Source organism: Pseudomonas sp. AP42, assembly GCF_001728935.1.
Classification (GTDB): domain Bacteria; phylum Pseudomonadota; class Gammaproteobacteria; order Pseudomonadales; family Pseudomonadaceae; genus Aquipseudomonas; species Aquipseudomonas lactis.
Genome location: NZ_LYSO01000021.1, coordinates 1 through 57,671 on the forward strand (window position 1 = coordinate 1; position 57,671 = coordinate 57,671).

Annotated in this window: 52 protein-coding genes and 2 pseudogenes; 39 read left to right on the forward strand and 15 right to left on the reverse strand. The window is 55.1% G+C overall.

Annotated elements, in window-relative coordinates; all coding sequences use genetic code 11:
• Positions 1 to 276: 276 nt before the first annotated feature.
• The gene (locus A7K61_RS10675) at positions 277 to 657 is read right to left on the reverse strand and encodes a RidA family protein (protein WP_069557515.1); all 381 of its coding nucleotides are present in this window, start codon (positions 655 to 657) and stop codon (positions 277 to 279) included.
• Positions 658 to 793: 136 nt separating this feature from the next.
• Between A7K61_RS10675 and A7K61_RS31185 the strand changes: the two genes are divergently transcribed.
• Both A7K61_RS31185 and A7K61_RS32360 read left to right on the forward strand, forming a co-directional pair.
• A complete protein-coding gene (locus tag A7K61_RS31185; protein WP_083263071.1) occupies positions 794 to 1,933 on the forward strand; it encodes an AAA family ATPase in 1,140 nt (379 codons plus the stop codon).
• Positions 1,923 to 2,612, forward strand: coding sequence for an HNH endonuclease (locus A7K61_RS32360; protein ID WP_139129480.1), 690 nt, complete (start codon positions 1,923 to 1,925; stop codon positions 2,610 to 2,612). The genes A7K61_RS31185 and A7K61_RS32360 overlap by 11 nt, the downstream gene beginning before the upstream one ends.
• Positions 2,613 to 2,772: 160 nt before the next feature.
• Here the strand turns inward: A7K61_RS32360 and A7K61_RS10685 are convergent, their stop codons facing one another.
• Positions 2,773 to 3,642 carry an oxaloacetate decarboxylase gene (locus A7K61_RS10685; RefSeq protein WP_069557517.1) on the reverse strand — a complete coding sequence of 290 codons (870 nt, stop codon included), beginning with the start codon at positions 3,640 to 3,642 and terminating at the stop codon, positions 2,773 to 2,775.
• A 107-nt stretch (positions 3,643 to 3,749) separates the two neighbouring features.
• Positions 3,750 to 4,082, reverse strand: coding sequence for a hypothetical protein (locus A7K61_RS10690; protein WP_069557518.1), 333 nt, complete (start codon positions 4,080 to 4,082; stop codon positions 3,750 to 3,752).
• 129 nt (positions 4,083 to 4,211) lie between these two features.
• Between A7K61_RS10690 and A7K61_RS10695 the strand changes: the two genes are divergently transcribed.
• The 5 genes from A7K61_RS10695 (at position 4,212) to A7K61_RS10715 (ending at position 9,844) form a co-directional block, all read left to right on the forward strand.
• Positions 4,212 to 4,955 carry a response regulator gene (locus A7K61_RS10695; RefSeq protein ID WP_069557519.1) on the forward strand — a complete coding sequence of 248 codons (744 nt, stop codon included), beginning with the start codon at positions 4,212 to 4,214 and terminating at the stop codon, positions 4,953 to 4,955.
• A complete protein-coding gene (locus A7K61_RS10700) occupies positions 4,952 to 6,280 on the forward strand; it encodes an ATP-binding protein (protein ID WP_069557520.1) in 1,329 nt (442 codons plus the stop codon). Before A7K61_RS10695 ends, A7K61_RS10700 begins: the two co-directional genes overlap by 4 nt.
• Before the next feature lie 165 nt (positions 6,281 to 6,445).
• The gene (locus A7K61_RS10705) at positions 6,446 to 7,399 is read left to right on the forward strand and encodes an ABC transporter substrate-binding protein (protein WP_069557521.1); all 954 of its coding nucleotides are present in this window, start codon (positions 6,446 to 6,448) and stop codon (positions 7,397 to 7,399) included.
• A gap of 22 nt (positions 7,400 to 7,421) precedes the next feature.
• Positions 7,422 to 8,753, forward strand: a complete 1,332-nt coding sequence (locus A7K61_RS10710) for an LLM class flavin-dependent oxidoreductase (protein WP_069557522.1) — start codon at positions 7,422 to 7,424, stop codon at positions 8,751 to 8,753.
• Between the two features lie 158 nt (positions 8,754 to 8,911).
• Positions 8,912 to 9,844, forward strand: coding sequence for a cupin (locus tag A7K61_RS10715; RefSeq protein WP_069557523.1), 933 nt, complete (start codon positions 8,912 to 8,914; stop codon positions 9,842 to 9,844).
• A gap of 1 nt (position 9,845) precedes the next feature.
• Here A7K61_RS10715 and A7K61_RS10720 read toward each other — a convergent pair whose 3' ends face one another.
• Positions 9,846 to 10,751 carry a LysR family transcriptional regulator gene (locus A7K61_RS10720; protein WP_069557524.1) on the reverse strand — a complete coding sequence of 302 codons (906 nt, stop codon included), beginning with the start codon at positions 10,749 to 10,751 and terminating at the stop codon, positions 9,846 to 9,848.
• A gap of 218 nt (positions 10,752 to 10,969) precedes the next feature.
• Between A7K61_RS10720 and A7K61_RS33655 the strand changes: the two are divergent.
• From A7K61_RS33655 to A7K61_RS10750, 7 genes and pseudogenes are all read left to right on the forward strand, one after another.
• Positions 10,970 to 11,071, forward strand: a pseudogene (locus A7K61_RS33655) (IS5/IS1182 family transposase); the annotation flags it as partial.
• A 245-nt stretch (positions 11,072 to 11,316) separates the two neighbouring features.
• Positions 11,317 to 12,417, forward strand: a complete 1,101-nt coding sequence (locus A7K61_RS10725) for an alpha-xenorhabdolysin family binary toxin subunit A (protein ID WP_069557525.1) — start codon at positions 11,317 to 11,319, stop codon at positions 12,415 to 12,417.
• A gap of 17 nt (positions 12,418 to 12,434) precedes the next feature.
• Complete coding sequence (locus tag A7K61_RS10730) at positions 12,435 to 13,427, forward strand: alpha-xenorhabdolysin family binary toxin subunit B (RefSeq protein ID WP_069557526.1); 993 nt, start codon at positions 12,435 to 12,437, stop codon at positions 13,425 to 13,427.
• A gap of 171 nt (positions 13,428 to 13,598) precedes the next feature.
• Complete coding sequence (locus A7K61_RS10735) at positions 13,599 to 14,582, forward strand: hypothetical protein (RefSeq protein WP_069557527.1); 984 nt, start codon at positions 13,599 to 13,601, stop codon at positions 14,580 to 14,582.
• Between the two features lie 470 nt (positions 14,583 to 15,052).
• Positions 15,053 to 16,780, forward strand: coding sequence for a hydrogenase maturation protein (locus A7K61_RS10740; RefSeq protein ID WP_069557528.1), 1,728 nt, complete (start codon positions 15,053 to 15,055; stop codon positions 16,778 to 16,780).
• A gap of 143 nt (positions 16,781 to 16,923) precedes the next feature.
• Positions 16,924 to 17,532, forward strand: coding sequence for a dTMP kinase (locus A7K61_RS10745; RefSeq protein WP_069557529.1), 609 nt, complete (start codon positions 16,924 to 16,926; stop codon positions 17,530 to 17,532).
• A gap of 135 nt (positions 17,533 to 17,667) precedes the next feature.
• Positions 17,668 to 17,916: a CsbD family protein gene (locus tag A7K61_RS10750; protein WP_014718439.1), complete on the forward strand. Its 249-nt coding sequence runs from the start codon at positions 17,668 to 17,670 to the stop codon at positions 17,914 to 17,916.
• Positions 17,917 to 17,988: 72 nt separating this feature from the next.
• Here the strand turns inward: A7K61_RS10750 and A7K61_RS10755 are convergent, their stop codons facing one another.
• Positions 17,989 to 19,419: an amino acid permease gene (locus tag A7K61_RS10755; protein WP_044273784.1), complete on the reverse strand. Its 1,431-nt coding sequence runs from the start codon at positions 19,417 to 19,419 to the stop codon at positions 17,989 to 17,991.
• A gap of 105 nt (positions 19,420 to 19,524) precedes the next feature.
• On the reverse strand, positions 19,525 to 20,559 hold the full coding sequence (locus tag A7K61_RS10760) for a histone deacetylase family protein (protein ID WP_069557530.1): 1,035 nt from the start codon (positions 20,557 to 20,559) through the stop codon (positions 19,525 to 19,527).
• A 119-nt stretch (positions 20,560 to 20,678) separates the two neighbouring features.
• On the opposite strand from A7K61_RS10760, the gene A7K61_RS10765 reads away from it, so the two are divergent.
• The 5 genes from A7K61_RS10765 (at position 20,679) to A7K61_RS10785 (ending at position 25,249) form a co-directional block, all read left to right on the forward strand.
• Positions 20,679 to 21,179 carry an Lrp/AsnC family transcriptional regulator gene (locus tag A7K61_RS10765; RefSeq protein ID WP_069557531.1) on the forward strand — a complete coding sequence of 167 codons (501 nt, stop codon included), beginning with the start codon at positions 20,679 to 20,681 and terminating at the stop codon, positions 21,177 to 21,179.
• Between the two features lie 257 nt (positions 21,180 to 21,436).
• Positions 21,437 to 22,777, forward strand: a complete 1,341-nt coding sequence (locus A7K61_RS10770; protein WP_069557532.1) for an epoxide hydrolase family protein — start codon at positions 21,437 to 21,439, stop codon at positions 22,775 to 22,777.
• A 62-nt stretch (positions 22,778 to 22,839) separates the two neighbouring features.
• The gene (locus A7K61_RS10775; protein WP_069557533.1) at positions 22,840 to 23,913 is read left to right on the forward strand and encodes an alpha/beta fold hydrolase; all 1,074 of its coding nucleotides are present in this window, start codon (positions 22,840 to 22,842) and stop codon (positions 23,911 to 23,913) included.
• Positions 23,914 to 23,937: 24 nt separating this feature from the next.
• Entirely contained in the window at positions 23,938 to 24,447 is a 510-nt protein-coding gene (locus A7K61_RS10780) for a cytochrome P460 family protein (RefSeq protein ID WP_047710855.1), read from the forward strand.
• 25 nt (positions 24,448 to 24,472) lie between these two features.
• On the forward strand, positions 24,473 to 25,249 hold the full coding sequence (locus A7K61_RS10785) for an alpha/beta fold hydrolase (RefSeq protein ID WP_069557534.1): 777 nt from the start codon (positions 24,473 to 24,475) through the stop codon (positions 25,247 to 25,249).
• A 201-nt stretch (positions 25,250 to 25,450) separates the two neighbouring features.
• Here the strand turns inward: A7K61_RS10785 and A7K61_RS10790 are convergent, their stop codons facing one another.
• Both A7K61_RS10790 and A7K61_RS10795 read right to left on the reverse strand, forming a co-directional pair.
• On the reverse strand, positions 25,451 to 26,662 hold the full coding sequence (locus A7K61_RS10790; protein ID WP_069557535.1) for a cytochrome c biogenesis protein DipZ: 1,212 nt from the start codon (positions 26,660 to 26,662) through the stop codon (positions 25,451 to 25,453).
• Positions 26,663 to 26,692: 30 nt separating this feature from the next.
• A complete protein-coding gene (locus tag A7K61_RS10795; protein ID WP_014718446.1) occupies positions 26,693 to 26,953 on the reverse strand; it encodes a DUF2790 domain-containing protein in 261 nt (86 codons plus the stop codon).
• Positions 26,954 to 27,257: 304 nt separating this feature from the next.
• On the opposite strand from A7K61_RS10795, the gene A7K61_RS10800 reads away from it, so the two are divergent.
• The gene (locus tag A7K61_RS10800; RefSeq protein WP_044273799.1) at positions 27,258 to 27,998 is read left to right on the forward strand and encodes a response regulator; all 741 of its coding nucleotides are present in this window, start codon (positions 27,258 to 27,260) and stop codon (positions 27,996 to 27,998) included.
• The gene (locus tag A7K61_RS10805; RefSeq protein WP_069557536.1) at positions 27,995 to 29,302 is read left to right on the forward strand and encodes an ATP-binding protein; all 1,308 of its coding nucleotides are present in this window, start codon (positions 27,995 to 27,997) and stop codon (positions 29,300 to 29,302) included. Before A7K61_RS10800 ends, A7K61_RS10805 begins: the two co-directional genes overlap by 4 nt.
• A gap of 7 nt (positions 29,303 to 29,309) precedes the next feature.
• On the opposite strand, the pseudogene A7K61_RS31190 reads toward A7K61_RS10805, so the two are convergent.
• Positions 29,310 to 29,598 (reverse strand): annotated as a pseudogene (locus A7K61_RS31190) (DUF2254 family protein); the annotation flags it as partial.
• 772 nt (positions 29,599 to 30,370) lie between these two features.
• On the opposite strand from A7K61_RS31190, the gene A7K61_RS10815 reads away from it, so the two are divergent.
• The 9 genes from A7K61_RS10815 (at position 30,371) to A7K61_RS33660 (ending at position 41,253) form a co-directional block, all read left to right on the forward strand.
• A complete protein-coding gene (locus tag A7K61_RS10815; RefSeq protein WP_069557537.1) occupies positions 30,371 to 32,209 on the forward strand; it encodes an integrase in 1,839 nt (612 codons plus the stop codon).
• 65 nt (positions 32,210 to 32,274) lie between these two features.
• The gene (locus tag A7K61_RS10820; RefSeq protein WP_044308088.1) at positions 32,275 to 33,162 is read left to right on the forward strand and encodes a TniB family NTP-binding protein; all 888 of its coding nucleotides are present in this window, start codon (positions 32,275 to 32,277) and stop codon (positions 33,160 to 33,162) included.
• A gap of 348 nt (positions 33,163 to 33,510) precedes the next feature.
• Positions 33,511 to 35,412: a TniQ family protein gene (locus A7K61_RS10825; RefSeq protein ID WP_069557538.1), complete on the forward strand. Its 1,902-nt coding sequence runs from the start codon at positions 33,511 to 33,513 to the stop codon at positions 35,410 to 35,412.
• 152 nt (positions 35,413 to 35,564) lie between these two features.
• A complete protein-coding gene (locus A7K61_RS10830) occupies positions 35,565 to 36,011 on the forward strand; it encodes a hypothetical protein (protein ID WP_256557766.1) in 447 nt (148 codons plus the stop codon).
• A gap of 825 nt (positions 36,012 to 36,836) precedes the next feature.
• A complete protein-coding gene (locus A7K61_RS10835) occupies positions 36,837 to 37,328 on the forward strand; it encodes a hypothetical protein (protein ID WP_044308086.1) in 492 nt (163 codons plus the stop codon).
• Positions 37,321 to 37,578, forward strand: coding sequence for a hypothetical protein (locus A7K61_RS10840; protein WP_044308085.1), 258 nt, complete (start codon positions 37,321 to 37,323; stop codon positions 37,576 to 37,578). The genes A7K61_RS10835 and A7K61_RS10840 overlap by 8 nt, the downstream gene beginning before the upstream one ends.
• Before the next feature lie 231 nt (positions 37,579 to 37,809).
• Positions 37,810 to 38,592 (forward strand): hypothetical protein, encoded by a 783-nt coding sequence (locus A7K61_RS10845; protein ID WP_069557539.1) that lies wholly within the window; start codon positions 37,810 to 37,812, stop codon positions 38,590 to 38,592.
• Positions 38,593 to 38,691: 99 nt separating this feature from the next.
• Complete coding sequence (locus A7K61_RS10850) at positions 38,692 to 40,413, forward strand: hypothetical protein (protein ID WP_069557540.1); 1,722 nt, start codon at positions 38,692 to 38,694, stop codon at positions 40,411 to 40,413.
• Between the two features lie 705 nt (positions 40,414 to 41,118).
• Positions 41,119 to 41,253 (forward strand): zinc-binding dehydrogenase, encoded by a 135-nt coding sequence (locus A7K61_RS33660; protein WP_256557769.1) that lies wholly within the window; start codon positions 41,119 to 41,121, stop codon positions 41,251 to 41,253.
• Between the two features lie 73 nt (positions 41,254 to 41,326).
• Here A7K61_RS33660 and A7K61_RS10870 read toward each other — a convergent pair whose 3' ends face one another.
• Entirely contained in the window at positions 41,327 to 41,800 is a 474-nt protein-coding gene (locus A7K61_RS10870) for a helix-turn-helix transcriptional regulator (RefSeq protein WP_083263072.1), read from the reverse strand.
• A 374-nt stretch (positions 41,801 to 42,174) separates the two neighbouring features.
• On the opposite strand from A7K61_RS10870, the gene A7K61_RS10875 reads away from it, so the two are divergent.
• The 6 genes from A7K61_RS10875 to A7K61_RS10900 all read left to right on the forward strand — a co-directional run bounded on the left by A7K61_RS10875 (position 42,175) and on the right by A7K61_RS10900 (position 47,444).
• Complete coding sequence (locus A7K61_RS10875; RefSeq protein WP_069557542.1) at positions 42,175 to 42,909, forward strand: metallophosphoesterase; 735 nt, start codon at positions 42,175 to 42,177, stop codon at positions 42,907 to 42,909.
• Positions 42,910 to 42,992: 83 nt separating this feature from the next.
• Positions 42,993 to 43,337 (forward strand): hypothetical protein, encoded by a 345-nt coding sequence (locus A7K61_RS10880; RefSeq protein WP_235389249.1) that lies wholly within the window; start codon positions 42,993 to 42,995, stop codon positions 43,335 to 43,337.
• A gap of 393 nt (positions 43,338 to 43,730) precedes the next feature.
• Entirely contained in the window at positions 43,731 to 44,438 is a 708-nt protein-coding gene (locus A7K61_RS10885) for a hypothetical protein (RefSeq protein ID WP_235389248.1), read from the forward strand.
• 75 nt (positions 44,439 to 44,513) lie between these two features.
• The gene (locus A7K61_RS10890; protein WP_044308078.1) at positions 44,514 to 44,828 is read left to right on the forward strand and encodes a hypothetical protein; all 315 of its coding nucleotides are present in this window, start codon (positions 44,514 to 44,516) and stop codon (positions 44,826 to 44,828) included.
• A gap of 88 nt (positions 44,829 to 44,916) precedes the next feature.
• Positions 44,917 to 45,537, forward strand: coding sequence for a hypothetical protein (locus A7K61_RS10895; protein WP_039588504.1), 621 nt, complete (start codon positions 44,917 to 44,919; stop codon positions 45,535 to 45,537).
• Complete coding sequence (locus A7K61_RS10900) at positions 45,537 to 47,444, forward strand: caspase family protein (protein WP_044308077.1); 1,908 nt, start codon at positions 45,537 to 45,539, stop codon at positions 47,442 to 47,444. The genes A7K61_RS10895 and A7K61_RS10900 overlap by 1 nt, the downstream gene beginning before the upstream one ends.
• 60 nt (positions 47,445 to 47,504) lie before the next feature.
• Here A7K61_RS10900 and A7K61_RS10905 read toward each other — a convergent pair whose 3' ends face one another.
• Both A7K61_RS10905 and A7K61_RS10910 read right to left on the reverse strand, forming a co-directional pair.
• Positions 47,505 to 48,002, reverse strand: a complete 498-nt coding sequence (locus A7K61_RS10905; protein ID WP_044308076.1) for a hypothetical protein — start codon at positions 48,000 to 48,002, stop codon at positions 47,505 to 47,507.
• 70 nt (positions 48,003 to 48,072) lie between these two features.
• Complete coding sequence (locus A7K61_RS10910) at positions 48,073 to 48,846, reverse strand: hypothetical protein (RefSeq protein WP_044308075.1); 774 nt, start codon at positions 48,844 to 48,846, stop codon at positions 48,073 to 48,075.
• A gap of 241 nt (positions 48,847 to 49,087) precedes the next feature.
• On the opposite strand from A7K61_RS10910, the gene A7K61_RS10915 reads away from it, so the two are divergent.
• Positions 49,088 to 49,726 carry an HAD family hydrolase gene (locus A7K61_RS10915; RefSeq protein WP_044308074.1) on the forward strand — a complete coding sequence of 213 codons (639 nt, stop codon included), beginning with the start codon at positions 49,088 to 49,090 and terminating at the stop codon, positions 49,724 to 49,726.
• 109 nt (positions 49,727 to 49,835) lie between these two features.
• On the opposite strand, the gene A7K61_RS10920 is transcribed toward A7K61_RS10915, so the two are convergent.
• Together A7K61_RS10920 and A7K61_RS10925 are read right to left on the reverse strand one after the other, a co-directional pair.
• The gene (locus A7K61_RS10920; protein ID WP_044308073.1) at positions 49,836 to 51,710 is read right to left on the reverse strand and encodes a UvrD-helicase domain-containing protein; all 1,875 of its coding nucleotides are present in this window, start codon (positions 51,708 to 51,710) and stop codon (positions 49,836 to 49,838) included.
• Entirely contained in the window at positions 51,707 to 54,004 is a 2,298-nt protein-coding gene (locus A7K61_RS10925; protein ID WP_069557543.1) for an AAA family ATPase, read from the reverse strand. Before A7K61_RS10925 ends, A7K61_RS10920 begins: the two co-directional genes overlap by 4 nt.
• A 196-nt stretch (positions 54,005 to 54,200) precedes the next feature.
• Here A7K61_RS10925 and A7K61_RS10930 point away from each other — a divergent pair, with 196 nt between their 5' ends.
• Positions 54,201 to 55,742, forward strand: a complete 1,542-nt coding sequence (locus tag A7K61_RS10930; protein WP_069557544.1) for an AAA family ATPase — start codon at positions 54,201 to 54,203, stop codon at positions 55,740 to 55,742.
• Complete coding sequence (locus tag A7K61_RS10935; protein WP_256557767.1) at positions 55,739 to 56,599, forward strand: HNH endonuclease; 861 nt, start codon at positions 55,739 to 55,741, stop codon at positions 56,597 to 56,599. The genes A7K61_RS10930 and A7K61_RS10935 overlap by 4 nt, the downstream gene beginning before the upstream one ends.
• A gap of 57 nt (positions 56,600 to 56,656) precedes the next feature.
• Here A7K61_RS10935 and A7K61_RS10940 read toward each other — a convergent pair whose 3' ends face one another.
• Positions 56,657 to 57,604 (reverse strand): tyrosine-type recombinase/integrase, encoded by a 948-nt coding sequence (locus tag A7K61_RS10940; protein ID WP_044308070.1) that lies wholly within the window; start codon positions 57,602 to 57,604, stop codon positions 56,657 to 56,659.
• Positions 57,605 to 57,671 lie beyond the last annotated feature (67 nt).

Genomic DNA, 57,671 nt, shown 5'->3' on the forward strand with positions numbered 1-57,671 from the left:
GTACGCGCTCTGATCTAATATCCCAGTTGACTGCCAGGCCGTCTTCGCAGGCAAGCCAGCTCCCACATTTGGACTGCGGTGCGTCAGGTAGATAAGCATCGGCTCTCAGACCGTCGCGGGAGCAAGCTCCCTCACCACAGGTCCAGCGTCGCCAACGTTGTGTAGATACCTATGCTGCGTTGGCGATGGAACATTCACCACCGCTACCGCAGGCAAGCCCACCTTTTTGACCGCGTTCGACATTCCGATCAGATCGGCGCTAACGGCGCCGCAGATTCAAGCCTTGGCAGCCATCGCCGTCACTTCCACGCGCATACCTTCCACCGCCAAGGCGGCAACGCCCACGGCCGCCCGCACTGGCCAGGGCTTAGCGAAAAAGCGCTTGTAGACCTCGTTGAACGCCGCACGGTCGGCCATGTCGGTGAGGTAAATAGTCAAGTGCATAACCCGGTCCATGGAGCTGCCGGATTTTTCCAGCGCGACTTTCAGCGCTTGCAGGGTGCACTCGCTTTGCTGGGTGATATCGCCCAGCTCCAGGCTGCCATCGGCACGGGTGGGAATCTGGGTGGAGACCAGGATGCCGTTGAAGCCGATCACGTCAGAGGAGATGGAATCGGCGTCCGGATCAGGGGTATAGGACAGGTCGTGGTTGGCCATGGGATGCTCATACGAAATGGGGACTGCCCAGCCTAATGGTCAGCGCAGGACGACATTAAATCTCTTGAGTCAGGAAATTGCTATGACCTAACGTTTAGGACGGTTACATATAGCTATGCGCTGAAAGCATGGCATAATGCCACTTCCTTCAATCATGGCGGGCACCTTAGATATGGATATCTCGGACACTTCATTCCCTCTTGTCGATATAGCTAACAAATTTACCTACATTATTGGAAATAATGGCGTGGGTAAAAGTAGGATGCTTGAATTCAACGCGAAGTATTTGTCTGCGCGTCACGATGTTGTGGTTATTTGCTCTGGGCTCACAGATAAGTTCCGATTCGGAAAATCTACTCGGCGTGATAAGCAAGGGAGTTATACCTATCTTGGCGCTCGCACCGTTAGTAATGCCAGTCATTTAACTGCGCTGTCGGCTAATGCAGTTTTACATTACGTAAAATCACTGACTAATGGCGGTTCAGTTGTTCTCCTCGATTTTCTAAAGCGGCTAGGTTTTGACCCGGTTCTCTATATTCGGCCTCGCGCAACCAAGCATAAAAGCTCTACAGTAGCTGGGTTTTCAGCCTCGGTTCTTGATCATGAGTTCGTTGAAAAACACTCTTTAATCTTTGATGATCCAGCAAAACCTTTTGAGTTGGCAGTTGGAAAGGATGGTGGGTCCCTTGCTTTCTCAGGCCTTAGCTCTGGAGAGCAAAATATAATATCTACTGTGCTCAAAATAACCTCCCAGATCAGGGAGGGGGTCATATTTTTTTTGGATGAACCTGAAATCAGTCTTCATGTAGAATGGCAGCTTGCGTGGCCGGCACTGATACATGATGTGATTCTTTGTGCAAATAATTGTCGCTTGGTCGTCGCCACACATTCTCCGGTATTGATCTCGAGTGCAATTTTGGAGGGAGGGGCATGCTTCAACATGGAGAAAAATAAAGCACTTAGAGTTATTACGAAAGATGATATCAATGTTGAAGCGCTCATGTTGAAGGAGTTTCATACGTATACACCAAAAAACAAAGCCTTATTTGAGTCTTTTGCCCGCATTTTGGGCATGGCTATTGATCATGTCAACGACCGGGCTTACTCAAAGACTGATATAAGGGACGAGGCTGCGCGCTTGAGTCAGCATATGCGTGACGTTGCCGCGACAGATGCCAGTCGATTAGAAGTTGATCATGCTGCGAAAGAATTTGAGGGCGCTATTGCGGAAATTTTGAATAGGCATTCAAAAGCGAGTTCATCGTATGAAGCATGATATATCTGTTTTTCTGAAGAGTTTATATAGAACTCAGAAGGTCAATAGGTTTGGGGCCTGGCGGATGATACTCAGGTATCAGGCCGCATGTCGGACTGTATTTCCTCCTAGGAAAACGGTGTGGGGAAAGTTTTATAACGAGCCAAGGGGCGCGTACATCCATAAGGCGTTAGCCGAACATTTGCAAGCCAAGCAATTTTCTTTTTGCTGCTATTGCAGAGATAGAATTTACCATCGTAAAAATTCAAATATTGAACATATTCTTCCCATTGCACGCTATCCGATGTTTGCGTTTGAATATAAAAATCTGGCGCTTGCATGCGTCACGTGCAATGCCTTGAAAAGTGATAAGGATTATTTTAGGGTGGCTGCATTAAATGCAAATTACACAAGCAATACATTTGATTGCTTTCATCCCTCCCTCCATCATTATAATGATCATATTGATTTTGTCTTGTTTCAAACAAATCACATTTATGTGCGCGCATTCAAATCTCGCACTCCCCTTGGAGACAGATTGTGCGTTGAGCATTTAAAAGATGTATCAATTTACAATGTTAAAGAGCAGGCGAACCCTGTGGTAGCCGGAGTTGTGAAGAAGCTCGGAGAGTTTCTGAACGGTAAGCCTGGTTATGAAAACGCATTTTCGGCGCTGAAGCGACTAGCTGATAATATATAATCGATTCCTCAGATATACGGCGCCTTACAGTAAGTTCTTAGGTGTGGCGTGCTTGCTATGTTGCACTTAGTCGGGTAGGAGGTCGTAATGGTCTGCTTCTTAAGAATTAGAGACTACGTTAGCTAGGTGCTGATGGCGCGCATCAGCACCTGTGCGGCAATTACTCTTTTACATCCATGAACTCTTCAGCCCACGCCACATAGCTTTCCGGCAAGGTGTAGGTGTGGGTCAATTCCGTGGCACTGAGGTTCGAAGTGCTGTGGGTCAGCTGACGCTGGGCACGCAGGCTGTCGTAGGTGGCCTTGATCGCGGCGAAGTAGGCGCCATGCCCGGCTACCACGATGCGCACGCCCAGGCTGGCCAGGCGCTCACTGTCGTGCAGTTGCGGGTTGCCGTAGGTCACCAGCATCAGGGGAACGCTGAGGTTCTCTGTGATCTGCTCCAGGTGGTCGAAGTCCTTGACGCCGACCATGCAGATGCCGTCAGCGCCGGCCTTTTCGTAGGCCTTGGTACGCGCAATCACGTCGGCAGTAGGCAGTACACCGGCATTGGTACGGGCAATGATCGACAGTTCTGGGTCGACACGCGCCTCTAAGGCGGCTTTGACCTTGCCGATGCCCTCTTCGACGGAAATCAGGTCCGTGGATTTACGCCCGAATTGCGCGGGCAAGAGCGTGTCTTCGATGGTCAGCGCCGCAACGCCGGCGCGTTCCAGTTCTTCGACGGTGCGCATCACGTTCAGGGCGTTGCCGTAGCCGTGGTCGGCGTCGGCAATGAACGGCAACTGGGCCACACGGCCGATGCGGGTGGCTTGCTCGACGAACTCACTCAGGGTAATCAACGCAAAATCGGGGGCCGCCAGCACCTGCAGGGAGGCGACTGAGCCGCCCAGGATTCCCACTTCAAACCCCAGGTCAGCCGCGATGCGGGCAGACATGGGGTCGAATACGGAGGCGGTTTCAACGCAGATCGGCGTTGCCAGCAGGTCACGGAAGTTACGGCGTAGCGCTGAGTGAGAAATCTTGGGCATGGTCTTTCCTGGCTTTGGTCATCGTCAAGTGACGATCAATGTCTATTCGTGGTGCCGGGAGATTACCACGCAGATGCCCCTGTGATTATGACGTTTGAGCAGGCGCGCTAACGAGCGTCGGTGCTGTATGCCGGGCCGGCCTGTGCGTTCGGGTTGTCGTAAGAGGATTCGACGCGCAACTGGCCATGGGTCATGATCCAGTGGACAAGCTCGGCGATGGGAATGGAGTGGGCGTACTCGACCCAGCTCCCTGCGTCGGGGCTGTAGTGTTCGAAGTAGCGACGCAGCACGATACGGTCCAGGTCCGCGTTCAGCCCCAGGCAGGATTCCTGAAACAGCAACGGGCTATCCTGAGCGGAGGCGCAGGTGCGCTGGCCCAGCACCAATGGCCGGGCGTCGCTCGCTGCCTGCTCGGTGTACCTGCTGCTCAAAACTTTCATAGGCATCTCCTTGAATGGAAGGCGTGCAGAATGCCGGACAGGTTTTGCCCAAAGATGTCCGGGTTGTGTCCGTGGCGAAGGAATGTTGCTCGATTGAAATAAATGACCAAGGCGCCGGAATGGTTTTAGATGTCTCCATTTTTGGCCTGGGAATCTGTGAACGTGAGCAGACTGCTGATCGTCGATGACGACGTGGAAGTGCTGGCATTGCTGAAGAAGTTTTTCGTCCAGCACGCCTATGAAGTCGACGTGGCCGCCGACGGCGAGGCCATGTGGGCGGCCATCGCGCAGCAGCGGCCAGACACGATCATCCTCGACCTCATGTTGCCCGGCGAAGGCGGCCTCAGCCTCTGCCAGAAGGTACGGGCGCAGTTCGGCATTCCTATCATCATGCTCACGGCCATGGGCGAGCTGAGCGACCGCATTGTTGGCCTGGAACTGGGCGCTGACGACTACCTGACCAAACCCTTCGCCCCGCGCGAATTGCTGGCCCGCCTGCGTGCCGTGCAACGGCGTGCGGGGCAGGCAGTCAGTGCGGCCGACGAGCGTTCACGCCCGGTGATTGCCTTCGCCGGTTGGCACCTGGATATCACCTGTCGCGAACTGCGTTCGCCCGAGGGCGTCATGATCCCGCTGTCCGGTGGTGAGTTCGATTTGTTGGTGGTGTTTCTCGAACACCCCCAGCGCATCCTCACCCGCGACCAATTGATCGACCTGACCCACGGCCAGGGCCACGACGCCTTCGACCGCAGTATTGATGTGCAGGTCAGCCGGCTGCGGCGCAAGATCGAGCCCGACTGCAAGCGCCCGGACCTGATCCGCACCGTGCGCAATGGCGGCTATCTGTTCACCGCCCCGGTGACCCGTTCATGATCCGCCGCCTGTTGCGCCGCGACACCCTGAACCGGCGCATCGCCCTGACCATCCTCGCCGCAATGCTCGCCTCACTGGCCCTTAACGCCTTGTTCGTGCAGGTGGCCGGGGTGTGGGCACGTCCGCCCATCGACCGCACGGGGTTGCTTGAGCAGATGGCCGCGACACTCAAAGTGATCGAGGCCGCGCCTGCGCCGTTGCGCTCGCACCTGGCGGCAGCGGCCAGCGATACCCGGTTGCAGGTGACGTGGCATACCGACCCTGTTGATTTCGGCCTGCCCAGCGGCGGCAACGTGCTACAAGCCGGCGAAGTCCCTGGGATACAGGCGTTGTTTGGTACCGGGCGCACCATTCAGGTGTACAGCCCGGACGATTGGCCGCGTGGCAGCCCCGACGCACATTATGTGGCGCTGGTGCAGTTAGTTGATGGCAGCTGGTTGTCCTTCATCCCGCCCGAACGCAGTTGGGGCCTGAGCGCGCCCACGCGGATCGCGGTGATCATCATCCTGGGGTTGATCGCCACCTTGTTGGTCGCCTGGATCGCCACCCGGCAATTGGCCCAGCCGTTGCAGCGTTTCGCCAGCGCTGCCAGACGCTTCGGTGGCGATCTGCGCGCACCGCCCATCGACATCGAAGGCCCCGACGAGATACGCCAGGCCACCATCGCCTTCAACGCCATGCAGGCGCAGATCCAGCACTTTATCGGCGAGCGCACCCAGATGCTGGCGGCCATTTCCCATGACTTGCGCGCGCCCTTGACGCGTATACGCCTGCGCTGTGAGTTCATGGAAGACCTGGACCATCAACACAAGCTGATTCGCGATGTCGAGGAAATGCAGTCGATGATCAACGCCGCATTGGCGTTTTTCCGCGACGATACGGTGCTGGAGCACAGCACGGCGTTCGATCTGTCTGAGCTGCTGCAAACCATCATCGACGACTATCGCGACCAGCAGCTTGTGGTCGACTTCCGAGGGCCGCCCCATCTGGTCTATCACGGCCGGCCACTGGGGCTGAAACGGGTGGTGGTCAACCTGCTGGAAAATGCTGCCAAGTACGCCCGGCACCCCAGCATTGCACTGAGTGTTAATGACCAGAGGGTGTGCATCGAGGTCAGCGACGAGGGCCCGGGGATTCCTGAAGCAGACCTGGAGCGTGTGTTCGATCCGTTCTTTCGCCTTGAGACCTCACGCAACCGCAATACCGGTGGGGTGGGGCTTGGGCTCTCGGCGGCACGGGCGATTGTGCGCGAGCAGGGCGGTGAACTGAGCCTGAGCAATCGACGTGGTTCGGGGTTGGTGGCCCGGGTTGAATTGCCGTGCTAGCGTGATGCGATACGCGCATTATTATTGAATTAGGTTATGCGTTATCAGTATTTTACATCCCGCCTTCAACACCGCAAAAATACCCCAGACAACAAATGACCTTATAAAACCGAGACCGTACGCGCGGATCGACTTGAATGCCCCACACGGCATCTGGAGACGAACGTGCGTTACCTAACCCTGGCGGCTGGATTGGCCGCCTCATTGCTGTGCCTGACGGCGCAGGCGCAAACCCTGGTGGTCGGCGACCAGAGCTACAACGCCCAGGCCGTGATGGAAGCGGCGGGGGTACTCGATGACCTGCCCTACACGCTGGACTGGAAGCAGTTCACGGCCGGCTCACCGGTGGCCGAAGCGCTCAATGTCGGCAGCCTGGACCTGGGCCTGCTCGGGGATGCGCCGGTGTTGTTCCTGGGCGCCCTGGGTGCACCGATCAAGGTGATCGCCGTGAGCCGGCAGAATCTCGACGGTGTGGCCATCCTGGTGAAAAAGGATTCGTCGATCCACAGCCTGGCTGATCTGGCAGGCAAGCGCGCCGCAATCTGGAAGGGCTCCTGGAGCCAGCAACTGTTGCTGACCGCGCTGGACAAGGCCGGGGTGGCGCGGGATTCGCTGCAATGGCGCTACCTCAGCGCCCTGGATGCCTCCCACGCGCTGGAAGGCGGTGCGGTTGACGTGATCGCCACCTGGGAACCCTATGTCACGCAACAGGAACGCCAAGGCGCGCGGGTGCTGGCAACCGCTGAAGACTTGATCCCGGCCCAGAGTTTCATTGCCGCCAACGCCAGTGCTGTGGAGGCCAAGCGTGAACCCATCAGCGACTTTCTCCAGCGTCTGAAAAAAGCCCGCGACTGGGCCCGCCAAAGCCCGGCCAACGCCAACGCGTATGCCGATGCCTGGGCCAAGCGCACCCGCGCGGATGCCGACATCGCCCGCGTCTGGTTTGCCCGCGCGCGCACCACCGTCGAACCGCTGACGCCCCAGGCGCCCATCGAGGCGCAAAAGACCGTGGACTTTTTCGCCGGCCTGGGCCTGGTCAAGTCTTACTCTGCCGCCACGTTGTTCGACCCTTCATTCACCGCCGCTTTGCAGCCCGCCGTCGCCACCACCCAGCCCTGACCGCTTGAAGGACTACTGCGCAATGACTAAAAGACAGCTCAAACTGGGCGCCCTGACCATGGGCTGCGGTGGGCCGGGCCGCCATAACCTGTGGCTTGACCCGCAATTGCCAGCCGATGCCAGCGTCAACGTCGACTGGTACATCCAGATAGCCCGCCAGGCCGAGGCGGCGTTGTTTGACCTGATGTTTATCGTCGACAGCCAGTTCATCACCGAAGGCTCGCCGTCCCATTACCTCAATCGCCTGGAGCCGCTGACCTTGCTGTCGGCACTGGCCGTGAGCACGCGGCATATCGGCCTGGTCGGTACGCTGACCACCTCGTATAACTCGCCCTATAACGTCGCCCGGCGCCTGGCCTCCCTGGACCTGATCAGCAAAGGCCGCGCCGGCTGGAACGTGGTGACCAGCGGCGATGCCGGTACCGCCGGCAATTACAGCCGCGACGAACACTACGACTACGCCACCCGCTACGGTCGCGCCGCCGAACACGTTCAGGTGGTACAGGGGTTGTGGAACTCCTATGAAGACGATGCGTTTGTGCGCAACCGTGCCACCGGGCAGTTTCTCGACCCGAGCAAGCTGCACAGCCTGAATCACCAGGGCGAACATTTCCGGGTGGTGGGCCCGCTGAATATCCAGCGCTCGCCCCAAGGCCAGCCGGTGATTTTCCAGGCCGGTGACTCCGAACAAGGCCGCGAGCTGGGCGCCGCCACCGCCGATGTGATCTTCACCCACGCGGCCAGTATCGAGCAGGGCCAGGCGTTTTACCGGGATATCAAGGGCAGGGCGGTACAACGGGGGCGTGATCCTGAGCAGTTACTGATCATGCCCGGTGCGGAAATCTATGTGGGCGACACCGATGCCCATGCCCGGGAAATCGAACAGCACTACCATCAGGTGGACCATAGTTTTGCGTTGGCACTCAAGGAGTTCGGGCGCAATTTTGGCTGGCATGATTTCAGCCAATACGACTTGGACGCGCCGTTCCCGCAAGAGAGCCTGGAGGCCGCGCGCAGCAGTTTTTTTACCGCCGCCAAACGCATTGCCGACCAGGCGCGGGAACAGGGCTTTACCCTGCGCCAGGCTGTCGAATTTGGCCGGCAATTGCGCCCAGGCGCGTTCGTCGGCAGCGCCGCCACGGTGGCGCACAAAATGGCGGATTGGTTCGAGGCGCGGGCCGTGGATGGGTTCAATATCTACATCGGGCACCCTGGGCAATTTGATCGTTTTACTCAGGAGGTGATTCCGTTGCTGCAAGAGCGCGGTGTTTATCGCACGGCCTACGAGGGCTCGACCTTGCGTGAAAGCCTGGGCTTGGCGATTCCGAGGTTCCAGCGCTTCCCCTTATCCTAAGGGCTGGTTTTGCGGGGTTGCGTTAACTGCCCCATTTCGCATAACTGCTGTGCCGTCACAGGCATTAATCCGCCAGCGAGCTGTGTCTATAGTCCACTCACCCCGTGCAGCCCGTTCAACGGCGCTGCGCGATCCAGCCCGAGACTGAGGTGAGCCTGATGAACCGTGAATTCGACCCCGCACTGACGGATATCAACCAAGTCGACGCCGAGTACTTCGAGTACAGCAAGGCGGCGAACCCCATCAGTGCCAACCTGATTTCCCGCATTCCCTACCATAGCTTTCCCGCCTCGCTGTATGACAGTGGCCCCTCGCGCGTGGTACCGCTGGACCTCAGCGACGCCTTGGGCTGCGAAGGCCCCGCCACAGGCCCAGGGTTGTGCGCGAATTTCATGCGCCTTAACCGTGGCGATACGTTGACGCTGCAGCCCAACGCCACCTCCCAGGTGTTCTACGTGATCGCCGGGGAGGGCAGCGTGGTTCAGGGCGAGTATGAGATTCAAGGGTCCAAGGGCTGCTTTATTGCGCTGCCTGGGTTACAGCAGGCGCACTTCAGTGCCCGCGAGGATGCGCGTCTTTACTATGTGCACGATGAGCCGTTGCTGCGTTACCTGGGGGTGACACCCAGTGCCGACCGCTTTGCGCCAACCCTGTACCCGGCAGCACTGGCCAACGCGAAGTTGCGTGAAGCAGCCGATGATCCCAGGGCCCAGGACCGCAGCCGCATCAGTATCCTGCTGGGTAACCGCCACTTTCCGCAGACGCGCACGGTGACCCACGTATTGTGGGCCATGTACGGGATTCTGCCGGCAGGATCGGTGCAGAAACCCCACCGGCATCAGTCGATTGCACTGGACTTCATTATCGATTGCCCCAAGGGCTGTTATTCCCTGGTGGGCACTGAGCTTGAGGCGGATGGGCAAATCCGTAACCCGCAACGGGTCGACTGGTCGCCCGGCCTGGCGTTTGTCACACCACCGGGTTATTGGCATGCGCATTTTAATGAATCAGATAGCGAGGCGTTCCTGATCCCGATTCAGGATGCCGGGCTGCAAACTTACTTGCGCGCGTTGGATATTCGCTTCAGTTGAGTCATTTCCAGTCCGGGGTCTCGCCCAGTCGTTCAACGATAAAGTCGATAAAACACCGGACCTTGGACGACACAATGCGCTTGGGCGGGTAGACAAACCACACCGCAAACGCCCGCTCCACGCCCTGGATCTGCCATTCCGGTAGCCACACTACCAAGTCGCCGGCCTCGATACTTCGCGCCACCAGCCAGTCGGGCAACAGCGCAAAGCCCAAGCCTTGGCGCACGGCGATCAGTTGCGCGTCCAAGTCGTTGATTCGAATCGCGCCATCATGCAGCAGCGGGAACGCGCGACCGGCGGATACAAAACTGATATCGCCCGTGATAGCCGTGCCCAACACCGCAGGCACACCGGCCAGGTCCGTGGGCGTGGACGGAGGAGGGTGCTGCATGCCAAACGCCGGGCTGACCACCAACCGGTAATGGCCGTCGCTGAGCTTGCGTGCCTTGAGCGTCGAATCGGCCAGCTCGCCAATGCGGATGGCTAAATCGACGCCGGCATGAATCAAATTGACCTGGCTGTTATCCAGCACCAGTTCCACGCTGATTTGCGGGTAGCGCACCAGAAAGTCATTCAACGCCGGCAGGATGTGATGGCGAGCAAACGCCGGTGGCAGGTTGAGTTTCAACACGCCCCGGGGATGCTGGTTCAACGCAGACGTGGCAGCCTTGGCGTGTTCCAGCTCATCCAGCACCCTGCGTGCGTGTATCAGGAAGGTCTGGCCGCCTTCGGTCAGATGCAGCGTGCGTGTGGAGCGGTTGAACAGCGCGATGCCCAAGTCCTGCTCAAGGTCCTTCACGTAGCGCGAAACCGTTGAGGCCTTGATCCCCAGGCGCTCGGCGGCGCGGGAGAAATTGTTGCCTTCGGCGGCTTCGATGAAGGCGGTGAGGGCGGTGAAATAGTCCAAGGGCAGCCTCAGGGCAGGGCGATGAGAGGTGCAGGTTGTTGAGTTTTGCAGGGGGCTGTCAACTGCACGACCGTAGAACCACGATGCAGCCCCCGTTTTCATAAATCAGGGCTGTTGGTGAAACGATACCAGTCATGGTGGCCGAGGCACCGGCTGCGTCCAGTCGAAGGGTGGTCAGTGATAAAAGAACGCCGTTGCCCAGGGCAACAATGAACAGCATCGTTACGCGCTTCGACGAACTCGCGAAAAGTTATGCGACGATGGTCTCTCGGGCCTGCGCCATGAGGTGTTTACGACATTACTTTTCGTACAGAGCCTAGACATTTTTTATTCCATTACTATCCAAGAAAAAGCTACTAGGCATCAACTGGCTAACTAATTTCGCCGCCATGCCAACCCCACCATAAATACAACTTCTTGTTCTTTATGGATTTATCTGGCTGCCAGACAAAGGGTACGCCAGCCCAAGCTTGTCAACTGTCAAAAGTCACAGTAGATCCTTTCATTTTTTTTGCTAAATTTTCCAATAAGAAACACAAATACACCTAAATAGAGGGAACAGTTTATGAGCAGTGAAATTTCATACAGCCCACCTAAGGCCAAGGTGACTTCAGACGACGTGGAAAAAGTTAGGCGTTATGTGAATGCGGGGCTTACGCTTCCGCTCACTTTAGAATCTATTAATAGCGAATTCCATGGAAGTGTTAATGAGGGTGGCATTACTGCGTCTGACCTATTGGTCACCTTTGATAACATTCATAACCATGCAAAAAAATGGTCCCCTCTGGAAACACAAATAATAAAAGTTTCCAGTTCTTTGAAGCGCTTTGCGAGCGACCTTAAAGCAAACACTCAGCCGGCACTTGACGAAGTTCAGGCCATTGAAGGCTATAACGACTATAAACTTAAAACGACTGATCTTACAGTTGAGCAAATCCAGAATTTCAAGGTTCCACTGAGTACGAGCGGCCCCCAGGTCGATGATACTTACGAAACGATCAACGAATACGTGAAATTAATTATTGGCTCCATTCAGGATAAGCAAAATATTGCTGCAGAAGTTAAGACGCAGTTAGTAGACTTCGACGCGACTCTGGATAGAATCGAACAGGATGTAGGACACAAAGCAAACATCGCATTAGCCTCCAAGACATTGGAAGAGCTGCGAGACATCACAGCAAAGCTTATCACCGTTAACAATCAGCTCAGCAATCTGCGAAGTGAATCCAAGTACAGCGTGGGGGAGTGGTTTATGTTTGCCACTCTAATTCTTCCTGTTATCGGCGTGCCATTATGTGGCGCCTATTTTGGCGTCCGTGACGCGAATTATAACGCGAAAATTACCGAGCTGAACCATCAAGAGAGTACGTTATTGGCTCGGCAAGCCGAATTACAAAAGGTGGCGTCGGTGCTTAATAGCATCCATTCAGGAATGGTCAGTCTTAAGATTTTCACCAAAGGAGCAGTAGAGGGGCTTATGCAAATCGAAACACTGTGGAGTAATACACTTACTGAAATTACAGCAGCGAAAAACGCACTATCTGGGACCAGGGATTTTAGCCTTCTTGTTATTTTTGTTATCAAAATGACCGACGTACTGTCGCGTTGGAAGAATATCCAGGACAACATGAATAACATGTCGGCTGCTTTCGGCCAAAGAAACTGATACCTGAGGACATAAAAATGACTATCGAACTAGTGTCCCCCTACAAGCCAAATATTAATAAAGCTCGGATTTTAATACGCGAGTACGCAGACGTGAAACTGAGCAGTCTCTATATTCCCGCACTCGCCTCTGAACTCCAGAGCCTCAAACACTCACTCGATAGTTCTGATAGAACATTCAATGAGGATTTGAGCAATGTGGCGAGCATCCTGAACGACACGCAAATACGACCTTATCTGAAAATCCTCAAAGAAAATGACGACAACTCAATAAAGTTAGAGTTGAGAAAGAACCTTCAAGATGTAAAAACAAACCTTGAAGAGCTTGCGCGGCGCATGACTGCGGCACTGGATGGTTTTGAAACAGTGACACTTACTGATAACTCGGGAGAAATTGCCACACTCGAATCAGAGCGCATCAAATTATTAAGCAATCTTCCAGCAGATCAAAAAGAGCTTAGTGGAAAGCGAGGGCAATATGAAACGCTTGAAAAAGCAATTATTGAATTTGAGTCAAAAACATTCATTGACAGGGGGCAGCCTATTTTTGATGAAGTAAAAACAGCGGTGACTTCAGCCGTTAACTCCCCATCAAAAAAAGCGACAATAGCTGTAGAATCAGGCTTGAACGTTGCGCAAAAAGTGCTCAATATCTTGAACGATCAGCTTAAGTATAACCACCTAGTAGAAGCGCGTGATAAATTAGCTGGGGAGATTTCCATTCGGCAATCCCAGATGAACTACGAACAAAAGAAAGTAAACGAAATTGATGATAAAAAAAGCGCATTGACGGCGATACAGGATATCTTCGAGCCGCGGGAATTGTACGTGGCAGAGGCTCGAAAAATCATCGGAATGTTGACTGGACTCATCAACGAAGTTTTTTCTCCGTACGATATAAATTCCACCGATGGCCTGATTTCCATTGGCGACAAGTTCCTTGAAAATTTACCGGATGTCCCTCGGCATATTGATGCTATTGCATTTTACTGGTTGCGCCGCACTAACTGACTCAACGGTTTAGATTTAAGCTTTCCGGCGCATATATCTATTATGCCCCCCTTATTAAGCATGGCTGCACCTCTATCTTTTAGAGTTGGCAATTTCGATAAATAGATTGCATTTTCTCGAATGGCAAGCGGCCTTCTATCGCGTCACTCGCAATCAATGAGAGGATTAACAATGGACGCAGCTACAGTAACCCTTTTCTTCCGAGACCCCAAGCTCACTGCATTCAACAGAAATCAGCCCGATTTCTTAGTACACTATAATGAACAAATTGAATTTGCTTATATCAAGGACCCTTATATTGCTTTCGAAGAGAATTACGGCGACGTGCCTCACTATTGGAAAGGTAAAGGTGCTGAGCTTGACAGGTTCATCAAAAATGCCATTAGATTTCATAGAGATGGCGATGCCATAGCTGAAAGGTCTTTGCTTGTTCGCTCTGAAATCATAGACATCGCAAACAATGTCCAGCGCTTTGGCGAATCAGTTATAAGCATCATCAACAACACCTCAGCTGAAACCAAAAGAGTTGACCATTTAAGCCAGTTTGAAATTGACCAATTCGATGCCTCGTTACTCAGCGTCGAAGATATTTGCCAACGCAATTCACTCTCTAGCCATATGGAAGCACTGCAAACCACAACGTCTACGGCTTTCAATCGAGTCAGTGCATTTCAAAATACTGTCTCCGAATTCAAACACTTTGTTGTGAATGATCTTCGCCCTTATGTAGAAGGTCCGATAAATCAGGCTTTTCCAAAAACGGCACCGCTTCTTGAAGCTGTACGTGAAGAGATTCGACAAGCCACAAAGGAAGAGAACACTGAGAAATTAATAGAGGCTGAGTCTCGAGAAAAGATATTATTAGAACAAAGAGAAGAGGAAGCATCGCCGAGGAATCACACAAGGATTATGTCCCCCTTGATCTCCCTGGTAGTATGTGGTTGGTATCTAGGATTATCTGAGTCTGTGGCACGCGTAGATCCAGCCATTGTGAAATTTGAAAAACTTTGGATAGAAACTTCCAGCTTTATCCAGAACGCTCAACGCAACACTGACCAAATCACAAATATTAAAATGCTTAAAGTCTTTAAAGTGACAATGCAAAATATTATGAACGATTGGGCCAGCGTCAAAGTCCTGCTAGGATCCATATGACTCGCTATAAACTAGGTCTCTGCAACTTCAAAAGACGATCAATCTGGCCTCGATGGCTTGGAATAGTAAAGGAATTAGTGAAGAGCACATGAATTGAATCCGGCTTTTCACTATTTAAGAGATGAAGTGGGCGTTGCTCGCGAGTGAGAAACGCAGTAGCCAGCATGGGGCTGTCACAGCTAGCAAATCGGCTTACCGCGATAGTGCGCTCTTAAACGCGGCTTATTCGATGAAGGCGGTGAGGGCGGTGAAATAGTCCAAGGGCCGACTCAGGGCAGGGCGGTGAGAGGTGCAGGTTGTTGAGTTTTGGCGGGGGCTGTCAACTCGAACAGGCAGCGCGCTTCGCTGACACAAGATTGATCTCGATCAGGTGACCCCGCTGGCTCGCTCTATAACCTTGGGCGCTTATCGATGGCCAGGGACGGCTCAACGAGCAGCTCTGGTCGCACATTCTCAAGGAAGAGTCAGCCATGCGATCACTGAAGATCCTGTTGTTATCATCGGCATTCAACGGTTTAACCCAACGGGCCTGGCTGGATCTGCGCCAGGCGGGTCACGACCCCAGCGTTGTGGTATTCACCGATCAAGCCACCGTGTGCCAGCAGGTGGAGGCGTCCGGCGCCGATCTGGTGATCTGCCCCTTTTTGAAGGACCGTGTGCCGCACCAACTGTGGAGCCATCCCCTGCGCCCGGTGGTGATCATCCATCCGGGCATCGTCGGCGACCGTGGCGCCAGTGCGCTGGATTGGGCGATCACCCAGCAGGCCAGCCGTTGGGGCGTCACCGCCTTGCAAGCGGTGGAGGAAATGGACGCCGGGCCGATCTGGTCCACCTGTGAGTTCGACATGCCCGACCAGGTGCGAAAATCCGAGTTGTACAACGGCCTGGTGAGCGACGCCGCGATGGTTTGCATCCGTGACGTCGTGGCGAAATTCGCCAAAGGCTTCGTGCCGACACCGCTCGATTACACCCAACCCAGTGTCATCGGACGCTTGCAGCCGAACATGACCCAGGCTGACCGCACCTTCAGTTGGTTCGATTGCGCAGCCTTTATCAAGCGCAGCATCGACGCTGCCGATGGCCAGCCCGGCGTGTTGGCGAGCCTGTTGGGCGGGCAATATTACCTCTACGACGCGCACTTGGACGCCCGCCAGGGCACCCCCGGAGAAATCCTCGCGGTACAGGACGACGCCGTGCTGGTGGCGGCTGGGGATTACAGCCTGTGGATCGGCTCGCTCAAACCCAAAGGCCCAGAGACCTTCAAACTGCCGGCACGGCATGTTCTGGCGCAACGGCTGGCCGGCGTTCCAGTGCTGGACAGTTCAGTCGCCCGCCAGCCGTTCAACGAGCGGGTCTATCAACCTATTCGCTACCAAGAGTTCGGCCACGTCGGCGAACTGACGTTCGAGTTCTACAACGGCGCCATGAGCACCGAACAATGCCAGCGGCTGGTGGCAGCGTTGCGCTGGGCCAAGGCGCGAGACACCCACGTGTTGCTGATCAAGGGCGGGCGCGGTAGCTTTTCCAATGGCGTTCATCTCAATGTCATCCAGGCCGCCGACGTGCCGGGGCTGGAAGCCTGGGCCAATATTCAAGCCATCGACGATGTGTGCCTGGAGCTGCTCACCGCCAGGCAACTGGTGATCAGCGGCCTGACCGGCAGCGCGGGCGCAGGCGGCGTGATGCTGGCGCTGGCCGCCGACATTGTATTAGCCCGCGAAGGTGTGGTGCTCAACCCGCACTACAAAACCATGGGGCTCTACGGCTCCGAATACTGGACGTACAGCCTGCCACGGGCCGTGGGTAGCGAAATCGCGCATAAACTCACTGAAGAATGCTTGCCCATCAGTGCCATTCAGGCCCAGCAATACGGCATGGTCCAGGCCATCGGCCCGCGATGCCCACAGGCATTTGGCTTGTGGCTTTTGCAACAGGCCGACAGCGCGTTGACCGATGATAAGTACCTTCACGCACGCACACGCAAAGCCACGCTGGATACTCAGAAAGTTGAACGCTGTCGCGAGCAGGAACTGGCACAGATGCGTTTGGATATGGTGGACAACCGCCAGCAGTTTGCCGAGAAGTGTCGCAACTTCGTGTTTAAACGCAAAACCTGCCAGACCCCGCAGCGGTTGATTGCGCCGTGGGCGTTGAAGTACGAGGCTGGCGTGCCGCAAAGCCGGATGCTGAATGACTGACCGTCGACGCGGGGAGGGCGCGGCAGCCAGTCCAGCCTCGCATTGGGTCATAGGGTTGCCCATAATGGAGGCCAACTCGCCCAACCGCAAAGACCCCGAGGCCCCATGGAACTGCACAACCTGAACGATAACGCAGCGCTCGTATGACTCGGGCGCTGTTTATTTCGTTGGATGGGCCCAAGGGCACCGGCAAAACCACGCTGCTGGAGGCCGTTACGACAGCATTGAGGGCCGACAATAAAAAGGTCGTCCGACTGTGCGAGCGCAAGAGCGATCCCTATCGAGCGCAAACGATGGCGCTGGTTAACAAATTCGCCAGAGACCCCAGCCGGGACCTGGAACTTGAGGTGTGTGAGCGCTTTGCTGACAGCCGCAGTTGGATTACCCAGCACGTACTGGCCGCACAGCCACCTGACAGCATCATCCTGATGGATCGCTGGTACCCGTCTGATGCAGCGTTTCGTCGATTGATACCCTTTGCAGACATTCTTGAACTGAACATTCATCGACAGGTGCAAGTGCCGGATCTGCATGTGGGGGTTGTCACCGCGGCGCAAATATCCTGGGCACGGGCGGCAGCACGACGGCGCGGGCTGAGCAGTACGGTGATGTCTAAGCTCAAGGAGCAAGTTGTGTGTACCGAGGCTTTTGAACGAGCAGCTGTGGGGCAGGGGTGGGTGATGTGTCGCAATGAGGGGACGATTGAGGAGGCGATGAGGCGGGTGGTTTCGCAGATATATAAAGTCCTTTGATCTAATTTGATCTGGACCAAGTGAGGTTCATCAATTTGAACTAATCGCTAAGCCTGTCCACCTAACGCTTTGCACGTTGCCTCAAGTCCAGGTTTCTCCTGGGTTACCCAATTAAAAACGAAGGTTTGGTTCATCATGAAGAGCGAACAGGTAGAAGGCGTTGTAGAAAAGGTTGCTGGCAAAGCGCAGAGCGCAGTCGGGAAGCTTTTTGGCGATTCGAAGTTGGAAGCTGAGGGCGCTGGACGCCAGGCAGCCGGTCAGCTGACGCAAACTTATGGCGACGCACTGGACAGTGTTTCTACATTCGTCAAAGAGAAGCCGGTTGCTGCACTGGCAATCGGAGCTGTTGCTCTATTGGTGCTGAAGAGATTGCTTGGTCGCTGAACCTCAGCAAGATTTCCCTCGTACTCCTTGGAGTTCCGCGCCAGGAGGTACGAGGGCGGTAAGCCATAGCCCTTAAACCAAGCCTTCGCGTTTGTATTGATTTGCCGAACTGTCAGCGGGCTTGGGTTTTCTGGAACAGGTCAACTGGTAAGCAATTGCCAACCATATGAACCACCCCGGCATGACCATCAAGGCAATTCGGGTGTCGGGTCTCAACGCCAGCAGACAAAGAACAAAGCCCAGAAATGCCAGAGAGAACCAGGCCATCGGTGCGCCGCCAGGCATCTTGTAAGTCGATTTTGCATGCAGGTCAGGACGCCTGTTGCAATAGGCAATGTATGACGCGAGGATCGTCGACCAAGTGAAAATCACCAGAATTGCTGACACGGTAGAGACGATGGTGAACGCGGTCATGACTTCTGGAACGATGAACAGCAACAACACGCCCAGCAGCATCAACAAGGTGGTGAACGCCAAGCTCAGCAGAGGCACGCTATTGCTCGACAGACGCCGGAAAATCCCCGGAGCGTTGTCCTGATTAGCCAGTCCGAACAGCATCCGGCTGGATGAAAATACGCCACTGTTGGCCGATGAGGCGGCGGATGTCAGCACCACAAAGTTGACGATACCGGCCGCTGCGGGGAACCCCGCAACCAGAAACAGCTCGACGAAGGGGCTCTTGTTGGGCGAAACCTGTTGCCAGGAAGTCACTGCAATAATGCAGGCCAGTGCCAGCACATAAAACAAGATGATTCTGAGCGGAATCGAGTTGATGGCTTTAGGCAGGGTCTTTTCGGGGGAGCGCGTTTCGGCGGCTGCGGTGCCGATCAGCTCGGTGCCCGCAAATGAGAAAATCGCCATCTGAAACCCGGCAAAGAAACCGAACAAGCCGTTGGGGAATGCGCCCTGTTTATCCAGCAAGTGGTTCAGGGACGCGGTGACGCCACTGGGTGAGACAAAGGAGCTGGCAATCAGCACCATGCTCACCCCAATCAGGGCAACGACGGCAATGATTTTGATGATCGCGAACCAGAACTCCACTTCACCGAAGAGCCTGACAGTCAGCACGTTCAAGGCGAACAGTGTTATCAGCATGCCGATGGCTGGTATCCAGGCGGGTATATCAGGGAACCAATACTGAAAAAATCCACCCACCACGACTGCATCACCTATCACTGCAACGCTCCAGCTTAGCCAATATGACCAGCCGAGAAAGAATGCTGCGCGTGGGCCAAGATAGGCACCGGCAAAATCAGCGAAGGTTTTGAAGCTCAAATTGGAAAGTAACATTTCGCCCATGGCACGCATGACGAAGTAGACGAACAGTCCGATGATCATATAGATGAGGATGATCGACGTGCCGGAGAGGGCGATGATCTTCCCGGAACCCATGAACAGGCCTGTCCCGATAGCACCGCCCATGGCCATTAACTGAATGTGACGATTGCTGAGTGTGCGCTGCAGCGCGGGCTGTTCAACCCGCTCGGACGGAGTCGATTTCATTACAAAACCTCTTGATTTTATGTTTTTGAGTTTTGGTAGAAAAGTGGGAATCAGGTGACCTTGATAGAGATGTAATGGCTACTGACGGTAGTGGTTTGCGGAGTTTCAGGCCCGTTTGCTCTCGTAACCATGCAGCACATTGACTGCATTGATCCCGATTTCATCGACCATGTAGCCACCCTCCATCACAAACAGGGCAGGGCAGCCCACGCCGGCTATCAGCTCGCCGATGCCGATGAAGTCTTCGCTTTCAAGCAAAAAGTGGCTGATGGGGTCGTCCTTGAAGGTGTCGACGCCCAGTGAAATAACCAGCACGTCAGGGGCAAATTGCTGGAGTTTCTTGCAGGCGTGGAGCAAGGCGTTGCGGTAGCTTTCCCAAGAGGTGTTCTTCGGCAGCGGATAGTTCAGGTTGTAACCTTCGCCGTGACCAGCGCCGACTTCGTGGCTGTAGCCTGAGTAGTACGGATAGGACACCGTCGGTTCGCCGTGCAGCGAGACAAACATGACGTCACTGCGCCCGTAGAAAATATTCTGGGTACCGTTGCCATGATGAAAGTCGACATCCAATACCGCGACACGCTTGGCGCCTCGGGTAATAGCCTGCTGTGCGGCAATGGCTGCGTTGTTCAGATAGCAATAGCCGCCCATGTATTCACGTGCTGCGTGATGGCCGGGTGGGCGGCATAGGGCAAAGGCACTGTCGTGACCTTCATCGATCAGCGCCAGTCCGGTCAGCGCGATATCGGCACTGGTTTTTACCGCTTGCCAGGTGGTGGCGGTAATGGGTGAGCCGGCGTCCATGGCGTAGAAACCCAGCTTGCCGTCGATGAACGTCGGGACTTGCTCGTTGGCCAGATCACGCACTGGCCATACCAGCGGCAAGGCATCGTGGGTGCGCCCGGTTGCGCACCATTCAGACCAGGCAGATTCCAGAAAAGTTACGTAGCGCTCGCTGTGCGCGTTGACATAGCACGACCGATCAAATGCTCGCGGTTCGATGATCTGGCCAAGACCTACCTGTTTGACCCGATGGTGGACGGTATCGGCCCGACTGGGCTGTTCGAAGGACGGCTTGAGCACGCCGTCTTTCAATTCGGTGCCGTGGTGCAAACGGTGGGAATCACTGAAAACTGTAAACATTGTGCGCATCCGCTGATATGGGCCAGTGCAAATATTCTGTTCCGGCTCTGATGCGCTTTCTTTGCTTTGTTTTCGTGGTTTACTGGATTATTCGGGCGTTTTTACTCAGGAATGACGTAATGCAGAAAAAAACATCCAAACGCATCAGTCTCGACGACACCGACCTGGCGATTCTCGCGTTGCTGCAGGAGGATGCGAGTATTTCCAACGCTGAGCTCAGTGAGCGCTTGTCATTAAGCCTGACACCTTGTTGGAGGCGGCGTAAGAGAATGGAGGAGGCGGGCGTGATTAAAGGCTACCAGGCGAACCTTGATCGACGAATGCTGGGGCTGGATATCATGGCGTTCGTGCACATCCGTTTTTCCACCCACGCCGACCACGCTCCCGATGCTTTTGAGGCAGTGATTGCTCAACTGCCTGAAGTGTTGGCCTGTCACAAGATCACTGGGGATGCCGATTACGTGCTGCAAGTGTTGGCAGAGGATCTTGATAGCTACAGTGACTTTATCGAGCAGGTGCTCAGGCGTCAGGTGGGTATTGCGTCCATCCAGTCCAGTCTGGCTTTGCGCGAAATTAAGACCACTAGCCGTATCGCGATACCCAAGTCGATCAAGGCGTGAATGGGCAGGGGTTAGATCACGAAGTGGAACCCTGTCTTTAGCAGCGATTGGCGCATTTGTATCGTTTTGTATCTGCGCTTTGGATAGATACACAGCGATTCCTTTAAGTCGGTTGATGACACATACGGGATACCTGCGGGGCTTTAAATGAACCCATCGAGAAGGCGCAAACCTTCTCCAATGGATGACTCATTTAACTCGCGGCTATCTCTGCGCGTTTCGCGACGTCGTCGACCAATGACTTATAGGAAATTCAAATGCCTGCAGCTACGTTCGGTTTCACCTGGCGCCATTGTCTGGCTTCTTCCGTGAGCATGGGCGCTTTGGGGTTGGCCCTGATAGCCGGCAGCGGTGCTGCATGGGCTGCCAACTCGGCCTCGACCCATCCCGAATCGATTAGACCTTATCGAGTTCACGTCGATGAAGCTCAATTGACCGATCTGAAAAAGCGCATTGCGGCGACCCGCTGGCCGGACAAAGAGACCGTCAATGACGTGTCCCAAGGCGTGCAGTTGGCCCAGGTCCAGGCGCTGGTGAAGTATTGGGGCAGCGGCTATGACTGGCGCAAGGCTGAAGCGAAGCTCAATGCGCTGCCTGAATTCATCACGACTATCGACGGCGTCGATATTCAATTCATCCATGTTCGCTCGCCAAACCCCAACGCGATGCCGCTGCTTCTGACACACGGATGGCCTGGCTCACAGTTTGAGTTCCTGAAGACGATCGGCCCGCTCACGGATCCCGTTGCTTACGGCGGTAAGGTTGAAGATTCGTTCGACGTGATCATTCCATCGATTCCGGGACACGGCTTTTCCGGTAAGCCAACTGAATTGGGTTGGGGGCCGGATCGAGTCGCGAAGGCTTGGGATGTGCTCATCAAGCGTCTGGGTTATACCCACTATGTTTCCCAGGGCGGAGATCACGGTTCGGTCATATCGGATGCATTGGGCCGCCTGAATCCGCCGGGGCTGTTGGGCATTCACTTGAACATGCCGGCCACCATCCCGCCCGAATTGGTCAAGCCGATCAATAGTGGTGACCCGGCCCCTGACGGGCTCACTGAGCCTGAACGCAAGGCGTTTGATTCCTTGAGCACCTTCTTCGGCCGCAATGCAGCATACGGCGCGATGATGGTGACGCGCCCGCAGACTATCGGTTACCTGCTGGCCGATTCGCCTACCGGAACTGCGGCGTGGATGTACGAAAAAATCGCCGCGTGGACGGACAGTGATGGCCAGCCTGAACGGGTATTGACCCGTGACGAGATGCTGGACGATATCAGCCTGTACTGGCTGACGAACGCAGGCGCATCGTCATCGCGTTTCTACTGGGAAAACAACAACAACAATTTCAGCGCTGCCGCGCAGAACACCGCAAGCATCAAGGTGCCGGTGGCGATCACGGTCTTCCCGCACGAGATCTATCAGGCGCCAAAAAGCTGGGCGCAACGCGCTTACCCATCACTCTCCTACTACAGCCAGGTTAACAAGGGCGGCCACTTCGCTTCCTGGGAGCAACCTCAATTGTTCAGCGAAGAATTGCGGGAGGCCTTCCGGCCGCTGCGCGCCAAGCTGAGCGCAACCAAGACAGCCCAGTAGCTCACATCCAATCCAGTCAACACACCGGGCCGCTATTCGGCGGCTCGCTACGGAGAAACACCATGGAGATGACCTTGCTGAACAATCAAAATAAATCCAGCCGCCTGCGGGGTCTTGCCCCATCGCTGTTGGCAGCTGCGATGCTGCAATTCGCAGCGTTGGCTGTCGGTTTTTCCCAAGCCAGCGCGGCTGATGTGCCCGCGTCCACCATTGGGGCTATCACCCCGGGAGCTCACACCTCTCTCGGTGCTCTTAAGCATGTGAAAGCGGGGCTGCTGGACGTTTCTTACGCGGAACTCGGCCCAGCCGATGGCCCTGTGGTCATTTTGTTGCACGGCTGGCCCTACGATATCAACGCATACGCTGATGTCGCTCCTGCTTTGGCGGACAAGGGATATCGAGTGTTGATCCCTTCTGCGCGTGGTTATGGCGATACGCATTTTCTCTCGGCCAAGACAGTTCGCAATGGTCAACCTGCTGCGCTGGCGACCGACCTGATCGACTTCATGGACGCGCTGAAGATCAAGACGGCGGTACTGGGTGGGTTTGACTGGGGCGCCCGTACTGCAGATATCGTTGCCGCACTGTGGCCGGAAAGAGTGAAAGCCCTGGTCGCTGTGAGCGGTTACCTGATAGGCAGCCAAGAGGCGGGCAAGGCGCCATTGCCGCCAGCCGCCGAACTGCAGTGGTGGTACCAGTTCTACTTCGCGACCGAGCGCGGGCGTCTGGGCTACGAGAAAAACACCCATGACTTCGCCAAGCTCATCTGGAAGCTGGCGTCACCACAGTGGAATTTCGACGACGCCACTTATGGGCGCAGCGCGGCGTCCTTGCAAAACCCTGATCACGTGGCCGTGTCGATTTTCAACTATCGCTGGCGCCTGGGGTTGGTCAAGGGCGAGGCCAGATACGACGCGCTGGAGAAGAAACTCGCGGCATTTCCATCCATCAGCGTGCCGACCATCACCCTGGAAGGTGATGCGAACGGCGCACCGCACCCACCTGCCGAAGCGTACGCCAAGCGCTTCACTGGCAAGTATGAGTACCGATTGATCACCGGTGGTGTAGGCCACAACTTGCCGCAGGAAGCGCCGAAGGCCTTCGCCCAGGCGGTGATCGACGCCGATCATCTTTGAAAACCGGCTGAGAGGAGGGCGATGATGAAGCTGAAATTTCTGGCCGCGATGTCGGCTGCCATTGCAATCGCAGCGTTGACCGCTACCGGTGTCGCCTCGAGCGACGCCAGTAATGGCGACGCCTCACCGATCTATGGCGTGAAATTGCCGGAAAACTACCGCCTATGGCCGCTGATTGCGCCGGCGCAGGAAGCGGCCCCCCTGAACGAACTGCGAGCCGTGCTGGGCAATGACTTGGCCATCAAGGCTTATCAGGATTCAACGCTGCCATTCCCTGATGGCACGGTGCTGGTAAAGCTGGCCTGGAAACATGTGCAGTCCCCGGAATTCGAGCCGGCGTCCATCCCGGGGCCGGCCACGACCGTGCAGGTGATGGTCAAGGACTCGAAAAAATATGCAGCAACCGGTGGTTGGGGATTCGGGCGGTTTATCAACGGTAAACCGGCCGATGAAGCCCAACACGCAACCTGCTTCGCCTGTCACCAGGCGCGAGTGCGTAATCACGACTTTGTCTTCACGCGCTTCGCTCCCTGATTTCCCGTCAAACCCGGAGTTAACAATGAAAAAAGTATTAACCACACTGGCCGTCGCCGTCAGCCTGAGCATGGCGACACACGCCTGGTCGCAAACTGAAAAACCCACGATTGTGCTCGTGCATGGCGCCTTTGCCGATGCGTCGAGTTGGAATGGCGTGGTGAAGATTCTCGAGAAGGACGGTTACCCGGTGGTTGCCGCTGCCAACCCATTGCGCGGTGTAAAAAGCGATGGTTCGGCAATCTCGGCATTGCTGACGAGCATTCATTCGCCGGTGGTGTTGGTCGGCCATTCCTATGGCGGCAACGTTATCAGTGATGCGGCCAACGATCATGCCAACGTCAAAGCCCTGGTTTACGTCAGTGCGTTTGCACCTGAGGCCGGGGAAACCGTCGCCGGGCTGGCCGGCAAATTCCCGGGCAGCACGCTGGGCCCAACGCTGGCTGCGCCTGTACCGCTGGCCGATGGGGGCAAGGACTTGTACATCCAGCAGGACAAGTTTCACAACCAGTTCGCCGCTGACGTCCCCGCGAAAGAGGCAGCATTGATGGCCGCCACCCAACGCCCGGTAACGGAAGCGGCGCTCAACGAAGCGTCCGGCAGCCCTGCCTGGAAGCACATTCCGTCCTGGTACATCTACGGCGACAAGGACAAGAACATTCCCCCGCAAGCCATGGCATTCATGGCCAAGCGCGCCGCTGCCAAAGCCGTGGAGGTGGTCAAGGGCGCTTCCCATGTGGTGATGGTTTCGAACCCGGAACCGGTTGTCCGCCTCATCGAAAAAGCCGCTACCGCGAAATGACACGCCAAGGGCGAAGCGGCGTTTTCAGCGCTCTACGCCGGCTCGGTGTTGATCAACAGAATTTCGACAGAGCTGCTGGCGCCGTTCGGCGGGGTAAAGCAGTCCCGTGTCGGCGGGAGAGGGTGGTCGCGCAACCCAGGCCGCAGGAGAAAAAGCTAATGGCCCACAGCGCGTTGCCTGTGGGCCATGGATTTTCAAGGGTTACGCGGCTGGAGCTTTCGCCTCCTGCAGCAGTTGCTGAATCATCTTTTCCTGCGTCTCGTAGCGACCTTCTCCGAAGTGGGTGAAACGCACTTGCCCTTTGGCGTCGATCAGGTAGTGCGCGGGCCAGTACTGGTTATCGAAGTTTCGCCAGATCGCGTAGTTGTTATCGATGGCTACCGGGTAAGTGATTCCGAGCTTTTTCACCTGATCCCTGACATTGCTGATGATGCGTTCAAAACCGTATTCCGGGGTGTGGACGCCGATTACCACCAAGCCATCCTTCTCGTACTTCTGCGCCCAGTCCTTCACGTACGGCAGGGTGTGCTGGCAATTGATGCAGTCGTAAGTCCAGAAATCGACGAGCACCACTTTGCCTCTGAGCGATTCACTGGTCAGCGCGGGCGAATTGAGCCATTCCACCGCGCCGGACAGCGACGGCATCGGGCCTTGGGCGTTGTCGAGGGTGGGTTCGGCCTTGGCCTTGCTTACCAGGTATTCGACGACTTTGGGGACGCTTTGCAGCACGCCTTTTTCCAGCACGCTGACGCCTTCGAACGACGCCCCGGCCAACAGCGTCTTGTCGGCACCGGTAGAAATCATCAGCGCTGCGGCCAGGACCGCAAAACCGGTGGCGCGCCGCAGCCAACCCGTGACCGGAATCGAGGCCTTCAGGCGATTGACTAAACCGCGTCCGGCAAAAATCAGCATACCCAACGACAGTGCACTGCCCAGGCCGTAGGCCACCAGCAGCAGGCTGGTTTGCGCATTGGCGCCTTGCAGCATGGCGCCGGTAAGGATCACCCCGAGAATAGGCCCGGCGCACGGCGCCCAGAGCAGGCCAGTGGCGACGCCGATCATCAGCGAACCCAGCGGCCCGGACATGTTGCGCGTCTGGGGGTCGAGGCGATTGCCCAGTAACACGAACGGGCTGGCCAGCCAGCCACTGATTCGCGCCGAGATCAACGACAAGGCAAACAGCGCCATCACCACCAGTGCCACATGACGCCCGGTGTTGTTGGCCTGAATCACCCATTCACTGCTGACCACGGCCAGGCTGGAAATCAGCGCGAAGGTCAGGACCATGCCACCAAGGGTAAGCAGGATCGACGAGCGTGTGCGGTCGATACCCGCGAACAGAAATGGCACGACCGGCAGGATACAAGGGCTGAGGACGGTCAATAAGCCGCCCAGGAATGCGATGAGGAACATAAGGGTCTCCTGATGAAATGTGGGCCGGGCTCAGTTATCGCTGTGGCACTCGGCAAATTTGCGATAGTTCAGGATCTCGGTCTTGCCCTGCGAATTCAGGTAGGTCAGCTGGGCATCGACAATGCCGCAGGCAGCCCCGGCATCCTGTGTCAATGCCACCACTTTCTGGATGTCCAGGTGCGTGCCGTAGGTGTAGGTCTGCGGCGTGACGTCGGCTTCGGCGCGGGCCGAGAAGGTGCAGATATTCAGTGCGGCAAACAGGCAAGTGGCATAGAGGGTATTGGTGTTCATGGTCGTTTCCTCAAGGCTTCAAGGGTTGGGTCGTTCAGTTGAGCCGAGGCGCTTGGGTTGGCCTCGATGTGGCTCATTAGAAGCCCGCGAGGTATCTCGTCTGTGTCAAAAACAGGCGCGGATAAATCGGTTCGTATCAGGACCCCGTCCCGATACACAGCCATACAAAACCTAGGAAATTGTTGTTTTTGCCTCTGCATGTATCCTTCGCCACAGCAGATACACTGCAATACAAACCGCCGCGGGCGAACGAGCTCAGCCTCTATAGACTGAGCCGCAATTCCCATTAACAGAGGCTTGGCCCATGGAACACGTTGATCACATCCTCATCGTGGACGATGACCGTGAGATTCGAGAGATGGTAGGCAACTACCTGAAGAAGAACGGCCTGCGCACGACCGTGGTTGCGGATGGCCGCCAGATGCGCTCGTTTCTCGAGTCCACGCCGGTAGACCTGATCGTGCTTGACATCATGATGCCCGGCGACGATGGCCTGGTGCTCTGCCGCGACATTCGCGCCGGCAAACACAAGGCCACGCCGGTGCTGATGCTGACCGCCCGCAACGACGAAACCGACCGCATCATCGGTTTGGAAATGGGCGCTGACGATTACCTGGTCAAGCCGTTCGCCGCCCGTGAATTGCTGGCGCGCATCAACGCTGTGCTGCGCCGTACGCGCATGCTGCCGCCCAACCTGGTCGTTACCGAAACGGGAAGGTGGCTGGGGTTCGGGCGCTGGCGCCTGGACACCTCCGCCCGCCATCTGCTTGATGAAGACGGCACCATGGTCGCCCTCAGCGGCGCTGAATATCGCCTGCTGCGGGTGTTCCTCGACCATCCGCAGCGGGTACTCAATCGCGACCAGTTGCTCAACCTGACCCAGGGCCGTGACGCCGACCTGTTCGATCGTTCCATTGATCTGCTGGTCAGCCGCCTGCGCCAACGCCTGCTTGACGATGCTCGCGAGCCGGCTTACATCAAAACTGTACGCAGCGAGGGGTATGTCTTCTCGCTGCCGGTGCAAGTGCTTGGAGCACCGGCATGAAGCCTTCGCTGCATTGGCCTCGTACCCTCATCTCGCGGCTGTCGCTGATCTTTCTGGTAGGGCTGACCCTGTCGCAGGCCTTGTCCTTCGGCGTGCAGTATTACGAGCGTTACGAAACCGCAAAAAACACCATGCTCGGTAACCTGGAAACCGATGTATCGACGTCCATTGCCATCCTTGACCGCTTGCCCGCCGAGGAACGCATGAGTTGGTTGAAACAACTGGATCGACGCAATTACCGCTATTTGCTCGACGAAGGCTCGCCAGGCGTCGCTCTGCGTGACACGCCGATTGCAGTGACCTCGATCAAGGAGGCCATCGGCAAGGATTACCCGATGACCGTGACAGACATTCCCGGGCCTATCAAACATTTCCAGGTCCATCTGAAACTGGCCGACGGCAGCCCGGTGACCATCGACGTGCGCCCCTCGATGGTGCCGTTGTCGCCGTGGCTGCCGGTGGTTTTGCTGGGCCAGTTGGCTTTGATGATTCTATGCGCGTGGCTGGCTGTGCGTATTGCCATACGCCCGCTGACCCGGCTGGCCCAGGCCGTGGAAAACCTCGATCCCAACACTCACCCGGTGCATCTGGATGAACAAGGCCCGACCGAAGTCGCACACGCTGCCATCGCCTTCAATGCCATGCAGGCGCGCATTGCGGCCTATCTGAAAGAGCGCATGCAACTGTTGGCGGCGATTTCCCACGACCTGCAAACCCCAATCACGCGCATGAAACTGCGTGCCGAATTGATGGACGACTGCGGCGACAAAGACAAATTGTGGAATGACCTCGGCGAGATGGAACACCTGGTGCGTGAAGGCGTTGCCTATGCCCGCAGCGTGCATGGCGCCACCGAGGAAAGCCGCCGTACCGATCTTGATTCATTCCTCGACAGCCTCGTGTTCGACTACCAGGACATGGGCAAGGACGTGCAGCTCAGCGGCAAAAGCAACGCAGTGATTCAAACGCGGCCCCACGCGCTGCGCCGAGTGCTGGTAAACCTCACGGATAACGCGCTCAAATTCGCCGGTGCAGCGCAACTGCGGGTCGAGCCGAAGGAGGGCGACAGCCTCTCGGTGACCGTGATGGATCGTGGCCCCGGCATCGCCGAAGAGGAGCTGGCCCGGGTGATTGAGCCATTTTACCGCGTGGAAAATTCGCGCAACCGCAGCACCGGCGGCACGGGCCTGGGGCTGGCTATCGCACAGCAACTGGCACAAGCCCTTGGCGGATCCCTGACCTTGAGAAATCGCGAAGGCGGCGGGCTGTGTGCTGAGCTGAGAGTACCGACGCGCTTATCGTAGGAGGAGCCAATCACCAGGGTTGTGGCACGGGGCGTCACGCCGTTGCTCGCCGCACCGTAGGCGCTGACCATGGTGCTTAACGAAAAGGTCGTGACCGCGAGCATGCTTGAGGCAATGATGCCCAATATCTTATCGACGGCGTCGGCACCCATGCGGGCGGGCAACGACTCGGGAATGTAGTCCTTGAAGACAACGGCGAGTAACGCGGTCGCAATACCCAGCAAGGAAAACAGGCTCGCCCTGAACCAGAGCCGTTTGGTCAATTGGTGTAGCACCCAGCGCCAGCGTGCGAGCATTTTTGGTTACCGCACACGGAATGACTCGCTTTGTCCAATTTCACATACCTCCGTTCACCACTCAGCTCCTTGAAATTGCGCCATTTTTTCAAATTTCATCACTAACATCCGTTTTTTTGTCACAAGAAAACGGAGTTTAGTGAAGTAACGTTCATATAAATCAATAGCTTATGAACCTCCGTTTTTTTTGGATCAGCGGTACGACCATGCCTCCGAAGGCGACCTATGCTTAGGCGTCAGGTGCACGATTGGAGCATGAATGGATGGTCTCTGTCGGCGATTTTTGCTCAGTGGGTACGGCGTCCGATCTGCTGGTCGTAGAAGCTATGTGGAAGCAGCGCGGCGGGGTCGTACGTCTCTGCAAACTGTCTAATGGACTCCAGTTGGCTCTGCCCGAGGAGCGGCTGACCCTGTCAACGGATCCGGTCGGGGCCTTCCGAAAGCATATGGACAAAATCGTCCGAGCCTCTCGCAAAAAGTCCAGGGCCTCAGCTAAGCCCGTGTTCGAATCAAATCCTGCTTGCGAGTTTGCAGAGTACCTTGCCATTACCAAGGACGAAGGGGCCACGTATCGGATCAAATCAATCACTTACTTTCTCATCCTGCAGGAATCACAGTACCTGACCCCTCACTACTCACTGAAAGCTCTATGGCGAGACGTCTGCGTCAAATGTGACCTGCTGGACATCGATCCGCCAACACTCGGGTTTGTCAGAGACCGGTTGCATAGCCGGCATCGTTCATTGCTCCTCGAAATGATCGGGCGATAGCTATGGAATTTTCAATAGGTGAAGCAGTTTTTGTGGATGGTTTGGAGGGCATCTACCTAATAGTCGGCGATGTTCCGGAGCGGGGCTGTTACCTGGTCAAACTCTCCGGGTTACCTGCGTCTCCAATTGAGGTACCTAAGAGCAAGGTTCACAAGATCAGTACCAAGGCCGTTGAACAAATCCGCGCGGCAAGTGACGTTGGTGTCGAAAACGCCGAGCCTGACAATGAGGTCAGACCTGTTTCCCCATATACCCCTGAACAAATTCTTGTGGGGACTGCACGGGAGGAAGTGATCAAACCACTGTATCTGGGACAGATCACCAAAGAGCAGGCTGAGCAAAAACTGAGCATCGGGCGAACGGTTCTGAATGATCTGCTGCGCCGCTATCGAGAATGGCAATCATGGGAAGCGCTGGTGCCCGGTGTTTCTGGACGAAGAAAGGGCGATACCCGGCTAGAGGATGAGGTTGAAGAGATTCTGGCGAAAGCGATCGATGAAGACTACAAGGGGCCGGGTGCCTCTGTAGTCGCTGTACTCAACCGTGTCCGGTGGGAGTGCAACGCTATTTCGAAGAATCCGCCTTCAGCCTCCACGGTTGAAAGACGGTGTGCCCAGTCATCCATGCGCAAAGCAGTTGCCAATAACCAAGGCCCTGTTGTAGCGCGGGATCAATTCGACTCTTTTCCGTTTGGTACCGTCACGCAGCATGCCCTTCAGCTTGGACAGGCTGATAACAGTCCACTCGACTGCCAAGCGGTCGATCCTGATACTGGAAAAGTACTGGGGCGACCGAACCTGACCATCATCAGTGATGACCATACCGAATCCTATTTAGGATTCTGGTTATCGTACGCTGCGCCGTCAAGAAACACACTCGCGAATGCGTTCTTCATGGCATTACAGCCTAAAGATGAACTGCTGGCGGAGTTCGCGCTTTCTGCACGGTTTAAATGGATACAGTACGGAAAGTTGTCCAGATTGAGGACAGATGGTGGGGGCGATCTCAATGCCAAAACTGTGCTTGCAACGCTCGCAAAAAATGACATACGTCACGAGCGTAGGATGCGGCCACAGAGCGGTGGCAAGGTAGAGCGTAAGATTGGTGTGGTGAACCGTTATTTCATTCAGACGTTGAACGGAGCGATAGCATCGAGTAGGAAAATCGCAAGGGGAGAAAACCCAGAGAAACTTGCGGAATACTCCATAAAAGACCTGTTTATTCTTATTATTACCCAAATATGCATTCTGCACGAACGTCCTGGTGAGGATGGTTTGACGCCCAATCAGCGTTGGATGAGAGACTTTGGCGAAAAAGACGGTGTAATACGAACGCCCCCAGTTGTCAAAGATGCAACCCAGTTCAAGATCGATATGCTCCATCAGAGGAACATACATGTAAGGCGTGAGGGGCTTCTGACTCTTGGGTTGTTGTATGAGCCCGGCCCGTACTGGAACAGAGTCGGAGAGCCGGTAACTCTTAAGCTCGATTACGGCAACTTGTATAGGGCGTGGGTGATGGACGAAGGGCTATGGGTTCCTGTCAAACTTATCAACGAAGATAGTTATCCGAAAACGATGATGGAGTGGAATATCCAGCGCAAATCCGGACTTCCAGTAGGCCAGCATACCCCTGAAGGACTTCAAGCTATGCAGGAACAACATCACCTCAAGCAGTCCCTTCTGACTCAACAGCAGGAACGTCGGCTGCAGGAAAGCCGGGATCTTGAAGACAAGATGTGCGAGATCAATCAGCCTGCATCCAGCTCACTCTTGGAGCCCAAAGCGCCTGCAAAGCCTCACCAAGGCCCTATACCAGTCATGATGGGGTATGACATGTGACCCACTTAAGCCCGCAGGCATTAGCGCTACTGGAGCTTTCTCGTGAGGAGCGGGCGCTTGCGTGCATGCGTGACGTATTCCTTACCTACCCCACAGCGATGGCTGTTGAGCACAGTGCCAAGCGGCTACTCGCGTCCCCCAGAAATACGTCAAACGCCGGGATGTCGCTCATCGCTCTTCCTGGCTTAGGCAAGTCGACGATTGGAGTGAACTGGGAAAAGCGAAGCTTTGATCCTGCGTCGGATTGGCCGGGCAAGATCATTTATCTCGACCTGGTTAAAAACAGTGCAAACCTCAGCGTGATGAAGCTGTTCCTGGCTGCAATCGGGGAACGGTTTCATACACGCCCATTGAATCTTAGCTATCGAGATGTGGGCTTGGCTAAGACTTTGGTTCGGGAGCATAACGTACGCGGGGTTTTTATTGACGAGGCTCCGATGTTAAGGCTCGCTTTAACTGGGGCGCCTGTGAATCGTGAGCTGGGCTCAATAAAGGGGCTGGCCGGGCACGAATGGCAGCTAAATGTTGTTTTAGCTGGAACGCCAGACGAAATGTATGCTTTGTTTGACAATGATGAAACACTCAAGTCAAGATTCAACATTCGAGTGGGTTCTCTAAGCTATTGGAAGAATGATGATGAGGGCAGGTCATTTATTAAAGGGTACTTGGCACTCATGCCGCTAGAGCAGCGTTCCGTACTCAATGATGACTTCTTTAAAATACTTGAGAAAAACACGCTCACAACTACTACTGTTCGAAAGAAATTGGTTATTTATAACTCGCGCCGTGCGGTGGCTGATCTGACTCGTGAAGCATGTCGCGCGGCAGTTGAGACCGGGCAAGAATATGTCAATCCGGAGATATTGGTTAGCACTGTTAACGCAATGAAGAACGTCATCGAAGAGATAAATCTAAACGACTATGCTCGACCGGACTTAGGCCCTTTTGCGTGAGCACCGTTATCGTCATTGCGACTGAATGTTGTCTGCTCGGAAACGACGTTGCAGGGCTGACGGGAGACGAAGCTGCACGGGCAGCAGCGATGACTCTAGTGTCCTGTCTCGAAACTTTTGGCGAAGTCTTAGGGGCCTGGCCGGGATTGCCACTCCTCGCCATAGGCCTGCTATGGCTCGTCGCGGCGCGTTCGCGGAACACGCGAGCCACTCGCCCAAAGAGAACGTATTTCCGAGACAGGGCTCTAGCCGAGGTGGTACGCGTGATGCCCTGGCTCCCCTGAGAGCACAGAATTTGAAAAATTAGAATTTAAGGATTCATGGCTACGGGATTGAGAACCAGGCTCAATGACGATCAAATCAGAGAAATGGTCAGATGCCTCAGGCAACCAAAAGGTCTTGGAGCAGTGCCTTGAGCACTTTCGTACAGTCACTCAGCCAGCCGAGTCACAGACCGCTTCACAGGCAACCCCCAGCGCACCTGAACGAGAGGTTCTGCTGCTGGCTGCGCCGGCAGGAACTGGAGCCACCGCATTGCTGCTCCACCTAGCGTCTCTCTTAAGTCTAGAAGGCCAGAACGTCCTCTCGGTACTCGGGGGCACGACGCTAGAACCGACTGATTTCAGGCACGCGCTGAGTATTGCGGCTGGCATGCCTGGCGAGCTCGCAACCAAGGTTGACTCGGTCATGACCGAGCTGGGCCAAGTACAGCATGCCGTGCTGAACGCCCGAAACTACGAGACGTCTATAGTTCATGATGTTCAGAATTATCTAAAGGGCAGCAAGGAGGCAAATACCAACTTCTGGATCATGTCTCATTGGGTAAAGAGTTTCAGGCAGAAGGGTTTTTTGTTCTGCGGTCTGCCAGATGCCATTTCCACGCTGAGCGCGAGCTTCAAAACCGCCTCGATCAAGCATCGCATTTTCACGCTTGAACCTATGGTGGGAGGCCCGGGTTTTGACCAGTTTCTCGCGGATGTAAAAGCTGGGTTAGTGGACAGGTACGCCCCAGACGTTTTGGTTGCAGTGGACACGACCGTCGTTCATGAGCGCTCCGGCGGTCGCATCGGCGCTGCTGTAGATGTCATGGATCACCTCCTCATGGAGATGACTGCTTCGATTGACACTGTTGGCGAGCCGGACTGGTACTGCCTGGATGCACACGAGGTGAGCCAGGAAAGGAGATACGAGCCAGATCACGTCCAGGTACCTATCCAGGAACCAGTGACTCCCGTATTGGATGAAACGTTTTCGTCTTGGGCTGCGAGAAGTAGTTTGGTGCCCCGGAATTCTGCTGACAGCCTGTTTGCGGAAAACTTCATGCTGCTATGCAGCAAAGGTAGCGTCGACCCTGATCGGCAGTACGCGAATCTGGAGCTTCTTAGCCATTTCTCTCCTCGCGAGCGATTGTTGATTTCAAAGCAGTTCAAGGAAACGGATGATGCATTAGTAGCCTATCCAAACGCCTTGAACTATTGCCCACAGTGCTTTCACGCAGACCTCTGTGCGGGCTTGAATCCTGTGTGGCGGCTGGTGTGGCAAAAGTCGCGTAGCTGCGTATGCGTGAATCATGAAGGCGGGGTGATGCTGCAGCGGCTTGAAACGCGGAACTTCACGGTCTTGAACAAGGCCTGGGTCGCTTTCAAAGAGCATGTGCAAAGCCCGGCAGCTCGGTTGACGTCCAGCTTTCCGCTTCAGCACTCGAATCCGGAATTCGTCAGCGCTGATAACTCTTGCCTCGTCCATCTAACAGAGCGGGTTCAGTTCTGGTTCTACTCGCTGTCAGAAACATCCACCCCGACCAGGCGCGCAGCAGAGTTCCTGCTGGCATTTTGGCTACAGGATTCAGATGAGAGCAAGACCCAGGGTTTTGCTCGCTCATATTTTTTCTATCGTCTAACCAAACCTCATGCCGGGCTCAAGAAAAAACTACATGGCGAGGTTCGGGATAGTCTCAGGCCAGACTCTGCTAAGCCTCGTGATCTCGCGGTTGCGTATTGGATGCTTGGGGTGAGTTTCGAGCTGATCTCCGATGTGGAGGCTGTTTTTATCAGGGACACAACTCGGGCCTATTCGACACCATTCCCCGTGAACAGATCGGAGATTGCTACCTTGGGCACACTGGCGTACAGCTGGTCACAAATCTCTGCATACTTGAGGCATGCGCGGGTTATCTTCGATGAGAAAGACCTGAAGGCAGTTGCCTGGGCCATTGATGAGACCATTTTTCCCGCGAGTCGTCGAAAGTAATGTAGAAGGGCAGGGCAGTAGTAACCGGATCAGTGTCAACCTGTTTCGAGCCTCCCCGGGGCTCTGAGGCAACGGATGGCAGTTTTTATGCCGCACGGGGGCTTTACACTTCCAACTGTGGCTGACGACAAATAACTCAAAGGAGAGAACTCTTGAAAAAGTTGAAGATTACGGTGGAGGCAGAGAGTGCGTCAGGCATATCCAGCCTGCTCGAACTCGCATTGACCGAATTGAGGCGAGAAAGCCGAATGCTGGTTGAATTCGACAGCAGCATGGCCGGGAGTCAGGAAGGTACATTTGGCAGTTACGTCGTTGAATATGCGGTTTCGGAGACGTCACAAGATGCCTCTGATCCTGATGATCCGTTTGGCTTCGCTGATGTAGGTAAGCCTCGATCGCCAAGAAAAGTTGCAGGCTACGAGCACCCGGAAGGTTGGTACGAAGACTCAATCTTACTCGTCAATGACCCAAGCCAACCCAAGCTGAAGGAAGGGCAGTTGCTGAGCTACATGCGTGAGGTTCGCGGACTTCACATCTATGTACTACTTACTGATCAGGGCGTAGCAACGGTCGCCCGAGACTATCTCCAGCTCAAGTAGAAAGCGTGGGGCGCGTAGCCCAATACCTTAATCATCGGGCGACGATACAGGTGGTCAATAATGCCTGCGTACCGCGCGGCTCCAAGGACGAACTGCGCGTCATGAAGAACTGATCATGGACTGACCGCGTAGGGGAGGACTCCCGGGTGCATCCTTGGAGCGGCCAGCGATAGCTAGAGTGGTCAGGAAGGTGCTGAAGGGAACAAACGACCTGAATACTCTGGAGTCGAAGCGGGCGAGGAGGATCGGACATAAATAGGCTCGGGCGGGTCACAGGAGGCAGCGCTCAATATCGGTTTTCAATTAAATTGAGTGGTGCTTCTGTTCGTGACCGCAAAAAATCGTAGTCGCAAAAAATATAGTTAATTCAATGGGCTAGATTGACGAGCACTAGTCGATACTTCTTGGCGTTCCTTCAAAATGTGTTTTTTCGCTGAAGAACGCTGGGTGGCTGAGGCTTTCTGAGCAACGCCGACACTCAGTCGCAACCAAACTTAATTGATAAATTGACAAGAAGCGATTCAAGGGTGGCGCCAGCATGCGAGTGGGATTGTTGCGTGGGTGCGAACAGTCTGCCGAAGGGGTTCTGGCGATCTTGAAACGCCTTCATGTTGAATTTTCTGCTCATGATCCAGCGCAGTCTGGTGTCCGACCAATGGTAGCGGGTGGTAACGATTAGCGATCTAACTTATTGAATATTATGCATTAATTCCAATTAGAACGGTTCCCTTGCAAGGGTGTTGCTTAGCTCTTAACCTCACTATAATAAGACAGGAACCTCATGAGTCGCCCAGGGGTAGGAGTACCAGATAGCCGGAGCCATGCATGGTCAGAACACACACGCTCGTTGAGTTTAGACGCAAGCAGCACGAGCTTGAATTGGCCTTGCGCGGGCTAGAGAAGCAACAGGAAGAGGTTGATTACAAACTCGACGTCGAGTTTTACCTTCGGCTGGAGGCGCTAGCCAAGGAGCATGGCTACACGTTCGCTCAGGTATTTGATCTTCTTGAGTCCAGGTACAAAAGCTCCGCTGGCAGTGCAAACGGTACCGTAGCTGGGAGTAGAGGAGCTGAAGCACCTGACGGCCCTTTATGCATGAAGACGCGCACGACCTCAGGGTTGCTGGACTTGATCGACCGGCTGCAGCCGAATGGCGGTAATGGTACTCCCTGCGTTAAGAGGGAGCCCGTGCTCGACAGTGATGCCATGCTCACTGTGGGCTTACCCCCTAAGCCAGTCATCGATTCACCAGTGCCGGCCCTGGTGGCGGAGGCAGATAGTGATGAGCCTGCCAGTGAGGAGAAAACCAATGACTAGTGTTCAAGAGTTCTTCGAGTTGAGCAATAGAATCACCTTGGAGTATGAGGCGATAGTTCCTCTTCTTCGAGATCCGGAAGTTGTGAAGGCTGCCCGCTTTCTTGCGGAACTCGACGCCCTTGCGAACGATTATGACTTTAAACCAATCGACATAATGACATTGCTTGATCCAGGTCGTGCAGCAAGACTCCCAGCAGTCACTGAACAAAAAAGCAAAGCGACATCTAAACGGCGCAAGAATACTAAATGAGTTTAGGGCTACGCGTTCAGGCTCATAGCAGGAGACACTTTGAGAAGGAGTCGATGATCTGGCTTTCTGGTCGCAGGCATTAGGAGCTTACTTGGTCTGCGTCATGTGCTCAATTATTTTCTGTAGGGCAGGCCGAAGACATAAAAGCTAAATCTGTGCAAGGCACGTGCTACTGGTGTATTTGTTAGCTTTCGTTTGTGACTTTCTTAGCATAAAAAATGGAGTTTTATTTTGAGCCAAGGGCGCTATTTGCTTTTTCTTGATATCCTGGGTTTCAGCGAGCTTGTAGAAACAAAATCCGTCAAAGAATTTTACGCCGTCGTCGATAATGCTCTTCAGACTTTCGGGCGATGGGAAGAACTCAATGCCTTATTTAAAACCATCTATTTCTCTGACACGTTTGTGTTCTACCAAGACCCAAAAGGGTATGGTGACTGGGCATTCCTGGATATCTATGCCATTGGCGGAATGGTCTTGTCCGCCTTGCTAGCTGCTGGTATTCCCGCTAGAGGCGCGATTTCATTCGGTGAGTTCGAGGTCGAACTCGACTCTTCTGGCCGACATCAGGTCTATTTCGGTAAAGCTCTGATCGAAGCCTACCAGGCGGAACAGAAGGAAAAATGGATCGGGATCACGATTCTCCCTTCAGCCTGGGAAGCCTATGACGCTGCGAATCCAGGAATGATTGAGGCGTTTGCCCGCGAGAACGCGTGGCGGCGTCGGGACGACGGGGTTCTACTTCTGAACCCATTGATCAAGCTGCGAGCGTGGTATGACTTGGCTAGGATGGGGGAGGTAGACAAACCTTATTCGAAATGGGATGCCCCCGAGTTTCCTAACGACATTCTTGCGCTGAAATTCATCCGCGACAAAGCCAGTTCATACGCCGCTATCAACGATTTCACCAGCCCAGTCGCCGTCAAGTTTCACACATCTCATGATTTTCTGAAGAGCATGCTTGGTGATGAATGCTACGCGTGGGCCCAGATGGCGGCGTTGCCAGGAAATTTTTAAAACTCACCGGTGGCCTCGGCTACCATGGAAGGCCGTTACGTCCCCGGCGCGTCGCGATGCACCGTTCGAACACAGTAGTTCATCAGACAGGGAGTGCCCATGCTGCAAGCAGCGACAGGAAAGCTGTTCACGAACCGTGAAAATCCACGTTCAACTCTTCTTAAGGGTGTCGTCTACACCAACCTCGATCTCGCAGTCGTAGACCAGGTCACCACCAAGGTGGGTAGGTTGAGCAGCATGGACACCTCGCATACCCCGACAGCGCTTGGGTATGAGATGACTGAGTACATGGAAGCTGCCGAACCAGCTCCCGGCATTCTTCACTCCAGGACGATGGGCGCCTACATCGATGACTTTGCCGACGTTGCCTCGTTCAGCTTACAGGTCATTTGCTCCCCCGATGTCCACATTGTCGAGCGATTGCTGAATCAAAAACGCCGGCCTGGTGAATCGCACCCGCGTGAGCGCTTGATGCGGTACTACGACCCTTCAGTGCGCGCCACGCTTGTAGAAATGAAAGCGTTTGAAGACTTCACCGAGCAGTTGATCGGGCTGCGGCGCGAGACTTATCTCGCCGTCATTCAGTCGATCAGAACCTATGTTGCCGCCGTCCATAGGATGAGTGACGACCTCAATCTGGCCTACACGCTCCTGGTCATGTGTATCGAATCTCTGGTGCAGAAATTTGATGGGCATGAGCCCAAATGGCCCGACGTTCCTGAAGACAAACGGCGCGGAGTGGACAAGGCACTGGCGGGTATCGATGACGAGCCTGCGCAAGCGGTGAAGGATGCGGTTCTGGACGTCATTTATCCGCGCTTGGGTCATCGCTTTGTGCAGTTCATCTTGGCGCACCTGCCAGCGGACTACTTCACTGCTCAGGCCGACGCCCAAAAGCATCCGATTGGCCGGCGCGACCTGGAGGCGGCACTGCAAAATCTGTATGGCGTGCGCTCCAACTACGTCCACACCCTCAAGCCGCTAACCAAAGAGTTTCTGCATTTCACAAGCCACGGCGAAACCTATGAAGATGCTGACAAGCTGACTTTCACTTTCCAAGGGTTGTTTCGACTCGTACGGGCGGTGGTCATCGAGTACGTGCGCAAAGCGGACAAGGTGGAGCATGAGCCATATCACTACGAGTGGGATAACCCGCACCTGCTGAGGATCAAGCTTGATCCTTCGGCCTGGCTTTACGATCCCGAGGGCCTGAACGCCCATACTTCTCGACGGTACCTGGAAGGGCTCGTACTCCTTCTTGATCAATGCTTGGTCGAATTTCCCAACCGCAAGCTTCGCCATCCAACGCCTGTCATAGACAAAGGATCCAGACTGCAGGCTCAGATGTCCGCGCCCATGAGGGTGTCGTTTTTGGCATTTTCCTATTTGGCTAACTATTTTCTTCAAACAGCGCCCAACCGACGGGAGTTCACAAAACCAGAGGTCGACCTACTGAATCAACCAGGTGTCGACTCGCTGATTGCCCAGGCCTTGATGGGAAGTGATACGGGGTGGACACCTTCAGAGCACCAGGAGCAGTTCGATCAGTACTACAAAAAACGGTATACAAACGCCGGCATCAAGGTATCGCCCAACGTGGAAGCTTGCATGGCGTTAGCGCTGGTTGAGCGATACCGGCTTTCTGGCGACATCACTGAGGCAATGGCGGCGCTAGGTGCGGCGGCAAGGGACTTTCCACACCTCAAGCAATTGCGAAGCATGGAACAAGATTTCGATCCGAACGCGCCGATCGACTGGCTATCAACCATCTATCCCAAGCTGGCCGTGCCGAGAGCCACGTTGGAATGCTACGGTCTGTAGCCGGCACGATCGAATCGGCTGGATTAGGCCTGACCAGTTTTGCTGTTGGCGACGAAGTAAACGTGATCCCGGCGTCATCTTTTGTCGACTACGGGATGTACGGCGAAGCCGTAATCGCGCCAGCGCATACGCTGGTCAAGCAGCCTGCCGGACTGTCCTCCATATTAGCAACTGCGACCTGGATGAAGTACGTCACCGCCTAAGGGCGTTGGTCGACATCGACCAACTTCAGAAGGACGAGGTCGTGCTAATCATAGCTGCGTCGAGCAGTGTGGGGTTGGCAGTTATTCAAATCGCCAATTCTCTGGGCGCTATTCCCGTGGCTCTGACACGTACCTCGAAGAAGCGCCAGGCGCTAGTGGATTCGGGCGGGGCCGCACGTGATGCCGATCTCTGAAGGGGATCTAGTCGCTAAAGTGGCCTGCATAACGGATGGGAAGGGCGCTCGAATGGCCTTTGTTCTTGTTGGCGGCCCCGAGGTAGGAAATATCCTGCGGTCACTCTCTTATCTTGGGATTTTCTACCAGTACGGCGCTTTGGCGACGACTGACATTAGCCTCCCGGTGATGGGATTACTTGGCAAGACCTGATGATCCGGGGCTACCAGTTGTTCGAGGTTACTCAGGATGAGGAGAGTATAAATCGTGCCAAGGATTTCATAACTGACGGTCTGGACAAGGCGTCTTGCGGCCCATCGTGGGCAAGGTGTTCAAGTTCAACCAGATCGTCGCGGCTCATCGGTACATGGAATCTAACAGACAGGTCGGGAAGATCGTCGTAGAGTTTGAGCCGAAGCTGTGCCGGGCAGATGCAATGTCGCCCGGTCTGCGAGACCTGTAGTTGCCGCAGGTGACAATTTGGCCGTTGCAGTGTGCCAGCTTTAGGTATCCAGCTGGCGTACGTGGCGACTCGCCTAGCCCAGCTTCCAATATCTATGGACAGTAACCTTGTTCACCTGCAGCTCCGTAGCCGTTTCAGCCTGGGTCATGCCCCGCGCTTTGCACGCGAGCACCTTGGCGAGCAGGTCGGCGTTTACGGTTGTGCCTCTGGGACGGTCGACCAACCTTCCATCGACCACCTGGGCGAGGGCCTGTGTTAGTTGTCCTGACGCCTGAATGGCGTTGAGCTCTTCGGAGAGACGAGCAAGGATCGTTTCGATGCTCCCGCCATCCTTGACGACCATCGTCGCTGCCACGACGGTAGCGGGGCTAAGGCCCAGCGAGTCAGAGAGCTTCTCAAGTTTGTCGAGCGTGACGCTTGATTTGCCGTGCTCAAGATCGCCGATGTATTGCCTAGCACTCCCTTCATCAGGCAGTGCTTCCTGGGGCAAACGCTTAGCGGCCCGCAAAGCCCGGAGTACTGCAGCAAGGGGCACCTTCAGCGACATGTCCCGTCCTCAAAAGGCAGGATCAGGCCATGTTGCGCAGTTACACTCTACCGTATATATTTGCATTTATGTAACTCGCTTTGGGTTCGGTGTCATGCGCGGATTTCCGGCATGGCAGCCACAGGACGTTTGGCGGACAGTGAAGGGGCAGCCCGACCAGCAGGCGTATCAGCGCGGGGTTGTACAACCAGCCGATCTGCTCACTGATCAGGTCGACGCGCCGGGTAATCCAATATAAGCCTAAACCGTTCAACGATTGATCCACTGGGAAGCAAAAAAGGAAGACCTAAGCGTCCCTCGTCTAGCCTGGCCAACCGGTCAACCGGTCGTATCTCACGCCTTCAAATTGCCTCAATATTGCTTGCGTCCATATTATGAAAATCCGCATTTACTCAGATCTACACACCGAGTTTCACCGCTTCGATCCACCGCCGTTGGACGCGAGCATCGACCTGGTGATCCTCGCCGGGGATATCGACAAAAAAGCCCGAGGCGTCCGGTGGGCCAATGACACCTTCAATTGCACCACCGTGTATGTCGTCGGTAACCATGAGTTTTATGATGGCCACCTCGATCGCACACTCCAGAAAATGCGCGATGCAGCGGCACCTCATGTGCACATTCTAGAAAACCAGTCCCTGGTCATTGGCGACGTGCGAATCCTTGGCACGGCTGGATGGACTGATTTCACTGCCACGGGAGACCAAGTGGCCGCCAGCAAGATGGCGTGGGAATGGATAAACGACTTCACGTACATCCGTGCTGACGCGGGTTATCGGCGCTTACGACCCTCAGACATCATCGAAAAGAATCGGGCGGCGAAACAATGGCTGACGGAAGAGATTGCCAAGCCCCATTCAGGCAAGACGATTGTGGTTACTCACCATGCGCCGACACCGGCAGTCGTTGGTGGCAAGCATCAAGGTCATCTCAATGCCGCTTACACCAACGACTGGCCATTGCTCATTGAGCAGGCTGATCTCTGGGTGTTTGGCCATACCCATGAAGCGGTCGACGTAGAGCTTGCCGGGTGCAGGGTTGTATCGAATCCTCGTGGCTACCCCAAGGAAGCCACTGGTTTTAACGACAGTTATGAGATCGAGCTCTAAAGCTGAACTAGGAAAGCAAAGGCAAGAAGGCCCAAACCCAGGAACACCCAGTTACCAACCAACCTATGAAGAGCACCTGTGTTTTGAAATCAAATATTTTCCCTATCGACAGCCACTCGGCAACGACAAGCGCAACAGGTGCACCTGATCGTCTACCTGCCCAGGTCGAGCAGGCGATGGCTTGCGACTGGGGAGTTTTTGTAGATGCGTATCTATGCAATGGCGCTAAGGTAGGTGATCGCTACGCAGCCACTGCTTACTTCGCTCAATCTGGCGAGATCCCAAATGGGATAACTGTGGCCACCCACCAGGTAAGGCTCGTTGCAACGCAGGGTGCCTTCAAGTTGTTCCAAACCTTGGACGGTGCCGATCATTATGTAATCGTTTCAGAGCACTCGGTAGAAGACCATGATGACGATGATGCTTGATTGGCCTCCTGCAGTTCTTGCGGCAGCAGCGCTCAAGTTCAAGGCCCCGGTCAGCGCCATTCTCTGGCTGCCCGAAATTGAATACCCATGCCTGACAGGCCGAGTTTTTATGGATCTCAGCGGTCGATTCGCCGATGGGAGGTTGATCTGCACTTCGGAAGTCAGGGAGTTGATAGAGGACGGCGACTACAAAATTGCACGCACCTGTGGACGGAGTCATTACTTTCTCGTGGAGGCTCGCGGAAATAGCTTTGCGGGCTTGCGGCGGCTACCCCGAGTCCGTCCGTGCGTATCTAACAGTGTGCATTGATCTTTCACCTGTAGAACCTTGTCGAGTGGTCGCAATAGAACTCTCTACGCCCCTGTCACACATTGAAGATTGCTGGAGGCAGCATGGCCAATACGGATTTGTATGAGGTGCTCAGGCTAGGCGGTGAGCAGATTGAGGGCGCGACCTATGCTGATGCTGAGCGCCTGAAGATACTAGGGTCGACAACCTCGAAACCCCACTGCGCGTTGTTCTCATGGATTGTGCTCGATCTGGAAAATGGCGACGCGACGAATCTGGTTACGTCTGACCAGACCTCAGACTTTCATGGTCAGCATGCGGATGATCAACATAGGGATCCTCCTCCTACGCTGCGCCTGCCGATGGTGCTCTTCGGGTATCACGTTGCGCTTCACAGTGCTGGCGACTATGGAAAGGGAAGCGTCATTAGGACAGGGCCGGCGGTGGAATACGATGGCCGTGGGATCTTTGAAACGGAAGACACCATCTTTGTGCTGCTCGGGAAAGGCTACCGCCGACCGGCGTCAGTTGAGCTGATTAACTCACTCCCGTTGGGGCTGGTGCCTGAAGATCACCCAGTCCTTAAGCGCGATCGGCCTAGTGGTGGAATTGCTTCTGCTCGGGACTGCACAGATGTCGTGTATTGCGATCTGCAAATGTCGACGGAACAGGGCGTTGAACTGTCATCACTGGTGGCGGAACTCCGGTCAAGCGGTCGCTATCCAGGGTTGGAAAGCGTATTCGTTGATATTGAGCGGGAGGTCGGGCATTCGAAGGCGGTGCTTGACCGGACGTCGGCCGGCCGAAGATGACGATGGCGACGCTAGCATTGCGCTTTCCGTCATCTCGACTTGCAGTTGGCAACATAGCTGGCCTGTCAATGCTCAATGGCCGCCGACGTTCACAGTGCGGAACTGGCGAAGCAGATTGAGAAGGCATTGTCGAGTTTCCAGCGACGATCCGGACTGGACGATTTGGTGCGAATCCATCGCAACGCCATTGGCCAAGCGGCTTATTCTGCCTTGACCAAAGCTCTGGCTTCGTCACCGTCAATCTGGTACTACGAGTACGGCGGGGCCGTTGAGATACGTATGCGGCTGCGCTGGCAAATGTACCGTTATCTGACGCAAAGACTAATTCAGGACGGGCATGCAACCAACGCTATGCGCGATGCGGGGTTTTCGGGCGATCTGGGGTTGTGAGGTCGGCTAGAGGGCCGTAGCGCCCTCTAGATGACTCCTTAGGACGTACCGCCCTATGATCGCTCAAGGGTTTTGCGAGGAGTGAAACATGCGGGACAAAGTCCATCCCTTCCCATTTGATGCGCAAGCAGAGCTGGTAATGAAAGCATTCATGCAAGCCACAGGGGAAAAGCTCAACCGGGCACAACGACAGGTAGGTGGGGGCGATGACGTCCAGCGATTCAGTCATGGCGGATCGTGGCAATCGCACCACAGTTACGATCCTGATCGCGTTGACCAGATGCAGACGATCGAACACGAAACAAGATTGCGCTTCGAGGAGATCATGGAGGGCAGGCTCGACGTCATCGAGCGCACGGTTGATGAGATATCCAATAGCATGGCGGACAGCTATGCGAAAGCATTTTACAGAATGCTCTCCGATACCTGCGAAGAACATGGCAATGTCATTGATGGATCCGCAGGTACCCTGGGTGAACAGATGCTCAAGGCAATCGAGACAGTCGAATACTCGGTCGACCGAGATGGCCAGGTATCGCTGCCAGAATTTCGCATGCATCCCAGCCTCGCGAAGCGCCTCCACTCAGATCCCTCGCTGCACGAGCCGCAACTGCTCGCCAGGGTCGAGGAGGTCAAGAAGATCAAAATCACACAGGCCTTGGCAGCGGAAGCTGCGCGAAAAGCTAAATTTCGTACTAGGGAGCAGTGATGGCCGCTAAAGTTTTACTGAGCATCGGATGTGATAACTACCGCTTTCCTCCGCTCGACCCATTATCTGGCGCGGAGCGTGACGCGCTCTCGATTTTTTCTGCCCTGTCGACAGGGTCATTGAGCAGTATCGCTCCAGAGGATGCTTACTTGCTCCGTTCTCCGGGTCGAGGTGAGCTAGATGCGACCCTACTTCAGATACAAGACAGGTACGATGAAATCGAGAGCTTCACGCTATTTTTTGCTGGCCATGGCGGCGAGGCGAACGACAGCTATTTCCTCTGCCTAAGCGATACCCGCGCTGATCGTCTTTCCACTACGGGTTTTGCTCTCAGTCGACTTTTTGAATATTTCAACGAACTAAAAGCGGCCCACTGCAATGTCATCATTGATGCGTGCCAGGCCGGTGGAATGGTTTCCAATCTGGGTATCTTGCTCAAGCCAGAAGTCATCGGCAAGGCCAAAACATTCGGCGTCTCATTCTTCGTATCGTCAGCGGCAGATCAGTATGCTGGTGAGACCAATCGAGGTGGCTATGGAACCCTCGCGTTGCTCAAGGTGCTAGACGGGGAGATCGACACGGGGTCGCGAGCACCCATGATTGATTTGCTGGACATAGGCCGTCCAGCCGCCCAGTTCGTCTCAGATCAAACCCAGGGAAGACAAATGCCATCCGTATGGGGCGTCAACCTGTACGGCTCCATGCCTCTGTTCGGTAATCCGCATGCCTCCGACAATTCAGTGTCCTCGCTGCTGGGGATCACTGGTATTTCTCCCGCTTCTCCTGCCGGGCAAGCCATCAGCAGCGACTCTGCCGAACTCTACAAGTTGATGTTTGCCCCGGAGCATGAGCTCACGCCTGAACGCCTTTTCCACGTACTTTCCAAGTTCATTGATCGTCTGGCCGAGATACCCAACGCAGCTGGCTCGTTCATTGGCGGTATCTGGCTATCATTGGAGAAAGTGGCACGGCGCCACACCAATAGCTTTTCCCGCGTGGAACTGAGCGCGACCTGCGCTGCACTGCTTCTTCAGTCATCCCAGAAAGACAGGGCCTCCCACGAATGTATGGGAGGGCTCGCCCATGAGATCGTGGCAGAGGTGGAGTACCTGCTTTGGGACATCGTGAAAGGGCTCCAGCAGAACCCCAGTTCGTTGTGCAGGCATGGAATTCCCGACCTATTTTACCTGCCGCAACGTATTTCCCGGATATTGGGTTGGGCAGGTGCAGCTTTGCATATGGCTCGGGAGCTTGGCCTTAGCGACGCTAATCTCAGAAAGGCCCTGGAGGAGATGAGTGGCCTGATAATCACGCATTACGCTAGCGCCAGTGCGGGCATGAGCGAAGATGAGGCTCCTTACTGGGTTGCATTCCTCACAGCCACCAATACTGATGAATTCAACGGCCTCGCCGAATTAGTGGTCAGTACATTGATTAACGCGCTGATTGAGCATGGCGGGCGACTTGCTCGGCCGCTGCTGTCGGCTGAGGATGTGTACGACTATCTCAAGGCGCGCGCAGACAAAGACCCTGCGCAATTAAAACGCTTGAGCAGTTCACCTTCGGAAACGTTGGCGCTCGTTCTACTCCTCAGTCGCCGTCACTCCCTCGAAGAAGAGCTGGACTACAACCTGGCAAGCCTTGATCACGCCCACCTCAAAATCTTCCTTCCGCAAAGCTACCTGGAATTCAGCCAGCCATTTGTTCACAACGGTATAAACCACGTATTCCAGATTGGCCAAAAGGTTTGGACGGTGGCGGATGTCGTTCAGCGCTGGGAGGAAGTGTGCAAGCCGCAGATGGTTCATGACGCCTCGCTTCAGAATCCGGCGACGAGGATCGGAGCAATCTGCGCGTCACTAATTTTCCCGGATCGGGTGCCATGGTTTTTGCTCGGCGACCAATGACCTTGAGCGCAGCGACGACTTCTGAGCTAGGCCAGGTGGGGGCTGAGAAGTAATTGCCGTTTAGTCCCCCAGATCGGGCCGCACGATCTTCCGTATGGCGTACAGCTGCAGAGTCAACTCGTGCAAGCGCGAACTGAAGCTGTCCAGAAATACATCCGTCACCTCGAAGTATTTGCCTTGACTGTCCTTGCGGCGATGGAGGATCTGTTCCCCCTCAGGATTGGTTATGGGATAGGCATGGATGATGTCCGAGCGCTGTGCGTTCATCGCCTGAAACAAGTCAGCCGCCAAATGGCCAGGTACGCTGACATCAGGGTTGGACAGAGCCCCTTTCTCCACAGCCTGTCGAAAGACGTTGAGCAATCCTCCCCCCATCTGCTCTTCAAGCTTCGTCCGATTCAAAGTGGAGTCAAGGTGGCAGCTAACCTCGGCCATGAAGCTGGCGATCGACGCGAAACCATACAAGGCAATACCCAAACGAAACAGGTAGGCGTTGCTTTGAGGTAGGGCTACTCGGGTGAGACTTTTAATGGCCTCGAATTCTGCATCAGTGCTCATGGTCTACCTATCACCAGCTTTGGAGCCGCCCCGGCACCGACTCATATCGCCTAGTTGCTCACCGAGCCGGCTAGACGCCTTTCAGCCAGAGAATACACTGCCAAGCCCCAACTCCAATTCCAAGCAGTGCACCCACCAGGGCAATCGCTTTGGCTGACCTGCCTTCGAAAATACGGTCAAGTGCAACGCCAAATCCTCTCGAAGCAGTTCGGAGTTTTCCGGTTACCATTTTTCTGATGGTGGAGTTCAGAAACCCAACCTTTGACAACGTTGAGTTGTGCATCCTGATGAACTCCTTGTTCTCAAAGGCCTGGATTTCCTCTTTGCCCTCAAGGAAATGCCGGGGGATGCCACCGTTGAGCTCCATCAATGACTTCATCTTCGGGTGATGCGCATAATTGGAGCCATAACGGTCTGCGAGTAGATCATTCAGATTCAGCCGTCGCTCCACGGGGATGACTGATGCATCTTTCCCCCCTAATGCTCGGTAGCGATGTTCAAGGTGTTCAAAGCCGTAGGTTAGGTTGCGCATATTCCAGTGCACCCAGTACTTATCACGTCGATCACGGACGAACTGATAGAAACCAGTTAGCAACTGAAGCTCTACCGAATCAAAACTGCCAAGAACGTCCTCGCGGGCGATCCGAAGCTCCTCAGCTATGGAGTGCGTCGAGAAACTAACTGCCTGGCCGGTCGCGTAGTGCGTAATGGCAATGGAGGTGATACGGGGCGAGAGGCCTTCGTTGTCGTCGTACAGGCTCTGGCAGGAGTAGTGAATGGTGTAGAAAATCTGAGGGGCCTTCTTGACCTCTCGTATGAATGCGCCGCTATCCGTAATACTCATTGACTCTACTCACGGTCAGTCGCGCGTCGAGGCAGTTGACTCAACGCTTCCGAGCCGATGATGGAGCGGAAATCTATTCCCTGCAATAACTCACGTTCAGCGTGGCATACCGGCGACAGGGTGGACTGACGTCACATCAAGTCGCCATAAATCATTGGTGGCCATCTGAAGCCTCGGTTCGCAGATCCGCACCTTTGGCACCCGTAGTAAGCTTGGAGTCTGATCCTAAGTCGGGGACATCATGACGATCAAAGCAGTGATTTTGGACGCCTTCGGAACAATCCTTTCCAGCCAGGCATCGGTTCAACCTTATCGCCTGTTGTTCAAGGAGGGGCTTCGCCAAGGACGACGTCCCACGCCAAATGATGCCCGTCTCGTAATGACGCTGGATTGCGGCCTTGAGGGCGCGGCGGAGCACCTGGGTATCCATCTGTCTCAGGGGCGTCTGGCTGAAATTCAGGCAGTGCTGGATACCGATTTGGCCAGCATGGAACCCTATGCGGATGCTTTGGCCGGCATCGAATTGCTGCAAAAGCACAGCGTGGCCATCGCCATATGCTCCAACCTCGCTCAGCCCTATGGTGCAGTCGTAAGTAGCCTGTTCCCCAACCTTGATGTCTACGCATACAGCTATCAACTGGGCTTCCTAAAGCCCGAGCCTCAGATCTACAAATGGGCGTGTGATCAACTGGGAGTCAACCCAGGTGCCGCGTTCGGATCCGGGGACGTGGTGCATATGATCGGCGACTCGATCCGATGTGATCGTGATGGCCCAACGGCCATCGGCATCGCAGGCCACCACCTCGGTCGTAGGGGAGGCGGGCAGATGACGAGCCTGCTGGAGTTCGCTGAGATGGTTGTCCTGAACAACAGCCATTGATTTGAGATACAAGCCGTGGACACAACGGCGTGGGCTGGGCCCGTCAACGGCCAGCGCTCTCCGCTAGCGCATCGGGGTGCGCGAGGCGGAGAGGGCCCAACCTAGCGGTTCAGATGATCTCTATTTCGTCTGCTTCGAGCCAACGAGCCTCGACTACGCGCTCTTTGGCGATTTCCGGTTGAGCTGTATAAACCACAATCGCCAGGCTTTTCTCTGCCCGGCTGCAGGTGACGTAAAGCAGGCGGCGCGTTCGGGATAGCGCATCATCCTTTCCAGCGCGCTGATTTTTGATATCACTGTCGGACGGAGCCTTAACGCCCAACAGTTTTTCGTAGCTGAAGAGGAACCCTCCGGCCTCTTCATCATTGAGAATCACCATGACTCGTGGAAACTCCAAGCCTTTGACACCCTGGTGAGTATCGAAGGGTGACAAGCCCTGAGCGTATCCAGCGAATGCCACCATTTCAGAATATCGCCGTCCCAACAGGATACGGTAGGCGTGTACTTCAAGTGCTTCACGATCAACTGTCTCGGGCGGTTCTTCATCAGTCACACCCTGTGCCAGGGCAGCTGCGAGACGATCGGGTATTTCGAGTAGACCTGTTTCCGCCAGCACCAGCACGACATCGGCCAAAGATGGATCATTGCCTGCAACCAAATCGCACAAGGTTTGGCAACCGGCACCGACTTGTTGAAGTAACCCCAACTGATCAGGGGCCGCTTTCATGTGCTCACTGTCGAGGAGAGGTGATCTCATCCGCGCAGCTTCCATGAGTGCGAATTCGCTGCTCCTGGCGCCGTCCAAAATCGGCATCACCCCGTCGAAGAACAATTTAAGAATCGGCAGCGTTCCATCCAGCAGGCTGGTACGCAGGTGCTCAACTGCGTAAAGAGGAGTAAAAATGCCCTCAAATCCTAGGCGCCGACCGGCCATTTTGTGCTCAAGGATCAGTGTTTTGCGCTCAGATGCTCCTGCTGCCCACTGCTCATCGCCTGTAATTTGCGCCATTCGTTGAGCAATCTGGCTCTCCAACTCAAAGCCGCCATTTGCAGGTTGCCGGGTACAGAACATGCGCACTGACCCTTGAATCGCACCAGGCTTTGGATCCTGTTGATGATCATCGGCGGCGCTGCGGATGACGTTGATGAGCTCCACTACTCTCGTTGGACACCTTCTATTTACTGGCTTTTCGGGGGTGGCCCACTCGGCGGGTATTGCCTGTTCCAATTGCTCTTTGCCATCGTTGTAAATCCGCTGCATGGTGTCGCCCAATAGCCCAAGACAAAACCGATTCGGGATCAGCGATTGAGCGGTCAGGAACGCGTCCATGAGAGGGCCGTAGGTGTCCTGGCTTTCGTCAATTAGAAGTACAGGATGCTGATCGGCCATCACGTCCAGCAAAGGTGGACGCTGGATAAATGCAGCCGCCATCTGAATGACCTCGGCGTGGTTCAAGGCTTGGCGTCCCCGATTTTCTCCGGTGGGGCTATAGGTGAAGCTGAGAACCTCATCTAACCCCGCAAGTCGGCGCGTTTTACTCTCTAGAGATGCACGATTGGCGCGAGCGGTTTTATTGTTGGGATCCCGAGCTTTTGCGATTTTGTCTTTCAGTTCCTCGATGCTTTCAGCGAGTTTGGTGCGAAGCCAATCGCGAATGTCGTCATTGAAACCTTGGATCATTCGCCATGAAAATGCGTGGATGGTTGAAACGACCACTAAGGGATCATGCTCCAGCCGGCGAGCAATCTCCTCGCATGCTGCGTTGGTGTAGGTAATGATCGCAACCTGACGCCCTTCGAAGGTCAGTCTCTTTTGCGCGCGTGATTTCAGCTCCCTGACAGCGGTTACCAGAGAATGGGTTTTCCCCGACCCCGCGCCGGCGTAGAGGAAAAAACTACGTGGGTGATCCAGATCCAGGCATTCTCGGATAATGTCGTCAGCATCACGAATGGGGTTATCGCGCTCCGGCGCTGACGGACTCATTCTTCTGTCACCTCGACGATTGCGGGTGGAACCACCAGAAGGTCTTTGCGTTTGAGTTCCAGCTTCGACTGCAGCCAGGTCAGGCCTTCACGGATGTAAGTGGGAACCACGAGTTGACTGAATTCTGGATCGCCCAGGATCTCCAGGGCAAACTCTGCCTTGTCGCCTGTACGTAGCTTCTCGAACAACGCTTCACCCAGTACTTGAGCCGTGTCGGCGGTCTGGACGGCCTCACTGAACGCACGCATCAGCCCACGACGTGATTTCCCAGCAAAACGCTCGACGTTGCTCAATACCAAGCTGTCCTCAAATGTATTGGGCAAGGCCTCGGTTTGTGCTCCGGTTTTTGGCAGACGAATGGTGATAGGGGTTTGGTAGGCGATTCTGATCGAATAGAGCGCATCGATCTCTTCCACCTTCTGCTCGGCAGGGAGGTCTAGCAATGTATCCACATCATGACCACGTCCAACCACGCGCATCCAGTGGCGGACGGTAGGGTTATTCGTGATTTGCCCGGCCCCCCGAGCAACTGGCTGTGCCGCCTTGGCTTTTCCTGCGTCGAGGTCAGTGATTACCAAGGTCGCAATCCCCAGGGCATCAATCAGTGGTCTGAGGCGATGAGCATGACTTCCGCCGATGTCGAGAATAGTGATGTAGCACTGGTCGAGGAACTTGAAATGCTCGCGCAGGAAATGGGGAAGGATCATGCGCTCTGCCGCGCCTTCGACCAGGATTACCGCGTCAGCGAAGAAAAGATCGGCATGATGCGCCCGGAGGTATCGTGTGACGAATTCCTTGGTCTTCCCGGGTTGGCCAAACACCGTGCTCAGGTTCGAGACCGTGGATACCGGTATCGGGATATTCGCCATCCCGGATGGGAGCCGCCGAAAGTAACGAAGGTGCTCGTACTCGATTTCATGCGCGACATGGCTTGAATGGGAACTCACAACCAGCTGACTTCTCAGGTTTGGAAACTCCTCAAGTAGAGGATCGTTGCACAGCACGTGGTACGCATGCTTGATGAAGGCTTGCTGCACTTGAACGTGCAGGTGAGCCTCAGGCTCTTCGACCAGTACGAGATGGATTGGCTCAACGTTGGCGGCGCTGCGCTCCTCAGGGGTACGAGATTTCCTAAGCCAGTCATCTCGAAACGCCATGAGACGGAATATCATGGAAATGAGGTTTTGGTAGCCAAGGCCATTGGATGTCTCGGGGAGGCTCAGGCGCGGTTCCCCTGGTGCTCCTGCGACAGAGTCCAACTCAAATAGTACAGCCGCCTCATGATCCATTCCGTCTGTTGGCGCGAGACGAGTTGCTACTTTGATGTTCGGATCGCTGTTGTTCGGGTAGCCGAGACCTGCGACCTCTCTCAGTGCTGGCGCAAAGCTGACAGAGAGCCTGCTGTCGAAGGCACTTTGAGCCGCTTCAATCGCCCGCAAGGCCTCTAGGTCATGCACATCCGGGCTATCACCGGGGTCAAGGTGGCGACGATAATAAGTGCGTAACTGTTCAGAAAGCTTCCTGCCGCTTCCGGGTTTACTTTCGTCTTGTCCCTCATCGGCGCTGTCCCCGAAACCGCGCTGCGCATTGATCTCGTGAACTCTGATCAAGTTAAGTAGGGGATTCCGCTCCAGCGGGATTGCCATATCACTCAGCGGTTGAAGATTGGCAGTCCTGGTTTCTGCGTTAGGTGGCGAAAGCTTATCTGGATCAAGGCGGTACCAACGCACTTTAAACGCCTTGGCCAAGCGCCGGTTGAGGTAGTCATGCAGGTTCTGCGGCCATAATTGGAGGGTCGGGCGCACTTGGCCATCAGCAGCCTGATTTTCAATTTCCTCCAGAAGCGTAGCGACCCGTGCCCGTTCTTTTCGATAGTCGGAGTAGAGCGTTGGAAGATCATCAGGCTCCAGCCGAAATCGCATACCTACCATGCCGCCTGACCAGGAGAAATTCGGAATCAGGTCGCGGATGTGGTGGAGCTCGCCCTGAGCAGCTCGTAGCCAAACGTCCAACGTTGGCAGCCACTCAGCCCAAGCGTTGGATGCAGGAATAGCGAAGCTGTCATCGGCCTGTTCCCACTCCTGGCCAATCGCATCGAGCGTGGCGATATGGCAGAGGGTGAGATCCTGCAGTCGGAACGTCGTCGGCTTAACCAAGAATTTGCGTAGTGCCAGCATTGCTGAAGATTTGCCGCTGTTGTTGGCGCCCACTAGAAGGGTGGTTTCGGCCGCCAAGTCGATTCTAACGGATTTAAGCTTGCGGAAATTCGCAAGCTCCAGATGCTGGATGCGCATGGGATCTTCCCTGAGTTAAGGCGATGGCCGTGAGCCACTGCTAGGTCATGGAACTGTAGCTGACGACTAGCAGAAAGGGCACCAAGCTCAATCCACGGGCTAATGCTCACTGATTTGTAGTTCCGGAGCTGAAGTGCAACCATAGGCGGAATCCGAGTCAGCCGCTGAGCCTCGTGCTCCTCAGGAACAGGGAAGAATGGAATTCCATATCATAGGCAGGGATGACAAATTCCCGAGCGGGAAGATCAGCACTGCGTATCTCAAATTTGACCGCTGGAACGATCACAGCTTTGTCACAATGTTCCATGTGCTCGTATACGACGAATTCGGCGAGGCCCACGACCTTCAAAACGTCAAAATCGGGTTTAAAGGGCAGGACATCGCCACTACGACGCGCTCCAAGCTTCCCGACACTTTCCAAAACCTTCCTGAAGGCTTTTTCTCACTGGGCACTGGTGTCGAGTACTACCAAAAAATCGCCAATTCGTCCTCTGGGGATCTGCGGTTCAGCTTCCTTGCGGCGATGAACGACATCGTTGCCAATCCTGAAATCCTCGAAGCGATAAAAGACGAGCCAGTGCTCTCAGTCTCTTTGCTGCGGGATGTCAGCTTGACCAGCGTAAAGAACCAGTTTGCGCGAGTCCTTCTGGGTGGCGCTGTCCGGACAAACTTTTCTTTCGTTTACACGAAGCAGGCTGACAACTCTACTGCGGGAATTGAGTTGAGCTTCGACGTAAGCGTTGACTCAACGCCCCTGACGAATGTCCATGCGCTAATCGGGCGCAATGGCATCGGGAAAACCACTATCTTGAATGGCATCATCAAAGCCATCCATGATGGCCACACTGGTGCGGATGCGATCCATCAGGTTCAGTTTTGGGGCCAACAACGGGCGATCATTGCCCCAGACTTTTTTAGCAGCGTGTTGCTCGTATCGTTCAGCGCGTTTGACCCTTTCGACCCGCCACCAGAGCAGCCTGACCCGGCTAAGGGCACCTGCTTTTTCTACGTCGGATTGAAGTCAAAAGGTGAAGACGCGTGGCATGAGTTGAAGCGTCGTGATGTATTGAAATCTGACTTCATTGAAGGGATGAGAGGCTGTCTACGAGATGCGTATAAGCGTGATCGTTGGAGGCAAGCCGTCAAAACCCTGCAATCTGATGAGAATTTCGCAGGCTTGGGATTCGACAGGCTGCTGTCCTTGAGTGGCGAGGAATGGATGACCGCAGCTAACGAGATTTTTTCTAATCTCAGCTCTGGCCATTCAATCGTTTTGTTGACCATCACAAAGCTTGTAGAGCGGGTCGAGGAAAAAACTCTCGTTTTAATGGATGAGCCCGAAAGCCACCTGCATCCGCCGCTTCTATCGGCCCTTATCCGGGCGTTGAGTGAATTGCTCCTTGATCGTAACGGTGTAGCGATCGTGGCCACTCATTCTCCGGTGGTGCTTCAGGAAATACCCGCCTCATGCGTGTGGAAAATTCATCGTTCTCACCTGGTAGCCGCCGCACAACGACCAACAGTTGAGACGTTCGGCGAGAATGTAGGAATTCTGACTCGGGAAGTTTTTGGCTTGGAGGTGGCGTCTTCCGGCTTTCACACCCTGCTTGCTGCAGAAGCCGCCGAGGGACATAGTTTTGATGTCATCTTGCGGAAATTCGGGGGAAGACTGGGGCTTGAGGCCCAGGCAATCCTTAGAGCGCTTATCGCTGAGCGTGATTCTAAGGCGCAAGTATGAAGCAACTCACGGGCCCCGACTGCTCTCCTGAGGACGCGTTTCTGACCTGTATCTCCGCGATCATCGATGATCAACAGAGAGAAAGGATGAGAGGTATCCTTCCAAGCATAAAAACCAACGCTGCCGAGTTCATTGAGCGAGCATCCGTAGGTTCCACTTGGCAGCTACCATCTTTAAGGGTGGGGCGTGGGGAGGATCCTTTCGTTGTCGATGACGTTCGGAAAAGCGAATTGGTCAACTTGTATGAATATTACATGGTGCAGAGGGAGCCTGGTCGAGCACTCTACGACGTCATCTTGGTTGCTGCGGGTGATCACTGCCCAACATGTGGTGGGATAGGGCAACCACGAACACTGGATCATTATTTGCCAAAAGCCAATTATCCAAAGCTGGCAATTGTCCCCCACAACTTGATCCCAGCTTGTCGCGATTGCAATACTGACAAGCGCAACCCCCTGGTCGACCACCCGCACCAGCAATTGCTTCATCCATACCTGGACAAGCGGCAGTTTTTCGAGGAACGGTGGATCAGTGTTTCCGTGACCCATACCGCGCCCTGCACGATCACTTACTTCGTCAATCCACCGGAAAACTGGTCGGAGGAGGACAAAGCGCGGGCAGCCAACCATTTTGAATTGTTTGGAATCGCCAAGCGCTACAGCATCCAGGCAGGCACAGAAGTCGGCTTTCTAATGGATATGCATACCCTTTACTTTACCCGACAGCCTCTTGGTGCTTTTGCAGACTTCCTCCGTGCAGCCGCCCGCGCCGATGACCTGCTGGTAAATGGATGGAAGAAGGTGCTCTACGAGGCCTTGGCGGATGACCCGTGGTTTTGCAATGCAGAATTTCGATAACGGGTTGCTTCGGAAGGGGGGCAGGGCACCCGTCTGTACGCATCACTTGAGCAAGACTCAGAAAGTGTTCAGGTGCACTGTACCCGACCTTACGGCAAGTCCTCCAAACGATACGCTTGAGTCCACATAGCGCAGGGCAGATTTAATGTCCTTCCACCCGACATAGCCCATTAGCGCCTTGATGTCCCAGCCATTCGCCGACGCCCAAGTCGCAAATCCCCGGCGCATCGAGTGGCTGGTGTAGAGCGCCTCGGGCAAGCCAGCTTCCTTGAAGATACGGCGCAGGAGCGGGATAAGGCTGTGGGGCTGAATGGCTTTGCCTGAAAGGTTACCCCAGCGGTCGATACGCTGGAACACCGGCCCCTTGGTGAGGCCCGAAACAGTAATCCAATTGATGTACGCCTCGACAGGGCAGAGGTTTGTCAGCGCCGGCGTTTGAAAGGTCTGGCCTTCATGAGCGCGGTCACCCTTGGTGTAGGGCAAGTAAAAGCTGATGACCTCACCGCTTGATGCCTCTGTATTTTCAACAGTCAGCCTGGCGAGCTCGTCGCCACGAAATCCTCTCCAGAATCCAATAAGCACCATTGCGACCGACCGGCGGTGGCGCACGAGCGATTTGTAGTCGCCACGTTTCAGAGCAGCCGCTGCTTCACTTTCCAGCCATTCAATCGCCTGCTCCAAATGCCTGATCAATAGCGGGGCGGCCTGCTTGACCCTCGTGGGGTGCACAACCCTGATGCCTTTGATCATCTGGCGCACATTTGGAGATTTCGTCGGATCGGGAAAGCCCTGGGTGATATGCCACTGCGCTAAGGCCGCCAGGCGTTGCTTGAGAGTGTTCAGTGACAGCTTGTCAGCGTATTCGGCGAGATAGCGAACGATCCCATCTGCTGTCGTAGGGAGATAGCTACCCCAGGTTACTTCGAAGTGCTCAATGGCAGCCCGGTAGCTCTTGCGTGTGTTTTCCCGGGTTCCCGCCTGTAGGTATCGATTCGCCTTGTCCATCTCGCTTGACCTTGAAATCGGAGGGTTGGTGCCGAGAGCAGGGTATCTGGACGCTCAAATAGCAGAA

Coding starts and splice junctions, on each gene's coding strand:
- A7K61_RS10675 (WP_069557515.1), bottom strand. CDS start 657: ATGGCCAACCACGACCTGTCCTATACCCCTGATCCGGACGCCGATTCC.
- A7K61_RS31185 (WP_083263071.1), top strand. CDS start 794: ATGCCACTTCCTTCAATCATGGCGGGCACCTTAGATATGGATATCTCG.
- A7K61_RS32360 (WP_139129480.1), top strand. CDS start 1,923: ATGAAGCATGATATATCTGTTTTTCTGAAGAGTTTATATAGAACTCAG.
- A7K61_RS10685 (WP_069557517.1), bottom strand. CDS start 3,642: ATGCCCAAGATTTCTCACTCAGCGCTACGCCGTAACTTCCGTGACCTG.
- A7K61_RS10690 (WP_069557518.1), bottom strand. CDS start 4,082: ATGAAAGTTTTGAGCAGCAGGTACACCGAGCAGGCAGCGAGCGACGCC.
- A7K61_RS10695 (WP_069557519.1), top strand. CDS start 4,212: ATGTCTCCATTTTTGGCCTGGGAATCTGTGAACGTGAGCAGACTGCTG.
- A7K61_RS10700 (WP_069557520.1), top strand. CDS start 4,952: ATGATCCGCCGCCTGTTGCGCCGCGACACCCTGAACCGGCGCATCGCC.
- A7K61_RS10710 (WP_069557522.1), top strand. CDS start 7,422: ATGACTAAAAGACAGCTCAAACTGGGCGCCCTGACCATGGGCTGCGGT.
- A7K61_RS10715 (WP_069557523.1), top strand. CDS start 8,912: ATGAACCGTGAATTCGACCCCGCACTGACGGATATCAACCAAGTCGAC.
- A7K61_RS10725 (WP_069557525.1), top strand. CDS start 11,317: ATGAGCAGTGAAATTTCATACAGCCCACCTAAGGCCAAGGTGACTTCA.
- A7K61_RS10730 (WP_069557526.1), top strand. CDS start 12,435: ATGACTATCGAACTAGTGTCCCCCTACAAGCCAAATATTAATAAAGCT.
- A7K61_RS10735 (WP_069557527.1), top strand. CDS start 13,599: ATGGACGCAGCTACAGTAACCCTTTTCTTCCGAGACCCCAAGCTCACT.
- A7K61_RS10740 (WP_069557528.1), top strand. CDS start 15,053: ATGCGATCACTGAAGATCCTGTTGTTATCATCGGCATTCAACGGTTTA.
- A7K61_RS10745 (WP_069557529.1), top strand. CDS start 16,924: ATGACTCGGGCGCTGTTTATTTCGTTGGATGGGCCCAAGGGCACCGGC.
- A7K61_RS10750 (WP_014718439.1), top strand. CDS start 17,668: ATGAAGAGCGAACAGGTAGAAGGCGTTGTAGAAAAGGTTGCTGGCAAA.
- A7K61_RS10755 (WP_044273784.1), bottom strand. CDS start 19,419: ATGAAATCGACTCCGTCCGAGCGGGTTGAACAGCCCGCGCTGCAGCGC.
- A7K61_RS10760 (WP_069557530.1), bottom strand. CDS start 20,559: ATGTTTACAGTTTTCAGTGATTCCCACCGTTTGCACCACGGCACCGAA.
- A7K61_RS10765 (WP_069557531.1), top strand. CDS start 20,679: ATGCAGAAAAAAACATCCAAACGCATCAGTCTCGACGACACCGACCTG.
- A7K61_RS10770 (WP_069557532.1), top strand. CDS start 21,437: ATGCCTGCAGCTACGTTCGGTTTCACCTGGCGCCATTGTCTGGCTTCT.
- A7K61_RS10775 (WP_069557533.1), top strand. CDS start 22,840: ATGGAGATGACCTTGCTGAACAATCAAAATAAATCCAGCCGCCTGCGG.
- A7K61_RS10780 (WP_047710855.1), top strand. CDS start 23,938: ATGAAGCTGAAATTTCTGGCCGCGATGTCGGCTGCCATTGCAATCGCA.
- A7K61_RS10785 (WP_069557534.1), top strand. CDS start 24,473: ATGAAAAAAGTATTAACCACACTGGCCGTCGCCGTCAGCCTGAGCATG.
- A7K61_RS10790 (WP_069557535.1), bottom strand. CDS start 26,662: ATGTTCCTCATCGCATTCCTGGGCGGCTTATTGACCGTCCTCAGCCCT.
- A7K61_RS10795 (WP_014718446.1), bottom strand. CDS start 26,953: ATGAACACCAATACCCTCTATGCCACTTGCCTGTTTGCCGCACTGAAT.
- A7K61_RS10800 (WP_044273799.1), top strand. CDS start 27,258: ATGGAACACGTTGATCACATCCTCATCGTGGACGATGACCGTGAGATT.
- A7K61_RS10805 (WP_069557536.1), top strand. CDS start 27,995: ATGAAGCCTTCGCTGCATTGGCCTCGTACCCTCATCTCGCGGCTGTCG.
- A7K61_RS10815 (WP_069557537.1), top strand. CDS start 30,371: ATGGAATTTTCAATAGGTGAAGCAGTTTTTGTGGATGGTTTGGAGGGC.
- A7K61_RS10820 (WP_044308088.1), top strand. CDS start 32,275: ATGCGTGACGTATTCCTTACCTACCCCACAGCGATGGCTGTTGAGCAC.
- A7K61_RS10825 (WP_069557538.1), top strand. CDS start 33,511: ATGACGATCAAATCAGAGAAATGGTCAGATGCCTCAGGCAACCAAAAG.
- A7K61_RS10835 (WP_044308086.1), top strand. CDS start 36,837: ATGGTCAGAACACACACGCTCGTTGAGTTTAGACGCAAGCAGCACGAG.
- A7K61_RS10840 (WP_044308085.1), top strand. CDS start 37,321: ATGACTAGTGTTCAAGAGTTCTTCGAGTTGAGCAATAGAATCACCTTG.
- A7K61_RS10850 (WP_069557540.1), top strand. CDS start 38,692: ATGCTGCAAGCAGCGACAGGAAAGCTGTTCACGAACCGTGAAAATCCA.
- A7K61_RS10870 (WP_083263072.1), bottom strand. CDS start 41,800: ATGTCGCTGAAGGTGCCCCTTGCTGCAGTACTCCGGGCTTTGCGGGCC.
- A7K61_RS10875 (WP_069557542.1), top strand. CDS start 42,175: ATGAAAATCCGCATTTACTCAGATCTACACACCGAGTTTCACCGCTTC.
- A7K61_RS10885 (WP_235389248.1), top strand. CDS start 43,731: ATGGCCAATACGGATTTGTATGAGGTGCTCAGGCTAGGCGGTGAGCAG.
- A7K61_RS10890 (WP_044308078.1), top strand. CDS start 44,514: ATGGCCGCCGACGTTCACAGTGCGGAACTGGCGAAGCAGATTGAGAAG.
- A7K61_RS10895 (WP_039588504.1), top strand. CDS start 44,917: ATGCGGGACAAAGTCCATCCCTTCCCATTTGATGCGCAAGCAGAGCTG.
- A7K61_RS10900 (WP_044308077.1), top strand. CDS start 45,537: ATGGCCGCTAAAGTTTTACTGAGCATCGGATGTGATAACTACCGCTTT.
- A7K61_RS10905 (WP_044308076.1), bottom strand. CDS start 48,002: ATGAGCACTGATGCAGAATTCGAGGCCATTAAAAGTCTCACCCGAGTA.
- A7K61_RS10910 (WP_044308075.1), bottom strand. CDS start 48,846: ATGAGTATTACGGATAGCGGCGCATTCATACGAGAGGTCAAGAAGGCC.
- A7K61_RS10915 (WP_044308074.1), top strand. CDS start 49,088: ATGACGATCAAAGCAGTGATTTTGGACGCCTTCGGAACAATCCTTTCC.
- A7K61_RS10920 (WP_044308073.1), bottom strand. CDS start 51,710: ATGAGTCCGTCAGCGCCGGAGCGCGATAACCCCATTCGTGATGCTGAC.
- A7K61_RS10925 (WP_069557543.1), bottom strand. CDS start 54,004: ATGCGCATCCAGCATCTGGAGCTTGCGAATTTCCGCAAGCTTAAATCC.
- A7K61_RS10930 (WP_069557544.1), top strand. CDS start 54,201: ATGGAATTCCATATCATAGGCAGGGATGACAAATTCCCGAGCGGGAAG.
- A7K61_RS10935 (WP_256557767.1), top strand. CDS start 55,739: ATGAAGCAACTCACGGGCCCCGACTGCTCTCCTGAGGACGCGTTTCTG.
- A7K61_RS10940 (WP_044308070.1), bottom strand. CDS start 57,604: ATGGACAAGGCGAATCGATACCTACAGGCGGGAACCCGGGAAAACACA.